This window comes from Stenotrophomonas sp. SRS1 (assembly GCF_026130205.1).
Lineage (GTDB): Bacteria > Pseudomonadota > Gammaproteobacteria > Xanthomonadales > Xanthomonadaceae > Stenotrophomonas > Stenotrophomonas rhizophila_B.
The window spans coordinates 1-55,032 of sequence record NZ_JAINFD010000005.1; the positions used below are offsets into that span (position 1 = coordinate 1).

Annotated in this window: 57 protein-coding genes (1 of these 57 only partly in view); 20 read left to right on the plus strand and 37 right to left on the minus strand. The window is 66.1% G+C overall.

Translation table 11 applies throughout. From position 1 onward, the window contains the following. Positions 1 to 391 precede the first annotated feature (391 nt). A complete protein-coding gene (locus tag K4043_RS16990; protein WP_265310031.1) occupies positions 392 to 874 on the minus strand; it encodes a hypothetical protein in 483 nt (160 codons plus the stop codon). Between the two features lie 510 nt (positions 875 to 1,384). Here K4043_RS16990 and K4043_RS16995 point away from each other — a divergent pair. Then, a complete protein-coding gene (locus tag K4043_RS16995; RefSeq protein WP_265310032.1) occupies positions 1,385 to 1,615 on the plus strand; it encodes a hypothetical protein in 231 nt (76 codons plus the stop codon). Between the two features lie 132 nt (positions 1,616 to 1,747). Here K4043_RS16995 and K4043_RS17000 read toward each other — a convergent pair whose 3' ends face one another. The 3 genes from K4043_RS17000 to K4043_RS17010 all read right to left on the minus strand — a co-directional run bounded on the left by K4043_RS17000 (position 1,748) and on the right by K4043_RS17010 (position 4,176). Next, positions 1,748 to 2,044, minus strand: coding sequence for a hypothetical protein (locus tag K4043_RS17000; RefSeq protein WP_265310033.1), 297 nt, complete (start codon positions 2,042 to 2,044; stop codon positions 1,748 to 1,750). A gap of 70 nt (positions 2,045 to 2,114) precedes the next feature. Beyond that, the gene (locus tag K4043_RS17005) at positions 2,115 to 2,666 is read right to left on the minus strand and encodes a TetR/AcrR family transcriptional regulator (protein WP_265310034.1); all 552 of its coding nucleotides are present in this window, start codon (positions 2,664 to 2,666) and stop codon (positions 2,115 to 2,117) included. Between the two features lie 4 nt (positions 2,667 to 2,670). Continuing rightward, on the minus strand, positions 2,671 to 4,176 hold the full coding sequence (locus K4043_RS17010) for an MFS transporter (protein WP_265310035.1): 1,506 nt from the start codon (positions 4,174 to 4,176) through the stop codon (positions 2,671 to 2,673). Between the two features lie 218 nt (positions 4,177 to 4,394). Here K4043_RS17010 and K4043_RS17015 point away from each other — a divergent pair, with 218 nt between their 5' ends. Beyond that, the gene (locus K4043_RS17015; RefSeq protein WP_265310036.1) at positions 4,395 to 4,664 is read left to right on the plus strand and encodes a hypothetical protein; all 270 of its coding nucleotides are present in this window, start codon (positions 4,395 to 4,397) and stop codon (positions 4,662 to 4,664) included. A gap of 4 nt (positions 4,665 to 4,668) precedes the next feature. Here K4043_RS17015 and K4043_RS17020 read toward each other — a convergent pair whose 3' ends face one another. Together K4043_RS17020 and K4043_RS17025 are read right to left on the minus strand one after the other, a co-directional pair. Further along, complete coding sequence (locus K4043_RS17020; protein WP_123728998.1) at positions 4,669 to 4,977, minus strand: hypothetical protein; 309 nt, start codon at positions 4,975 to 4,977, stop codon at positions 4,669 to 4,671. A 154-nt stretch (positions 4,978 to 5,131) separates the two neighbouring features. Beyond that, positions 5,132 to 5,299 (minus strand): hypothetical protein, encoded by a 168-nt coding sequence (locus K4043_RS17025; protein ID WP_265310037.1) that lies wholly within the window; start codon positions 5,297 to 5,299, stop codon positions 5,132 to 5,134. Positions 5,300 to 5,570: 271 nt separating this feature from the next. On the opposite strand from K4043_RS17025, the gene K4043_RS17030 reads away from it, so the two are divergent. The 3 genes from K4043_RS17030 to K4043_RS17040 all read left to right on the plus strand — a co-directional run bounded on the left by K4043_RS17030 (position 5,571) and on the right by K4043_RS17040 (position 7,676). Then, on the plus strand, positions 5,571 to 5,981 hold the full coding sequence (locus tag K4043_RS17030; protein ID WP_259260376.1) for a g-type lysozyme inhibitor: 411 nt from the start codon (positions 5,571 to 5,573) through the stop codon (positions 5,979 to 5,981). Positions 5,982 to 6,036: 55 nt separating this feature from the next. Continuing rightward, positions 6,037 to 6,705: a hypothetical protein gene (locus K4043_RS17035; RefSeq protein ID WP_265310038.1), complete on the plus strand. Its 669-nt coding sequence runs from the start codon at positions 6,037 to 6,039 to the stop codon at positions 6,703 to 6,705. A gap of 98 nt (positions 6,706 to 6,803) precedes the next feature. Beyond that, complete coding sequence (locus tag K4043_RS17040; protein WP_265310039.1) at positions 6,804 to 7,676, plus strand: endonuclease/exonuclease/phosphatase family protein; 873 nt, start codon at positions 6,804 to 6,806, stop codon at positions 7,674 to 7,676. A gap of 81 nt (positions 7,677 to 7,757) precedes the next feature. Here the strand turns inward: K4043_RS17040 and K4043_RS17045 are convergent, their stop codons facing one another. The 6 genes from K4043_RS17045 to K4043_RS17070 form a co-directional block, all read right to left on the minus strand. Then, positions 7,758 to 8,030, minus strand: coding sequence for a hypothetical protein (locus K4043_RS17045; RefSeq protein WP_265310040.1), 273 nt, complete (start codon positions 8,028 to 8,030; stop codon positions 7,758 to 7,760). Between the two features lie 160 nt (positions 8,031 to 8,190). Beyond that, positions 8,191 to 9,621 (minus strand): efflux transporter outer membrane subunit, encoded by a 1,431-nt coding sequence (locus tag K4043_RS17050; protein WP_123728993.1) that lies wholly within the window; start codon positions 9,619 to 9,621, stop codon positions 8,191 to 8,193. Next, positions 9,615 to 10,352, minus strand: coding sequence for an SDR family oxidoreductase (locus K4043_RS17055; RefSeq protein WP_265310041.1), 738 nt, complete (start codon positions 10,350 to 10,352; stop codon positions 9,615 to 9,617). Before K4043_RS17055 ends, K4043_RS17050 begins: the two co-directional genes overlap by 7 nt. A gap of 25 nt (positions 10,353 to 10,377) precedes the next feature. After that, positions 10,378 to 13,548, minus strand: a complete 3,171-nt coding sequence (locus K4043_RS17060; RefSeq protein ID WP_265310042.1) for a multidrug efflux RND transporter permease subunit — start codon at positions 13,546 to 13,548, stop codon at positions 10,378 to 10,380. A gap of 160 nt (positions 13,549 to 13,708) precedes the next feature. Further along, complete coding sequence (locus K4043_RS17065; protein WP_265310043.1) at positions 13,709 to 14,923, minus strand: efflux RND transporter periplasmic adaptor subunit; 1,215 nt, start codon at positions 14,921 to 14,923, stop codon at positions 13,709 to 13,711. Positions 14,924 to 15,016: 93 nt separating this feature from the next. Further along, a complete protein-coding gene (locus tag K4043_RS17070; protein ID WP_123728989.1) occupies positions 15,017 to 15,790 on the minus strand; it encodes an SDR family NAD(P)-dependent oxidoreductase in 774 nt (257 codons plus the stop codon). A gap of 366 nt (positions 15,791 to 16,156) precedes the next feature. Between K4043_RS17070 and K4043_RS17075 the strand changes: the two genes are divergently transcribed. Next, positions 16,157 to 17,179 carry a LysR family transcriptional regulator gene (locus tag K4043_RS17075; protein WP_121041912.1) on the plus strand — a complete coding sequence of 341 codons (1,023 nt, stop codon included), beginning with the start codon at positions 16,157 to 16,159 and terminating at the stop codon, positions 17,177 to 17,179. Between the two features lie 218 nt (positions 17,180 to 17,397). On the opposite strand, the gene K4043_RS17080 is transcribed toward K4043_RS17075, so the two are convergent. Both K4043_RS17080 and K4043_RS17085 read right to left on the minus strand, forming a co-directional pair. Then, positions 17,398 to 18,093: an OmpA family protein gene (locus K4043_RS17080; RefSeq protein ID WP_123728987.1), complete on the minus strand. Its 696-nt coding sequence runs from the start codon at positions 18,091 to 18,093 to the stop codon at positions 17,398 to 17,400. 151 nt (positions 18,094 to 18,244) lie between these two features. Beyond that, positions 18,245 to 19,660 carry a deoxyribodipyrimidine photo-lyase gene (locus K4043_RS17085; RefSeq protein ID WP_265310044.1) on the minus strand — a complete coding sequence of 472 codons (1,416 nt, stop codon included), beginning with the start codon at positions 19,658 to 19,660 and terminating at the stop codon, positions 18,245 to 18,247. Between the two features lie 168 nt (positions 19,661 to 19,828). Here K4043_RS17085 and K4043_RS17090 point away from each other — a divergent pair, with 168 nt between their 5' ends. Both K4043_RS17090 and K4043_RS17095 read left to right on the plus strand, forming a co-directional pair. Then, the gene (locus K4043_RS17090; protein WP_265310045.1) at positions 19,829 to 20,458 is read left to right on the plus strand and encodes a superoxide dismutase; all 630 of its coding nucleotides are present in this window, start codon (positions 19,829 to 19,831) and stop codon (positions 20,456 to 20,458) included. Positions 20,459 to 20,490: 32 nt separating this feature from the next. Continuing rightward, positions 20,491 to 20,817 carry a tetratricopeptide repeat protein gene (locus tag K4043_RS17095; protein WP_123728984.1) on the plus strand — a complete coding sequence of 109 codons (327 nt, stop codon included), beginning with the start codon at positions 20,491 to 20,493 and terminating at the stop codon, positions 20,815 to 20,817. Between the two features lie 24 nt (positions 20,818 to 20,841). Here K4043_RS17095 and K4043_RS17100 read toward each other — a convergent pair whose 3' ends face one another. The 4 genes from K4043_RS17100 to K4043_RS17115 are packed head-to-tail and all read right to left on the minus strand — an operon-like array spanning position 20,842 to position 26,607. After that, positions 20,842 to 21,477, minus strand: a complete 636-nt coding sequence (locus tag K4043_RS17100) for an inorganic diphosphatase (RefSeq protein ID WP_265310046.1) — start codon at positions 21,475 to 21,477, stop codon at positions 20,842 to 20,844. A gap of 53 nt (positions 21,478 to 21,530) precedes the next feature. Beyond that, on the minus strand, positions 21,531 to 22,880 hold the full coding sequence (locus K4043_RS17105) for a metallophosphoesterase family protein (RefSeq protein WP_265310170.1): 1,350 nt from the start codon (positions 22,878 to 22,880) through the stop codon (positions 21,531 to 21,533). Between the two features lie 32 nt (positions 22,881 to 22,912). Beyond that, on the minus strand, positions 22,913 to 24,037 hold the full coding sequence (locus tag K4043_RS17110; RefSeq protein WP_265310047.1) for a phytase: 1,125 nt from the start codon (positions 24,035 to 24,037) through the stop codon (positions 22,913 to 22,915). Continuing rightward, positions 24,037 to 26,607 carry a TonB-dependent receptor gene (locus K4043_RS17115; protein ID WP_265310048.1) on the minus strand — a complete coding sequence of 857 codons (2,571 nt, stop codon included), beginning with the start codon at positions 26,605 to 26,607 and terminating at the stop codon, positions 24,037 to 24,039. Before K4043_RS17115 ends, K4043_RS17110 begins: the two co-directional genes overlap by 1 nt. A gap of 162 nt (positions 26,608 to 26,769) precedes the next feature. On the opposite strand from K4043_RS17115, the gene upp reads away from it, so the two are divergent. Next, entirely contained in the window at positions 26,770 to 27,405 is a 636-nt protein-coding gene (upp, locus tag K4043_RS17120) for a uracil phosphoribosyltransferase (RefSeq protein WP_019183235.1), read from the plus strand. 93 nt (positions 27,406 to 27,498) lie between these two features. On the opposite strand, the gene K4043_RS17125 is transcribed toward upp, so the two are convergent. The 6 genes from K4043_RS17125 to rsmD all read right to left on the minus strand — a co-directional run bounded on the left by K4043_RS17125 (position 27,499) and on the right by rsmD (position 32,284). Further along, positions 27,499 to 28,386 (minus strand): MBL fold metallo-hydrolase, encoded by an 888-nt coding sequence (locus K4043_RS17125; RefSeq protein ID WP_265310049.1) that lies wholly within the window; start codon positions 28,384 to 28,386, stop codon positions 27,499 to 27,501. A gap of 96 nt (positions 28,387 to 28,482) precedes the next feature. Next, positions 28,483 to 30,219 carry a gamma-glutamyltransferase gene (gene ggt, locus K4043_RS17130; RefSeq protein ID WP_265310050.1) on the minus strand — a complete coding sequence of 579 codons (1,737 nt, stop codon included), beginning with the start codon at positions 30,217 to 30,219 and terminating at the stop codon, positions 28,483 to 28,485. Beyond that, complete coding sequence (locus K4043_RS17135; protein WP_123728977.1) at positions 30,216 to 30,500, minus strand: YfhL family 4Fe-4S dicluster ferredoxin; 285 nt, start codon at positions 30,498 to 30,500, stop codon at positions 30,216 to 30,218. Before K4043_RS17135 ends, ggt begins: the two co-directional genes overlap by 4 nt. 125 nt (positions 30,501 to 30,625) lie before the next feature. Then, positions 30,626 to 31,117 (minus strand): hypothetical protein, encoded by a 492-nt coding sequence (locus K4043_RS17140; RefSeq protein WP_019183240.1) that lies wholly within the window; start codon positions 31,115 to 31,117, stop codon positions 30,626 to 30,628. A 47-nt stretch (positions 31,118 to 31,164) separates the two neighbouring features. Beyond that, complete coding sequence (coaD, locus tag K4043_RS17145; RefSeq protein ID WP_123728976.1) at positions 31,165 to 31,674, minus strand: pantetheine-phosphate adenylyltransferase; 510 nt, start codon at positions 31,672 to 31,674, stop codon at positions 31,165 to 31,167. Between the two features lie 7 nt (positions 31,675 to 31,681). Then, entirely contained in the window at positions 31,682 to 32,284 is a 603-nt protein-coding gene (rsmD, locus tag K4043_RS17150; RefSeq protein WP_265310051.1) for a 16S rRNA (guanine(966)-N(2))-methyltransferase RsmD, read from the minus strand. Positions 32,285 to 32,857: 573 nt separating this feature from the next. Between rsmD and K4043_RS17155 the strand changes: the two genes are divergently transcribed. After that, the gene (locus K4043_RS17155) at positions 32,858 to 33,445 is read left to right on the plus strand and encodes a hypothetical protein (protein ID WP_265310052.1); all 588 of its coding nucleotides are present in this window, start codon (positions 32,858 to 32,860) and stop codon (positions 33,443 to 33,445) included. 334 nt (positions 33,446 to 33,779) lie between these two features. Further along, on the plus strand, positions 33,780 to 35,678 hold the full coding sequence (htpG, locus tag K4043_RS17160) for a molecular chaperone HtpG (RefSeq protein ID WP_265310053.1): 1,899 nt from the start codon (positions 33,780 to 33,782) through the stop codon (positions 35,676 to 35,678). Positions 35,679 to 35,769: 91 nt separating this feature from the next. On the opposite strand, the gene K4043_RS17165 is transcribed toward htpG, so the two are convergent. Beyond that, positions 35,770 to 36,069, minus strand: coding sequence for a hypothetical protein (locus K4043_RS17165; protein ID WP_265310054.1), 300 nt, complete (start codon positions 36,067 to 36,069; stop codon positions 35,770 to 35,772). 169 nt (positions 36,070 to 36,238) lie between these two features. Between K4043_RS17165 and ftsY the strand changes: the two genes are divergently transcribed. Genes ftsY through K4043_RS17180 form a run of 3 tightly spaced genes read left to right on the plus strand, consistent with a single transcriptional unit; the run spans position 36,239 to position 39,192 of the window. After that, the gene (ftsY, locus tag K4043_RS17170) at positions 36,239 to 37,729 is read left to right on the plus strand and encodes a signal recognition particle-docking protein FtsY (protein ID WP_265310055.1); all 1,491 of its coding nucleotides are present in this window, start codon (positions 36,239 to 36,241) and stop codon (positions 37,727 to 37,729) included. A gap of 49 nt (positions 37,730 to 37,778) precedes the next feature. After that, on the plus strand, positions 37,779 to 38,918 hold the full coding sequence (gene mutY, locus K4043_RS17175) for an A/G-specific adenine glycosylase (RefSeq protein ID WP_123728971.1): 1,140 nt from the start codon (positions 37,779 to 37,781) through the stop codon (positions 38,916 to 38,918). A gap of 4 nt (positions 38,919 to 38,922) precedes the next feature. Further along, positions 38,923 to 39,192 carry an oxidative damage protection protein gene (locus tag K4043_RS17180; protein ID WP_019183247.1) on the plus strand — a complete coding sequence of 90 codons (270 nt, stop codon included), beginning with the start codon at positions 38,923 to 38,925 and terminating at the stop codon, positions 39,190 to 39,192. A 171-nt stretch (positions 39,193 to 39,363) separates the two neighbouring features. Here K4043_RS17180 and K4043_RS17185 read toward each other — a convergent pair whose 3' ends face one another. From K4043_RS17185 to K4043_RS17230, 10 genes are all read right to left on the minus strand, one after another. Beyond that, positions 39,364 to 39,828, minus strand: a complete 465-nt coding sequence (locus tag K4043_RS17185) for a DUF6491 family protein (RefSeq protein WP_123728969.1) — start codon at positions 39,826 to 39,828, stop codon at positions 39,364 to 39,366. Positions 39,829 to 39,933: 105 nt separating this feature from the next. Then, positions 39,934 to 40,647 (minus strand): lipoprotein-releasing ABC transporter ATP-binding protein LolD, encoded by a 714-nt coding sequence (gene lolD, locus K4043_RS17190; protein ID WP_121041874.1) that lies wholly within the window; start codon positions 40,645 to 40,647, stop codon positions 39,934 to 39,936. Beyond that, positions 40,640 to 41,881: a lipoprotein-releasing ABC transporter permease subunit gene (locus tag K4043_RS17195; protein ID WP_123728968.1), complete on the minus strand. Its 1,242-nt coding sequence runs from the start codon at positions 41,879 to 41,881 to the stop codon at positions 40,640 to 40,642. The genes lolD and K4043_RS17195 overlap by 8 nt, the downstream gene beginning before the upstream one ends. A 23-nt stretch (positions 41,882 to 41,904) precedes the next feature. Next, the gene (locus K4043_RS17200) at positions 41,905 to 42,354 is read right to left on the minus strand and encodes a hypothetical protein (protein ID WP_123728967.1); all 450 of its coding nucleotides are present in this window, start codon (positions 42,352 to 42,354) and stop codon (positions 41,905 to 41,907) included. Beyond that, positions 42,305 to 42,553, minus strand: a complete 249-nt coding sequence (locus K4043_RS17205; protein ID WP_019183252.1) for a succinate dehydrogenase assembly factor 2 — start codon at positions 42,551 to 42,553, stop codon at positions 42,305 to 42,307. The genes K4043_RS17200 and K4043_RS17205 overlap by 50 nt, the downstream gene beginning before the upstream one ends. Before the next feature lie 150 nt (positions 42,554 to 42,703). Beyond that, a complete protein-coding gene (locus K4043_RS17210) occupies positions 42,704 to 43,489 on the minus strand; it encodes a succinate dehydrogenase iron-sulfur subunit (protein WP_088432210.1) in 786 nt (261 codons plus the stop codon). Between the two features lie 163 nt (positions 43,490 to 43,652). Beyond that, positions 43,653 to 45,443 carry a succinate dehydrogenase flavoprotein subunit gene (gene sdhA, locus K4043_RS17215; RefSeq protein WP_121041870.1) on the minus strand — a complete coding sequence of 597 codons (1,791 nt, stop codon included), beginning with the start codon at positions 45,441 to 45,443 and terminating at the stop codon, positions 43,653 to 43,655. A gap of 31 nt (positions 45,444 to 45,474) precedes the next feature. Beyond that, positions 45,475 to 45,861 (minus strand): succinate dehydrogenase, hydrophobic membrane anchor protein, encoded by a 387-nt coding sequence (gene sdhD, locus K4043_RS17220; RefSeq protein WP_123728966.1) that lies wholly within the window; start codon positions 45,859 to 45,861, stop codon positions 45,475 to 45,477. After that, the gene (gene sdhC / locus K4043_RS17225) at positions 45,858 to 46,250 is read right to left on the minus strand and encodes a succinate dehydrogenase, cytochrome b556 subunit (RefSeq protein ID WP_046273608.1); all 393 of its coding nucleotides are present in this window, start codon (positions 46,248 to 46,250) and stop codon (positions 45,858 to 45,860) included. The genes sdhD and sdhC overlap by 4 nt, the downstream gene beginning before the upstream one ends. A 56-nt stretch (positions 46,251 to 46,306) precedes the next feature. Beyond that, positions 46,307 to 46,480 carry a DUF1674 domain-containing protein gene (locus tag K4043_RS17230; RefSeq protein WP_080341549.1) on the minus strand — a complete coding sequence of 58 codons (174 nt, stop codon included), beginning with the start codon at positions 46,478 to 46,480 and terminating at the stop codon, positions 46,307 to 46,309. A 39-nt stretch (positions 46,481 to 46,519) separates the two neighbouring features. Between K4043_RS17230 and K4043_RS17235 the strand changes: the two genes are divergently transcribed. Next, entirely contained in the window at positions 46,520 to 47,389 is an 870-nt protein-coding gene (locus K4043_RS17235) for a folate-binding protein (protein WP_265310056.1), read from the plus strand. Positions 47,390 to 47,475: 86 nt separating this feature from the next. Here K4043_RS17235 and ugpC read toward each other — a convergent pair whose 3' ends face one another. Beyond that, a complete protein-coding gene (gene ugpC / locus K4043_RS17240; RefSeq protein ID WP_265310057.1) occupies positions 47,476 to 48,567 on the minus strand; it encodes a sn-glycerol-3-phosphate ABC transporter ATP-binding protein UgpC in 1,092 nt (363 codons plus the stop codon). Between the two features lie 320 nt (positions 48,568 to 48,887). Here ugpC and zwf point away from each other — a divergent pair, with 320 nt between their 5' ends. The 5 genes from zwf to K4043_RS17265 all read left to right on the plus strand — a co-directional run bounded on the left by zwf (position 48,888) and on the right by K4043_RS17265 (position 54,878). Next, positions 48,888 to 50,327: a glucose-6-phosphate dehydrogenase gene (gene zwf / locus K4043_RS17245; RefSeq protein ID WP_123728963.1), complete on the plus strand. Its 1,440-nt coding sequence runs from the start codon at positions 48,888 to 48,890 to the stop codon at positions 50,325 to 50,327. Next, entirely contained in the window at positions 50,324 to 51,331 is a 1,008-nt protein-coding gene (glk, locus tag K4043_RS17250; protein WP_123728962.1) for a glucokinase, read from the plus strand. The genes zwf and glk overlap by 4 nt, the downstream gene beginning before the upstream one ends. Beyond that, on the plus strand, positions 51,328 to 52,050 hold the full coding sequence (gene pgl / locus K4043_RS17255; RefSeq protein ID WP_123728961.1) for a 6-phosphogluconolactonase: 723 nt from the start codon (positions 51,328 to 51,330) through the stop codon (positions 52,048 to 52,050). Before glk ends, pgl begins: the two co-directional genes overlap by 4 nt. Before the next feature lie 45 nt (positions 52,051 to 52,095). Beyond that, positions 52,096 to 54,012 carry a phosphogluconate dehydratase gene (edd, locus tag K4043_RS17260; RefSeq protein ID WP_152151556.1) on the plus strand — a complete coding sequence of 639 codons (1,917 nt, stop codon included), beginning with the start codon at positions 52,096 to 52,098 and terminating at the stop codon, positions 54,010 to 54,012. A gap of 206 nt (positions 54,013 to 54,218) precedes the next feature. Then, positions 54,219 to 54,878: a bifunctional 4-hydroxy-2-oxoglutarate aldolase/2-dehydro-3-deoxy-phosphogluconate aldolase gene (locus K4043_RS17265; protein ID WP_123728959.1), complete on the plus strand. Its 660-nt coding sequence runs from the start codon at positions 54,219 to 54,221 to the stop codon at positions 54,876 to 54,878. A gap of 55 nt (positions 54,879 to 54,933) precedes the next feature. On the opposite strand, the gene K4043_RS17270 is transcribed toward K4043_RS17265, so the two are convergent. Beyond that, a protein-coding gene (locus K4043_RS17270) for a response regulator (protein WP_123728958.1) crosses the window boundary here: on the minus strand, positions 54,934 to 55,032 show its end. It continues 549 nt past the right edge of the window; the window shows 99 of its 648 coding nt (coding positions 550-648); its start codon lies off the right edge, out of view; its stop codon occupies positions 54,934 to 54,936.

The following is a 55,032-nucleotide window of genomic DNA, read 5'->3' on the forward strand; positions in this document are numbered from 1 at the left end:
ACATCTGTCCCTTAAAATGCAGACGCCCGATGCGGTGCATCGGGCGTCTCTGGCCGCCTAGCGGCGGCTGGATCATCCGCCACAGGTGTCAACCTATGGCAGGACGGGTCACCGGCTCCTGCCATAGCTTCCTGCAGGCCAAGACGATTCGGATGCCCCGGGCGTCTGGCTGCATGCTGGCGTTCTGATGGTTCCCCCTTCATAGCCCCCAGTGCTCACCGCAATGCACCCAGCCCGTGGGGCGAAATGGAATAATGAATCCGGGAATGTCTTGGGGCGGCAGCATGCTCGAAGGATACGGCCAGGCATCTCAGAATCCGCGACTGGCCGTAACCGTTACGTCCTACGTACAGAACACCGCCGCGCTCGGCGGCGGCATCCTGTGGTCGGCTTACTGGCAGACATACTCCGTCGCCGAGTGGACCATGTTCACATCGAGCTCTTCGTGCTCGATCTCGACGGTTTCTATGAGGGCGAAATAGACCACCGCGCGCGTGCCGACGCTGCACGCGGACGGCAGATCGCCAGCGTAAGCGTATCCGTTGATCGCATAAGACACGCCGTAGCAAGTCGAGCCCATCTGGTGCGGATTGTGGTTGCAGGCCATGCGCTGACCATTTGCCTCTGCGCTGGAGGCGTTGTAGTTGGCTGTCCAGCCGCTGACCGCATCGTTAGCGCAGGTGCCCGGGAAACCAGTGATCGGAGCTGCGCTGGCGTTGCAGGTGTAGTCTTCAGCGGCGATATAAGCGCTGTGTCTGAAGTATGCGCTTCGGCCGCTATCGACCCATTGAGCGGCGGCGGCGTCTTGGGCGAAGGCGGACAGGCCGAGCAGGCAAAGCGCAGCTGCGGCGAGAGGTGTAAATCCTTTCAACATGACTATCGTCCTCTGAATTGGCGTAGTGCACGCATCATGCGCGCCGACCGAGTCTACCCAGCCTGTCCGCTGAAAAATATGACGGGATAGGCATAGCTGAGTACGCGCTGCCAGAGGGACGCTGCTTAGGCGCCCCGGCCCCCGTGGTTGGCTGCCTCCCCCCCCCCCCCCCCCCCCGGATCCGGCGAGCACAGATTGGCCGGGCGTGACCTGCGGCGGTACAGGGTGAGTCCCGGCCTGGTGTGGGTATGGCTCGGCCATGTGCGGCCGATTTGTCCAGACCCGGACCCGAAACGCGGACACCCTTGGGCTTTCCTCAGTTAGTCAGCGACCTCATTTCGGTCCGGGACAGTCCAGGGTCAGCCGTCTTCTCCTCGATCCGATTGCCCGCGAGCAGGTGACGGCGTGAGGGAGGTGCAGGAGCAGGGAGTCATACAAGTATCGTAAAGGAGGTCCCGACTGGCGCAAGGGCGACGCATCTGGCAACGTCCCTCTCCTTTAGGAGACCGTATGCAAGACCCACTGCAACGCCCGGCGCAGTACAAAAATGTGGCATGGATATTAATCGGCACAACTATTCTTCTGCTCATTTCCACCGTAGGGCAGCGCGTTCTGAGCCTCTCTGATAAACGCGGACATCTGATCTGTGAGGACATGGGATCCTTGGATCCAAAGTCGGAAGCTTATGCTGCGAAAGTCATGGACTGCCTCAAAGAACGTCTGGCCCAACCCCAGAAGTAACCGTTGATGGGCTGCTCTTTGGCCTGCCGTACCGCGCGCGGACATTCGCACTCCGAAAACGCAAATGGTTCTCGCGCAGGCGATAGCCGTTTTTGTGCCCGTCTTCCGCCAGCAAGACAGCCGCTCAGCCCATCACGGCAACGTAAATTTCCGCGCCATCCGCAGCGGCCACACCGAAGTGAACTGCGCACCACCCACCAGGCGGTACGCCGCCGACACACTGTGCAGCACGCCCATCCCCTCCAGAACATCCTTGGTCTTCCGGAACGTCGGGCGCGGATCCGCAGTGAACATGAAAAGGTTGATCTCTTTCGCGCTGACGTCGTAGCCGTCCAGCGTGGCGGCCTTGCCAAGCGCCGTGGTCAGCTCGGCCTCCAGCGTGGCCAGAAAGGCCTCGTCGTCCAGCGACTTTCGCCAGAACTTGATCACAAGCTGGTAATCCATCAGGCGTTCCCGTCGTTCAAGAAGTGAACCGCCAAGGGTACCCGCATGGCAGTCATCACGCTGTCTTCGAGGCGGCCGCGATCGTCTGCGCGAGCCGGTCGGCGATGGCCTGCCGCACCTCCGGCGCCAGCCGCGAGCGCGATAGCGCTTCGAACACCCACATGCCGTCGGCGGCGAGCTTGGCGATGAACAGGTCCAGCGCGGCCGGGTCGCTCAGGTCCTGCGGCGTGGGCGGCGACCAACGCTCCACCACCGTGGTCCAGGGCTGCATGTTCTCGTCGGTGGCGGCTGCATCGAACATCAGCTGCAGCTCGGCCCGGCTCGCGGTCTGGGCACAGGTGAGTGCGTAGGCCTGGTAGCGTTCAGTCGCAGCCGCGGCCTCGCCCGGCTTGCCGGCCGCATCGATCATGCTCGCCTCCCACACGCCGGCCAGGTGCTGGTGGATGCCCTGGAGCAGCGCATCGCGCGAGGGGAAGTGGTACAGCAACCCGCCCCGGGCGATGCCGGATTCGGTGGCGACCGCTTCGAAAGTGAGCGCGGTGATGCCGTCGCGTTCGATCACGCGGACGGCGGCATCCAGGATGTTGGTTCGGTTGCTCGGGCGCATGGGCTCAGTGGGCGTGGGAGACGGTGGTGGCCGTGCCGGGGCCATGGCGGCGCAGCAGTACGCCGGTGGTGACGGTGCCGACCAGCAGCACCCCGGCAATCACATACAGTACCCAAACGTAGCTGGCGTCGTACGCGGTGCTGGCCGCTGACAGCCACCCGGCGTCGCCGCCAGGTTGTGCGGCCAGTGCAAGCGCCTGCTGGATGCTCTGGCCCGCACCGGCGTCCACGCCGTCCGGCAGCGTCACGGTGGCCGAGTACAGCGCGGCGATCAGGCTGCCCAGCAGGGACACCGCGAACAGGCTGCCGAACTCATAGGACACCTCCTCCACCGACGACGCCATGCCGGCGCGGTGCGGGGGCACGTTGCCGATGATCGCGGTGGAAGCCACGGAGATGGTGGCGCCCATGCCCAGCCCGGTCAGCAGCAGCCCGGCGAGGGTCCAGCCGAGGTGGCCGCCAAAGGTGGCCGCGACCAGCACCACACCGGCGGTGCCCACGCCCAGCCCGACGGTGATCAACGGCAACAGCCCGACGCGGTGCAGGAACATGCCGCCGAAAATGGCGCTGGGCAGGCACCCGATCGCCACCACGGACACCAGCAGGCCCGCCTGCAAGGGGGTGTAGTCGGCGACCAGCTGGAAGCGCTGGGTGGTCAGCAGCTGCAGGCCGGCGATGGCGAACATCGCGAACGCCGCGGACAGCACGCCGGCCAGGAACGGCGCATTGCGGAAGATGGCCACGTCGAGCATCGGATACGGCAGGCGGCGCTGGCGACGCAGGAACAGCACCAGACCGACAACGAAGATCAGCGCGGCCCCGCCGGCCAGCGGCCAGTTCGGCGGTGCATGCGCGACCTCCTTGATCGCCACCACCAGCCCGGACAAGGCGACCAGGCTGAGCAGCGAGGAGATCAGATCCCACGGCTTGCCTGCATCGGGCGTGCCGTGCGGCGCGAACAGCACCGCCCCGACCATGGCCAGCAGCACGATCGGCACATTGATCAGGAACACCGCGCCCCACCAGAAGTGCGCCAGCAGCACGCCGCCGACGATCGGGCCGATGGCGCTGCCGATGATGGAGATACAGCCCCACACCGCGATCGCCAGATTGCGCTCGCGCTCGTCTTCGAAGGTCAGGCTGATCAGCGCCAGGGTGGCCGGCATCATCGCCGCTGCACCTACGGCCAACAGCGCGCGCGCAGCGATCAGCAGATTGGCATCCGGCGCGAACGCGGCCAGCAGCGAGGCGATGCCGAAGATCGCCAGGCCGATCAGGAACATGCGGCGGTGCCCCAGGCGATCGCCCAGCGTACCGGCACCCAGCAGCAGGCCAGCCATCACCAGGGGATAAGCGTTGATGATCCACAGGCCCTGCAGCGGGGTCGCGCCCAGTTCCTTGGTCAGCGTGGGCAAGGCGGTGTACAGCACCGAGTTGTCGAGGGTGATCAGCAACAGGCCGGCGGCTACGGTGAGCAGCAGGCTCCAGCGCTGGGTCTTGGTCGGGGTCATGGGGCGTCAGGAGGGGCAACGGGATCGTAACTATACAGGACGTCCTGTTTTGTTTGACCCGTGTACCGCCGATGCGTTCAGCCTGCGGCGACGCGCCGTGTGCGCACCGCGCGCTGCGCGCTGGCCGCTGCGCCGCCCCAACTGCGTTTACCTCATTGCAGGGGGCTCACCCGGGCAGGCAGGCGCCTGCCCGGTATGGATTGTGTCGGGGGAACGCTATGGACGGACAGAAAGAAGTTTTTCGGCTGGCGCAGGCCGAGTTGGCGCAGTGCTGGGCAGGCGGGGTGTCGGCCGCTGAGCGCTGGGCGGTGTATGACGCGATCCATGATCGACTGATCGCGCAATGGCCTGCCGAGGCCCATCGCATCGTCGGCATGATGGTGATGTGGGTGACCGAGATCCGCGGCACCTGCCCGGCTCCGTATCGCACGGCAGATGCGGGCCTGAGTGACAGTGCGCTGCTGCGCGCGTGCCGTATCGATTCGTGAGGAGCTAGGGCGCCGTCGGCTGGAACGGATCGGTGTGGCCGGCCACTTCCATGTTGATGGCATTGATCAGGGCCGACACGGCGGTCGCCAGGCGGCGGCTGTCCGAGATGGAGCCGAAGAACAGAATCGAGGTGCCGTCGAGTTCGACACCGGCCAGCCCGAGTTCGCCCTTCAGCGCGGCCACCCGTTCGTCGAACAGCTTCAACCAGTGGGCATCGGGAACAACATCGAGCATGGCGACAATGGCCTCATCCGCGCCGTGATCGACAATGGTCTGCAATGTCGGGACGTCAAAACCCAGCAGGCGCGGCACGCTGCTATCTGGTACGGGGATGCTCATGCGGGCATGGTAGCCGGTCAGCCGGGCGAGCGCTGGAAGACGTTCAGTAACACGCGTTGCTTTCTCGCTGACGGCAACACGAACGGCCCGGCCAACCCGGCCGGGCCACGGTGCGTGCGGACCCGCTTTATTCTTCCTGGTCGCTCTGCTGGCCCGAGCGCTGGCCCTGCTGATCCTGGTCCTGCTGTTGCTGCTGCTTCTGGGCATCGCGATCGCGCTGATCCTGCTGCTCCTGCTGCGGGGCGTTGCGCTGCGGATCATTCTGACCCTGCTGCGGGTTCGGGGTGTTGGCCATTGCCGTATCTCCGGTGTTCGGCATCGAAGTGGTGCCGGTGAATCCACGCTAGGCCTGCCGGCGTTACCCATGTGTGCGTGATGGGCGCTTGCGCATGCACGCGCCGGGCACCTGCGTAAACAATTCAGAACACACTGGGAAACGGCACCGATAGAGCACATGGCGTTCATCACCCGTCGGCAGTGAAGTGGAGATCCTCGACAATTCCTTGATCGGATCGCGCTCATGCTCGAGACGAAACGCCCCGGTCGGGGGCCACCAAGGACATGCCATGACGCCGCTCCGCTCGCTGCTGCTGACTACCCTGCTCGCCCTGACGCCGATGCTGGCCACCGCAGCGGACAAGGTCACCACCACTCCCGTGCACTTCACCAAGGGCGCCAGCAGCGCCACCCTGCGCGGCACGTTGTCCGGCTATGACACCGTTCGGTACACGATCGCCGCACGGGCCGGCCAGACCATGGCGGTGACGATCGACGGCAGTCCCAACGCCAACTTCAATGTGTTTGCCCCCGGCGTGACGCCCGGCCAGGGTGAGGCACTGGGCAGCAACGACGAGAAGCGACGCTGGAGCGGCACCTTGCCGACCACCGGCACCTATGTCGTGCAGGTCTACCAGATGCGTGCCCAGGCGCGTCGCAACGAAAAGGCACCGCACAGCCTGACGGTCGCCATCCGCTGAGCCCCGCCCCGGGTATGCTCGGGGGTGTCGGCTTCGTCCACGCAAGGGCCCCGGGATGGACTTCCTCAAACTGCTGCGGTCGCTGGAAGAGTTCCTCTACGAGCTGTGTACCTGGTTCCTGTTCTTCCCGCGCACGCTGTACCGCGTGGTCGTGTATCCGCGCCGGATGGCGCAATACGTGGATACAGAGCTGAAGGAAAAACTGGACCGCCAGTTCGACGATGCGATCAGCCCGCCGATGTTCCTGATGCTGGCGGTGCTGGTCGCGCACGGGGTGGAGCTGATGCTGCACCAGCAGGTGGTTGGAACCGGAGCGCTGTCGCGCTCGATCTTCGGCAATGAAGAGAGCCTGCTGCTGTACCGCTCGATCACGTTCGCGATCTGGCCGCTGGTGACCACCACGCACCTGCTGCGGCGCAAGCACGTGCCGATGACCCGCGAGTCGCTGCGCCGCCCGTTTTTCATGCAGTGCTACCTGACTGCACCGTTCGCGGTGGCCCTGTCCACCAGCATGGTGTTCGTGCGGCTGCCGGGCCAGCTGTCGACCACGCTGGGCATCGCGGTCGGCGTGCTTGCCGCGGTGTGGTATGCGGTGGTCCAGGCCGGGTGGCTGAAGGTCGCGCTGCAGCGCTCGTGGCTCAACACGATCCTCTCGACCCTGTGGGTACTGGTACTCGGCGCTGCGATCAACATGACGATCGGCGTGATCCTGCTCTCGAGCTGAGGGCGCCACTGCCGACCAACCGCCATGTCCCGCATATCCTTCCCCCGCCCTTCCATGCGACCCTTTGGGAACGTTTTCATGGAATGGAGGGATTCCACATGCTGTCTCGTTTCCATCGGCCCGCGCTGCTGGCCCTGATGATGCTCGCCGCCCCGCTGGGCAGCGCCTGGGCGCAGGCACCGGATGCGTTGAAGGTGATGTCGTTCAACGTACGCACACCGGCCGACACCGATCCGGGCAAGCGCTGGGAAGACCGCCGCGATGCGATGGTCACGCTGATCCGCGAGCAGAAGCCCGAGGTCATCGGCACCCAGGAACTGGTCAAAAAACAGGGCGACTATCTGGTCTCGCACCTGCCCGGCTATACCCTGTTCGGCAGGGACCGGCGCGGCGGCAGTGGCGATGAACACATGGGCGTGCTGTACGACAACACGCGCCTGAAGGTGATCGAGTCAGGCGACTTCTGGCTCTCCGATACACCGGACGTGCCGGGCAGCATCACCTGGGGCAACCTGTTCCCGCGCATGGTGACCTGGGCGCTGTTCCAGCGTCAGGCCGACGGCCAGCGTTTCTATCTGTTCAACACCCACCTGCCCTACCGCGATGAGGATGAGCCACGCCGCGTGCTCGGTGCCAAGCTGATCGTCTCCCGTCTGGCTGCACTGCCCAAGGACATCCCGGTGGTCGTCACCGGCGATTTCAACAGCGAGCCGGGCAGCGACACCTACACAGCCTTTACCGCCGCGTTGGGCGATGCTCGCAAACTCGCTGGCAAGGTCGATGGCCCGCGCCTGACCTTCCATGATTTCACCGGGAAGCCCACGGTGGAGCTGGACTGGATCCTGGTGCGCGGCTTCAGCGTGGACAGCTTCAGCACGCTGGACCAGAAGCCCGGTGGCGTATTGCCGTCGGATCATTACCCGGTGCAGGCGGAACTCCGGTTCCCCGCGGGCACGACGACGGGCAAGTAAGGAAACGCGCGATGGGCGGTCACAGCACCGTCCATCGGCTTCAGCATGGCCGCCCGGCGGCCATGCGCGTCCATCACCGCATCACGTCTGCCGCTCATCGATCTGCTGCAGCAGCCGGTACAGCGCTTGGTGCTGCTCACGTGCCTGGCAGATCCGCGCGCCGATGGCGATGAACACACCGGTGGCGATCAGGCCGATCTCGAACAGACCTTCGGTCAGGCAACAGAATCCCGTGACCACCGCAAGGATCGCCACCACCAACAGCGCGATCACGCCACGGGAAAGTCCCGCGCCGGATGCAGGTCCCGGGTCGTGCAGATGCAGGCGGACAGGACGCCACGGATTGGGTTGCATGCGGGCCACTCCAGAAAACGACCCACGCTTTTAGCACCGTGCGCAGAAACCGTGCAGAGGCAAAGCCGTCAACCGCGACGCACTGCGCAGCGGATGTGACGGCTGTTGCCTTTCGTGCTGTCGGAACGGCGCCCTCGCCGCCCCCTGAGCCACGCGCCGGTCAGCGTTGCGTGACCGCCACCGGGGTGTTGGCCGCATCCTGCTGCTGGCCCCAACCACCCAAGGCCTTGTACACACCGACCACGCTGACGTTGACCGTGGATTCGGCCTCGGCGAGCGCATCATTTGCAGCCAGCTGCGTGCGCTGTGCATCCAACAGGGTCAGGAAGTCTTCCGAGCCCTCGCGGAAGCGGATCTGCGCCAACTCCTCGGCGCGCCCTGCCGCTTGGGCCTGCTCGGCGACGATCGCCAGGCGGGCCTGCTGCTTGGCGTAACGCGTCAGTGCGTTCTCGGTGTCTTCCAGTGCCAGCAGCACGGCCTTTTCGTACTCGGCCGCGGCACCGTCGGCCTGCGCCTTGCTCGCGCGCAACCGGGCTTTCACCGTGCCGAAATCGAACGCGGCCCAACTGATCGACGGGGTGACCGACCATGCCTTGTTGCTGCCGTTGACCAGGCCACTGGCATCACCGGACAGGAACCCGACAAACCCGCTCAGACTGATCCGTGGGAACAGGTCAGCCGTGGCCACGCCAACGCGCGCGGTCGCCGCAGCCAGCCGACGCTCGGCCACGCGCACATCGGCGCGCTGACGCAGCAGATCGGTGGTGTCACCGAGCGGCAACGCCTTGGCGTACGGCCGCATCTCGCGCGGCTGCAGCAGGCTGTCGAGCGCATCCGGGCGCTGGCCCAGCAGCACCGCCAAGCGATGACGCGACTGCACTTCGGCCACTTCCAGCAGCGGGATGTCGGCCTCGATCGCCTTCAGACGCGCGCGGCTGCTCTGCACATCCAGTTCGCTGCCGGCGCCCAGTTCCCACCGGGTTTCGGTGAGCTTCTGGGTGTCGCGCAGGTTGACCAGGGTGCGTTTTGCCACCGCGATGCGCTTCTGGGTACCACGCAGTTCGAAGTAGTTGCGGGCCACTTCGGCAGCGACGGTGACCTGTGCATCGGCGAGGTTGTCCTGCTCGGCGCCCAGGTCCGCGCGCGCTGCTTCCGCGGCACGGCGCTGGCGGCCGAACAGATCCAGTTCCCAGCCGGCATCGAAGCCGAGCTGGTAACTTTCGCTGAACACACGCTCGCCACCCACCGTTGCATCGGGCTGCTTGCGACGGTCGTAGCTGCCGCCGCTGGTCACGTGCGGCAACTGGTCCAGACGCTGCTCGACAAACACCGCGCGGGCCTCACGCACGCGCGACATCGCGATGCGCAGGTCCAGGTTGGTGCCCAGTGCTTCATGCACCAGCTGCTCCAGCACCGGGTCGTCGAACTGGGCCCACCAGCTCGCCACCGGCGAGGTGGTGGTGAACACCGGCGCGGCGGCGCCCTGCAGGGTCACCGGCTCGGCCGGCGGCGCCTGGTAGTTGGGGCCGACGCTGACGCAGCCGGCCAGCAGCGCGCTGGTCACGGCCGCGGTCAACAGGCGGATCACCATGGCAGCACCTCGCCGAGGTAGGTGAAGCTGCCGTTCGGGCCATCGGCATCGATCAGTGCCATGCCGACGCTGGAACGCGCGCCTTCGCTGATTTCGATCTCACCCTCGCCACCGTTCATGTCGGTTTTGACGTAGCCCGGATGCACGGTGTTGACCTTGGTGGTGCTCTCGCGCAGCTCATAGGCCAGCTGCACGGTCCAGGCATTCACCGCGCTCTTGGAGGCGTTGTAGGCCGGCACCGCGAAGCCGTAGATCGGCGAGCCCGGCTGGCTGTGCAGGGTCAGCGAGCCCAGGATGCTGGACACGTTGACGATGCGGCCAGCCGGCGAGGCGTTGAGCAGCGGGAGGAACGCCTGGGTGACAGCGATCACCGCGAACACGTTGGTGTCGAAGGTATCGCGCCAGGTCTGCAGGGTCTGCGCCGAGGGGGCCAGCTTGACGTCGTCGAGCAGGATGCCGGCGTTGTTGACCAGGATGTCCAGGCGGCCGTGGCGCTCGGTCACGGTCTGCACGGCGGCGGCGATGCTGGCGGCATCACCGACGTCGAGCTGTATCGCTTCCACCGGCAGGCCCTCGGCCTGCAGCTTCAGCGCCTCGGCCACGGCGACGTCGAGCTTGCGCCCGGCCAGCAGCGTATGCACGCCGGCCTGGGCCAGCTGACGGACGGTTTCCAGGCCGATGCCGCGGGTGGCACCGGTGACCAGGGCGATCTTTTGGGTAGCGGTATTCATGGGAAAAACCTCGCGGGGGAAGGAATCAGTGGTGGATGGTCGGTTCGCCGTGGGTCACCAGCTGCCCGCCGCCATTACGGCTGACGAACTTGCGCAGGGCCACGTAGAACACCGGGGTCAGGAACAGGCCGAACAGGGTGACGCCCAACATGCCGGCGAACACCGTGATACCGGTCACCGAGCGGACTTCCGCACCGGCGCCATGCGAGATCACCAGCGGGATGGTGCCGGCGATGAACGCGATGGAGGTCATCACGATCGGGCGCAGACGCAGGCGGCACGCTTCCAGTGCAGCCTCCACGATGCCCTTGCCGCCCATTTCCAGTTCTCGGGCGAACTCGACGATCAGGATGGCGTTCTTGCATGCCAGGCCCATCAGCACCACCAGCCCGACCTGCACGAACACGTTGTTGTCACCGCCCGTCATCCATACGCCGAACAACGCAGACAGCAGGGTCATGGGGACAATCAGGATCACCGCCAGCGGCAGCGACCAGCTTTCATACAGCGCAGCCAGCACCAGGAACGCCAGCAGGATCGCTACCGGGAACACGATGAAGGCGGCCTTGCCCTGGGTGGCCTGCTGGTAGCTCAGGTCGGTCCACTCGGTCTGCATGCCCACCGGCAGCACCTGCCCGGCGATCTCGGTCAGCTTGGCCATGGCCTCGGCCGAGGACAGCATGCGCGGGTCGGCTTCGCCGGCCAGATCGGCCGCCGGGTAACCGTTGAAGCGCAGCACCGGATCCGGACCGTAGGTTTCCTTCACGGTGACCATCGAGCCGATCGGCACCATCTCGCCACGGTTGTTGCGGGTACGCAGGCGACCGATGTCTTCCACGCTGTCACGGAACTGGCCGTCGGCCTGGGCAATCACCTGCCAGGTACGACCGAACTGGTTGAAGTCATTTACGTACGACGAGCCCAGGTAGGTCTGCAGGGTGTCGAACAACTCGTTCAGTTCCACGCCCTGGGCCTTGGCCTTGACGCGGTCCACTTCGGCATCCAGCTGCGGCACGTTGGCCTGGTAACTGGTGATCGGGAACGCCATGCCCGGGGTCTGCGCGACGGCACCCTGCATCGTGCTCACCGCGGTCTGCAGTGCGCCGTAACCGAGGTTGCCACGGTCCTGGATGAACATCTGGTAGCCATTGCCGTTGCCCAGGCCGAGGATCGGCGGCGGCATCATGGAGAACGCGAAGCCCTCCTGCAGCCCGGCGATCTTGGCGTTGATCTCGGCATTGATCTGCGCGGCGGTGCGGCCCTTGCGCTCACTGAACGGCTTGAGCGGAACGAAGGCCACACCGGTGTTGGGCGTGTTGGTGAACTGCAGTGCGTTCAGACCCGGGAACTGGATCGTGTGCGCCACGCCATCGGTGTTGCGCGCGATCTCGGCGACCTTGGCCAGCATGGCGTCGGTCCGTGCGATCGAGGAGCCTTCCGGCAGCTTCACACCGGCGATCAGGTACAGCTTGTCCTGGGTCGGGATGAAGCCGGCCGGCACCGCCTTGAACATCAGACCGGTGGCCAGCAGCAGGCCCGCGTAGACCACGAATACCAGGCCACGGCGGCCCAGCAGGCGGCCGACCGAACCGTGGTACTTCTCCGAGCTGGTCTTGAAGAAGCGGTTGAACGGACGGAAGATCCAGCCGAACAGACGATCGATCAGACGGGTCAGGCCATCCTTCGGTGCACCGTGCGGCTTCAGCAGGCGTGCGGCCAGCGCCGGCGACAGGGTCAGCGAGTTGATCGCCGAGATCACGGTCGAGATCGCGATGGTGACGGCGAACTGCTTGTAGAACGCACCGGTCACGCCCGACAGGAACGCCATCGGCACGAACACCGCGCACAGCACCAGCGCGATCGCCACGATCGGCCCGGACACTTCTCGCATCGCCTGGTGCGCCGCGGCCAGCGGGGTCAGGCCTTCTTCGATGTTGCGCTCGACGTTCTCCACCACCACGATCGCGTCATCGACCACGATGCCGATCGCCAGCACCAGCCCGAACAGGGTCAAGGTGTTGATCGAGAAGCCCAGCACGTACAGCGCCGCGAACGTACCCACGATCGACACCGGCACGGCGATCAACGGAATGATCGAGGCGCGCCAGGTCTGCAGGAACAGGATCACCACCAGCACCACCAGCGCGATCGCTTCCAGCAGCGTGGAGACCACGGCCTTGACCGAGTCACGCACGAAGATGGTGGTGTCGTACACCGCTTCGTACTTCACGCCGGCCGGGAACTGCTTGGTCAGCTCGTCCATCGTATGGATCACCGAGTCACGGATCTCCAGCGCGTTGGCACCCGGGGCCTGGAAGATACCGATGCCGACCGCGTTCTTGCCGTCCAGCTGCGAGCGCAGCGTGTAGTCACCGGCGCCCAGTTCCAGGCGGGCGACATCGGACAGGCGCACCACTTCACCGTCGTCACCGGCCTTGAGCACGATGTCGCGGAACTCCTGCTCGCTGCGCAGGCGACCCTGGGCGTTGATCAGGGTCAGGAAGTCGCTGCTCGGCATCGGTTCGGCGCCGAGCTGGCCGGCCGAGACCTGCACGTTCTGCTCGCGCATCGCGCGCACCACGTCGCTGGCGGTCAGGCCACGGGCGGCGATCTTGTCCGGGTCCAGCCACGCACGCATCGCGTAGTCACCGCCACCGAACATCTGTGCATCGCCGACGCCCTGCAGGCGTGCCAAGGCATCCTTGACGTGCAGGCGCGCGTAGTTGCGCAGGTACAGCGAGTCGTACTTGCCGTCCGGCGAGGTCAGGTGAACCACCATCAGGAAGGTCGGCGACTGCTTCTGGGTGGACACACCCTGGCGGCGCACGTCTTCAGGCAGGCGCGCCTGCGCCTGGGCCACACGGTTCTGCACCTTGACCGCGGCTTCGTCCGGGTCGGTGCCCGGGCGGAAGGTCACGGTCATCTGCAGCACGCCGTCGGAGCCGGCGACGGACTTGATGTACATCATGTCCTCCACGCCGTTGATCGCTTCTTCCAGTGGTGTGGCCACGGTTTCAGCAATCACCTTGGGGTTGGCGCCCGGGTACACCGTGCGCACCACCACCGAGGGCGGCACCACTTCGGGGTACTCGCTGATCGGCAGCATGGGAATCGCGATCAGGCCGGCGGCGAAGATCACGATCGACAGCACCGCCGCGAAGATCGGCCTGTCAATGAAAAAACGGGAAAAGTCCATGGGTGGATTCCTGGGGTTTCACCAGCGCCGGCGTGCACGACCCCGGCCGCTGTCGCAGGCGACAGCGGTGGCGGGTTCCCCTGCACGGGGCGATGGCAGTCACGGTAGAGCCGACCGTTGGTCGGCTGCTATGTAGAACCGACGGTCAGTCGGCAGCCCTTCAATTCTTTGCAACAGCCGGCGCGGCTACCGGTGCGGCAACCGGCTGCATCGCAACCGCCTTGGCCTGGACCGGCATGCCGGGCATGAAGACTTTCTGCACGCCGTCGATGATCACGCGGTCACCAGCCTTCAGGCCCTGCTCGACGATGCGCAGGCCGTCGGCCGTGCGACCGAGTTCGATATCGCGGCGCTGTGCCTTGTTGTCCTTGTCGACCACGTAGACGAACTTGCGGTCCTGATCGGTCAGCACGGCCTTGTCATCGATCAGCATGGCCTGGAACTGGCCGCTGCCGAGCAGCTGCACGCGGGCGAACAGGCCCGGGGTGAAGGCGCGGTCGGCATTGTCCAGCAGCGCGCGGACGCGGATGGTGCCGGTGCTGCGGGTCACCTGGTTGTCCAGGAAGTCGACCTTGCCTTCGTGCGGGAAGCCCTCTTCACCGGACAGGCCGACCTTCACCGGCAGTTCGCTGTCGCGCTCGCTCGGGCGTTCACCCTTGCGCGCCATCTGGGCGTAGCGCAGGAAGGTGCCTTCATCGGCATCGAAGTACACATGCACCTTGTCCAGCGAGACCAGCGTGGTCAGCACGCTGGCACTGTCGCCGGCGGTGACCAGGTTGCCGGCGGTCACCATCGCGCGACCGGCGCGGCCGTTGATCGGTGCGCGCACCTGGGTGAACTCCATGTTCAAGCGGGCCGCATCGACAGCCGCCTGAGCGGCCTGCACCTGCGCCAGGGCCTGCTCGGACACGGCACGGCGCTGTTCCCAGGTCTCGGTGGAGATCGCCTGCTGGTCGGAGAGGCGGCGGGCACGGTCGGCTTCGCTGCGGCTCACCTGGGCCTGGGTGCGCGCGCGGTTGAGCTCGGCGGTGGCGCGGTCCAGTTCGGCGCGGTAGCTGCGGGCATCGATGGTGAACAGCACATCGCCCTTCTTGACCTCCTGGCCTTCGACATAGTTGACCTTGTCGATGTAGCCGGAGACACGCGGGCGCAGTTCAACGCTTTCGACCGCTTCGACGCGGCCGCTGAAGTCGTCCCATTGGCTGACCTGCTTGACCAGGACCGGGGCGGCACTGACCGAGGGCGGCGGCGGCATGCCGGCTTCTTCAGCATGGCTGCCGCTGCAGGCGGTCAGCACCGCGGCGGCAAGAATCGACACGCCGGCCAGGGCCAGCCGTCGGGTGAAACGGTGCGGGGTGGAAGAGGAAGAAGTCATGACATGCATCCGTACGTAGGGGTGGTGATACAGGGAAATCGAAGAGACGGGGCGACGTGGGGGCGTAGCCTGGGACCTGAACCTAGGTGAAGGTCAAGCGGTGCCGGCGGTGTTGCGCGACAGCGAGGGAGGCCAATCCAGATGCAGCAGTCCGCGCGGCAGTTCGGCATCGCGCGCGTCGCAGCGGACGATGGCGCGGTTGTCGGCGCAGTTGTCGAGCAGGGAGACCACGCGACGGCCGACCAGCAGCGCGCTCGGCCATTCGATGCAGGCTTTGGCTGCGTTGGCGGGAGTACAGACCGGGTCGGACACTTCCAGCATCTGCGCGCGCACGCCCAGCGCCTGGGCTTCCTGGTGGAGCACCTGCGCGTACATGCGCGTGGCCGACATGGTGATGGAAGATTCACCGTGCCCGGCCCACGGCTTGAACCCGGCCGGGCCGCCGACGAGCACATAGCGTCGCGTCTGCGCGCCACCACGCAGCAGCGGCAGCAGATGCCGACCGGCGTGCACATGTGGCATCACATCGGCCTGCAGCGCCTGCAGCAGCGCATCGCCGCTGCGGTCGGTCACGCGGCCGCGGTTGTACGGGCCGCCCATCGCATCGACCACAGCCGCCAGCGTGCGCCGACGCCCGGCCAGGCGCTGGGCCACGGTGCGCGCCGAGCCGTCATCGCCCAACGAGCCGAGCAGCACTTCCAGCCCGGGCTCATCGGCGAACTGCTCCTGCAGCGCGGTCAGCCGTGCGGGATCGCGGCCGACCACCAGCACGGGGCTTCCGGCCTCCAGCAGCGCAGCCACGATGCCCTGGCCCACGCTGCCGGTGCCACCGAGCACCAGCACTTCGGGGGCCAATGTCCCATTCATGGGACTTTCACTCCCGTCGCCGGGATAATCCCAATTCGGCCCAGTCGGTCACCGCCACGGGCGCCAAGGCGAATGCTGCCGCCACGCTGCATGTTGGCAGGCGGCGTGAATTCCCGGAAAGCCTTGCGGGACAGGGACCCCAAGCGGGGTTCCACGGTCAGCGCCAGGTCCAGCGGGGCGTTTGGGCCGCTACGCAGGCGGCCAAGAATGTTCCGCAACCACATGGTTGTCGTCCTTCATATCTGGAATGGCGCCAGATTAGTCCTCAAACTCCCCCTTGATTAGTCCGGATTTAGGGGAATAATCATCCCGTGCCCGGCACAATCATTTGCGGCACTCTCTCCTCCCCCGACCTTGGATCCCGTCATGGCCCACGATCTCAACGACACGCTGATCTTCGTCAAAGTGGTCGAGCAAGGCAGTTTCATTGCCGCCGCCACTGCTCTGGGGCTGCCCAAGACGACGGTCAGCCGCAAAGTGCAGGAACTGGAAACGCGCCTCGGCGCGCGCCTGCTGCACCGGACCACCCGCCGCCTCGGCCTTACCGAAGCGGGCTCGGTCTATCACGAGCATTGCCAGCGCATCGCACGCGAGCTCGAAGAAGCCGAAGGCGCGGTCAACCAGTTGCAGTCCGGCCCGCGCGGCTGGCTGCGCTTCACCGTGCCCTACTCGATCGGCATCACCTGGATCGCACCGCTGCTCGGCCAGTTCCATGCCCAGTACCCGGAAATCCAGCTGGACATGCATCTTGGCAACGAGAAGCTCGACCTGATCGCCGGCGAAGCGGATCTTGCGCTGCGCGTGGGCACCCTGCCCGACTCCAACCTGGTCGCACGCAAGCTTGGCAGCCTGCGCACGCAGGTATTCGCCAGCCCGGCCTACATCGAACGCTACGGCGAGCCGCTGCATCCAGATGAGCTGCAGTTCCACCGCATCCTGGCGATGCGCAAAGCGCGCAACCTCAACAACAACCGCTTCTTCTGGCAGTTGGGCGAGAACGGGGGCGAGCTGCTCGATTTCCCGGTGAATCCGCTGCTGGTGGCCAATGATCCGTCCGCGTTGAACGGTGCACTGGTGTGCGGCGAAGGGTTGCTGCTGACCGGTGACGTGATGGCCAAGCCGTTCGTTGAATCGGGGATGGTGCGCCGCGTGCTGGCCGGCTGGACCGGGCCGGAAGTGGACTTCAACGCGGTGTTCGCCGGCGGCCGGCTGGTCTCGCCGAAGGTGCGCGCGTTCGTCGATTTCCTGGTCGAGAAGATGAACTTCGACGCCAACTACATGTTGGCACAGTGCCCGGCCGCGAAGCTGGCCAAGCAGCAGCAGACCCAGGTGGAAACCGAGCTGCAGGCGGCCGGGAAGCGGATTCTGGAGACGGTGACCGCGGGGTAATGCTGCTTCATCAGCGCAGTGCCGTATGAACGACAACGCCGCCCTTGGGCGGCGTTGTCGTTTGGGCGGTGCGGTCGTGTGGGTGTGCGAGCGGACGGAGTTGTTCCGGGCGTACCGGCCAGCGGCCGGTACCTACAAAAAATGCCGCCTGTAAGGGCGGCATTTTCGTGTTGCGAACCTGGGCTCGCAACACGCAATAACAGCGCGCTGGCGCGCTGTTATTGCTGCAAGGGAATCACACGGATCTCGACGCGGCGGTTCTGCGCGCGGCCGGCATCGGTGTTGTTGTCGGCAATCGGGTAGGCCTTGCCGGCACCCAGGGTCTCAATGCGGGCGCGCTGCACACCCTGGCCGGCCAGGTAGGCGGCGACGGAGTCGGCGCGTTCCTTGGACAGGCGGTTGTTGACCGCGTCGCTGCCGATGCTGTCGGTGTGGCCGACCACTTCGATGATGGTCTGGTTGTACTCGGCCAGCGTGCTGGCCACGCCGTTGAGCGAACCGTAGAACTGCGGCTTCAGCGTGGACTTGCCGAAATCGAAGGTGATGCCGTCCGGCAGGTTCAGGACCAGGTTGTCGCCATTACGGGAGACGTCGATACCGGTGTTGGCGGTACGTTCGCGCAGCGCGCGTTCCTGGCGGTCCTGGTACTGGCCCACGGCCGCGCCGCTGAGCGCACCGATACCGGCACCGATCATGGCGTGCTGGCGGCGTTCGGTGGCGCTGTTGCCGCTGAGCAGGCCGGCAGCGACGCCGACGGCGGTACCGATCAGGGCATTGCGGCCGGTACGGTTCTGCTGTTCGACGGGGTTGCCGTACTGGTCACTCTGCACGTAGGAGCCACCGGTGGCGCAGGCCGTCAGGGCGGCAGCAGTCATCAGGGCCAAGGCCACGTTGCGGGTTGCGGGTCGAATCATGAGGTTTCTCCTTGGTTACCGGACGGCGCCGGCGTGCGGGCGGTGAAGAGCATAAACAGCCGAACGCGATGCCGGCATGATGAATGGCACGCCCGGCAGCTCCCTGTTCAGGTAAACGGTTACGGCGAAAGCGACCTTTCCGGGACGCCGGTCACGCCCCGCCGGTATGCCGATACGCTGCCAACGCGGCATCCCGACCCTCGCTCAGATCCACCAGTGGCAATGCCGGGTAGCCCGGTGCGAGCTCGGCCAGCAACTGCGGCGATTGCCACGGTGCGAAGCGTGCCTTCAACGGAAGCGCTTCCAGTTCCGGCACCCAGCGCGCGATGTAGCGCGCCTGCGGGTCGAACTTCTGCGACTGCGTGACCGGGTTGAAAATCCGGAAGTACGGCGCCGCATCCGCGCCGGTGCCAGCGACCCATTGCCAGCCCATGGTGTTGTTGGCCAAGTCTGCATCGACCAGCGTGTCCCAGAACCAGCGTGCACCTTCGCGCCAATGCTGGCGCATGTGCTTGCACAGGTAGCTGGCGACGATCATGCGCACGCGGTTGTGCATGTAGCCGGTGGCCCACAGCTCGCGCAGGCCGGCATCGACGATCGGGATGCCGGTGCGGCCCTGCTGCCACGCCTGCAATGCCGCCGGGTCCGGTGTGGCCCAGTGGAACTGATCGAAGCGTGGGTTGAGGTTGTGGTCCGGGGTCTGCGGGAAGTGATGCAGCAGGTGGTAGGAGAACTCGCGCCAGCCCAGCTCGCGGATGTAGCCATCGATATCGGCATCGCGACTGGCGCTGCGCTCGCCCTGCAGACGACGCGCGATCTGCCACGGGGCGATCTCGCCAAAATGCAGGTGCGGCGACAGCAGCGAGGTGCCGACCCGGTCCGGTAGATCACGCTGCTCGCGATAGCCGTTGAGCGCCCCATCGATGAAGACAGTCAGCGCCTCGTGCGCGCCCGCCTCGCCCGATTGCCAATGGTCCCAGAACTGTCGATCCCACGGAATCGACGGTGCCAGGCCAAGCGTGTCGAGACTCTCGCCGCTGGCGCTGTGCGCAGGCAGCCGCTCGGGCAAGCGGGTCGGGGCCGGCAACTGCAGACGGGTCAGCGCATTGCGCCAGAACGGGGTGAACACCTTGTACGGCCCGCCCTGCTGGGTCGCTACGTCCCACGGTTCGAACATCAGGCTGCCGTTGTGGCTTTCGGCCTCGATGCCCTGCTCGCGCAGCTCCCGTTTGATTTTCGCATCGCGCGGCTGCGTGGCCGGCTCGTACTTGCGGTTCCAGTACACCGCGACCGCACCGGTCTGCTCGATCAGCTGCTGCAGCTGTGCCTGACTGTCGCCCTGGCGCAGCACCAGCGACGAGCCGCGCGCGCGGAGGTCCGTGTCGAGCGCGGCCAACGAGCGATGCAGCCAGGTGTTCGACGCGCCACCGGGCGCCCAGTCGCCTTCTTCGTGTGGCGCGTGGATGTAGACCGGCACCGGCACATGGCCGGCATCCAGAGCGGCCTGCAGGGCCGGGTTGTCCTGCAACCGCAGGTCACGGCGAAACCACACCAACGCTACCGACACGAGACTACCCCGGAAGATTCGAAGGGCAATGATAGCCAGTGCAGGTGAAGGAGAGGCAGCGATCGCGCGTGGATGGCCCGCACTGTTCCACATCGCCACGCTTGACCTCAATCACGCTTGAGGTTCTATCGTGGCGTCCTCCCTCCCGCTTCCCCTCTGGAGATGCACATGGCCTACACCCTCCCCGCCCTGCCCTACGCTTACGACGCGCTCGAACCGCACTTCGATGCACGCACGATGGAAATCCATCATGCCAAGCACCACCAGACCTACGTCAGCAACCTCAATGCCGCCCTCACCGATGCCGGGATCGAGGGCACCGACATCGACGCGCTGATCGCCGATATCGGGGCTCTCCCCGAGGGGGTGCGCAACGTCGTCCGCAACAACGGCGGCGGGCATGCCAACCACAGCCTGTTCTGGACAGTGCTGAGCGCCAGCGGCGGCACGCCGGAAGGCGCCGTGGCCCAGGCGATCGAGCGCGACCTCGGCGGCTACGCAGCGTTCAAGGACGCCTTCACCAAGGCTGCGCAGACCCGTTTCGGCAGTGGCTGGGCATGGTTGACGTTGAGCCGTGATGGCAAGTTGCTGGTGGAGAGCAGCCCGAACCAGGACAACCCGTTGATGGGCGACTTCGCGGGCCTCTCCGGCGGTACCCCGATCCTCGGGCTGGATGTGTGGGAACACGCCTACTACCTCAACTACCAGAACCGGCGCCCGGACTACATCGCCGCCTTCTTCGAACTGATCGACTGGACCGAAGTCGCGCGCCGCTACCAGGCCGCCGGCGGCCGTTGATGGACGCGGGCCCTGCACGGTAGACGCATCCGATGGATATCCCCGCACTGCAACGCCTGCTCGAGCGGGGTCGCGACAGCGCCCTGCTCCGCTTCGGCCTGGGCAAGGCCCTGCTCGACGCGGGTGACACCGCGGAGGCGGTCATCCATCTGCAGCACTGTGTCGCGCAGGATCCGCGCTACTCGGCGGGCTGGAAATGGCTGGGCAAAGCGCAGCTGGCCGCAGGCGATACCGACGCGGCGGCACAGGCTTGGCAGGAAGGCAGTACTGTCGCCGGGGCCAACGGCGACAAACAGGCGGTCAAGGAGATGGCCGTGTTCCTGCGGCGGCTGCAGAAGGCGACTGCGGGCCGGGCGTGATCGCCCGGGATGGCACATGGCTGATCAATCGCCCTTCGCGCGCCGCTGGTGCGCATCGAAGCGCTGCATGGACGCACGGATCAGCGCCTTGGCCTCGGCGGCATTACCCCAGCCGTTGAGCTGGACCGGATTACGGCCGGCAGGCAGATCCTTGTAAACCCGGAAGAAGGCTTCGATGCGCTGCCGTTCGATCAGCGGCAGGTCGTCCAGATCGCGGATGGTGGCGTAGGTGGGATCGATCTTGTCGGTCGGCACGCCGATGACCTTTTCATCCGGCTCGCCGTCATCGACCATCTTCAGGAAGCCGATCGGGCGGAACCGCACGATGACGCCGGGATGCAGTGGCTCGCGGGTCAACACCAGTGCGTCCAGCGGATCGTTGTCGCCGGCCAGGGTGCGCGGCATCGAGCCGTAGTTGGCCGGGTATGCCACCGGCATGGACTGGAAGCGGTCCACATGGACCAGACCGTCTTCCTTGATCTCGTACTTGGTGACGCTGCCGGCCGGGATCTCCACGGCCAGATGCACTTCGTCCGGCGCGTTCTTCGGCTGCGCGGCGAGGAAGGGGTGCAGGACGGCATTGCCGGCCACGCTGGCACCGGCGAGCAGCAGCAGCGAGGTGGCCAAGGCGGCCCGCGCGATGGAACGGCGATGGATCATCTTGATCTCCACGGAAGGCCGGGCGCGCCGCAGCGGCCCAGCCGGTCGGTCGGTCATTCCCAGCAACGGTCGGCGCGGCCCTTCAGGGTCTGGGCGCGCGCGCAGTCACGGGGGGCGATGCGGCCCTGCGTCAGTTCGGCTTTCTGTTTGCGGCCATCGGCGCCGCGTGTCAACTCGAAGCCGTCGTACAGGCGGCCGGTGACGGTGCGCGCCTCGTAACGCAGGCGGCTCGGATCGATCTTCAACACCTGGAACAGCTGCGTGTCCTCGCCGACCGGAGCCATGGTGGCACGGGCTTCATCCGAAAGCCGGTACTGCTTCGGCCCGGCCACGGTGACCACGAACTGCGGCGTCGCGCCCTGCCCTTCGCCACGGCGGCCATAGGTGTGGTCATGCCCCTGCAGCACCAGATCGACCTGGTGGCGGCGCACCACGGGAAGCAGCACATCGCGCAGCTCGGTGTTCTCACGGCCTTCGCGCGGGGAGTAGAACGGCTGGTGCAGCAGCACGATGCTCCACGGGTGAGGATTATCGGCCAGCACCTTGTCCAGCCAGGCGGCCTGCGCCTTGGCGGTGCCGAGATCGAGTGCGGAGGTGCCGTCGAGCACGGCGATGCGCACGCCCTGGTAGTCGAACCAGTAGGTGCTGGTATCCGCGGCGTCCACACCATTACGCGGCAGCGCGAACGTCACCGGCCAGTGACTACCGAGCACGCGACGCTCCTGCGGCGTGTCTTCGAATTCCTCGAAGTACTCATGGTTGCCGATCGCCGGGGCCACGGCGGTTTCCTGCGGCAGCCAGCCGGCGGCGGCGAACCACTCGCCCCACTCGCTGTCGTCCTGCCCGTCGCCGCCGCTGACCAGGTCACCGGCGAACAGGCTCAGGCGTGCGTCCGGGGCGGCCTTGATGCCGGCCCGCATGACGCGCGAAACGTGGCTGAGGTTCTTGTTCTGGGTGTCACCGAAGTACAACAGCGTGAGCGGCTGGTCGGCACGGCCGGCGGTGCGCAGCTGGTTCCAGGCACTCCACGTGTTCTGACCCTGCACGCGCCACAGGTACAGCGTGTCCGGCTGCAGGCCGGTCACATCGGCACGGTGATGATGGGACGCGCCCAGTTCGGTGGTCAGCGCCTGCGTGGTGGCGGTGATCCGGGTGGGCGTCCCCACATCCGGCGAATCACCGGCCAGCACCCATTCCAGCACCGGGGCCTTGACCGAGGTATCGGTCCGCCACGCAACCGAGAAACCGCGGGCAGCGTCCTGCGCCGGCGAAGCGACCAAGCGATCCGGAAAGCCGGTCGCCGCGTAGTGACGGCTGCCGGCCGGCACCTGGGTGTTGGGCTCGGCACCGGTCTCGGCGTCCTTCTTTGCCAGGGCGCTGCCACTGCACAGCAGCAGCGCCATCGTCAGCGCGGTCAGGGCGGCGGGAACGCGGCTCACGCGCCACACTCCAGCGGCAGCGACAACTGCTTGGCGATGCTCGCCCAGTCGAAGGCCACCACGCCCTGGTCATCGTGCACGGCATAGAGCGCGCCATGCGGAAAGCGCGCGGACGGTGCCTGCATCGACCAGATGCCGTCGGTGTTGGCCACCGTATTGCCCTGGAATGCACCGACATGTTTCAGGCTGTGGCGGTCGAACAGATGGAACACGCTGCGCTGCTTGCCCTGCTCGGTGGTGATCCACCAGCCGTCCTTGCCGCAGGTGCGCAGCATCACGCCTTCGGCCTGGGCCTGGAAGGCATCGCGGCCGAACGTGGTGCCGCTGAAGCGGCCTTCCAGCGTATAGACCTTGAACTCGCTGGCGTAGGTTTCGTCTTCTTCGGCGATCAGGAGGCGGTCGTTGGCCGGGTCGCCCCAGATCGATTCGACCACGCGCAGCGCGCCGGCCTCGGTGGTGTCACCGAAACTGGCCGTCAATGCAGCCAGCGCCTTGCCGCCCTGCACGGTGACCGCGTAACGACGCACGCGCTTGTCCAGTTCGGCCAGCGGCGGCAGCACATCGTTGCCCTGCGCGTCTTCGCCCGCATCGTAGGAATCGGTGACGTACACGTCGTAGCCATTGCCCTGCTTGTTCACCCACAGCCCGTACGGCTTGCGCAGATCGTCGGCGCCGAACACGCCCAGCGGGATGAAGTCCGGCAGCTGCAGCACCTGCACGCGGTGGTTGTCGCGCTCCACGATCAGCACCAGGTCATCGACCACGGCGATGCCGTTGGGGCGATCGAACTGACCCGGGGCGGTGCCGAGGCTGCCGACGTCACGCAGCTTCGCCCCGGTCTGCCCGTCGTAGACCACCAGCTTGTCGGTGGCCTTGGCGGTCGCGATCAGCCAGACCTGGCCGTCGGGCGTGGTCCAGCTGGCCGGCGAGTCGATGTTGTCGTCCGGGGTCATCGGAGTGAGGAACGCTTCGGCGACGGTGGCCACATCACGTGCCGTGGAGGCGTCGGTGCCGGTCGGTGCGACCACCGGGGCCGGCGCCGCTGCGTCGGGCGCGGCTGCCGGCCTGCAGGCGGTCAACAGCGCCAGTGCGAGCAGGCTCAGGCCATGGGACGCGCGCATCACAGGGCCACCTTCAGGCCAAGGGCGTAGGTGCGACCATATTCCTCGTTCTGCAGGGTGCGCGAGCGCACGCCCTGGTACAGCTCCAGCGGCTTGTCGAGCAGGTTCTGCGCTTCGAAGTAGACGCTGACGTTCGAGGTGATCTTGTAGTCCATGCTGAAATCGAGCTGGGTGTTGGGCGCCACATAGATGTCATAGGCGCGGCTGTCGCCGAGTGAATCCAGGTACTCGCTGCGGTAGACCGCGGCCACGCGGGTGCTGAAGCCGGCCTTTTCATAGCCGATGTGCGCGCTGTACACGTGTTTGGAGGCGCGCGGCAGCATGAAGTCGTCGCGCTCGCGGCCAGCCACGCCGGGGTCGAAATCGGTATCCAGCCAGGTACCGCTGGCACCCACCAGCAGGCCATCCCAGCCGGCCGGCAGGAAGGCGAGCTGCTGCTGCCAGTTGAACTCGGCGCCCTTGACCGTGGCCTTGTTGCCGTTGATCACCCGGGTGACCTCGAAGCCCGGATACGCCGGATCGTTGTTGCTCACCGTGTTGACGATGTAGCCGTCGATCGACTTGTGGAACACGCCCAGCGAGACGATGCCGGTGCTGCCGATGTACTTTTCGAGCGAGAGGTCGATGTTCCTGGATTCATACGGATCCAGCTGCGGATTGCCGATCCGGACTTCCTCGTCACCCCGGCTCAGGCCGACACGCGGTGCCACATCGCCGAACGACGGACGCGAGACGGTCTTGTTGGCGGCCGCGCGCAGCACCCAGTCATCACCGGCGTCGTAGCGCAGGTGCAGGCCGGGCAGCACGTTGGTGTAGCTGCGGCTCACGCTCAACGGGGTAACCGTGAAGCTGCGGCCGTTACCGGCCACCTCGACGCTGTTGCCGGTGGCGCTGAACTGGGTGTTCTCCACGCGGACACCGCCAATGATGCGCAGCGCGCCGACATCCCAGGTGCCCATCACGTAGCTGGCGAAGATATCTTCGCTGGCGGTGTAATCCTCTTCCAGCGAGGTCAGCGCGTTGCCGCCGGCATCCTGCGGGCGGGCGCTGTAGCGGCTGCCGGATTGTGCCCAGTAGCGGCGCATGGCATCCGAGCTCATGCCCTGGCCGAGGCTGCCGCCACGGTGATCGGGGGGGGAGGTGGTCCAGTCGGACAACGCCACGTCCGGACCGACGCGCAGTTCGCGCTCATCGACATTGACGTCGCGATCGCGCCAGCGACCGAGCAGGCCAAGCTTGATGCTGGAGGAATCGCCATCGAAGCGCACGTTGATCTGCGCACTGCGTTCGCTGTCGTTGACCTGCTTGGGCGACACCACGAAACGATCGAAATCGTAGTTGCCGTTATCCATCCACTCCGCGCTGGTCAGGCTGTAGCGCGGGATGCCACTGTTCTGATCGACGCGGGCGCCGAGGTCGTCGCCGTTGTACTCGAAGCGCGCCTCCATCTCATCGTTGACGCGCTCTTCGGTACGCGTGTAACCCACCTTGTAATCGACCACCGCATTGGTCAGGCGGTTCTCGCCGCCGGCGCTGGTGGTGAAGGTGTTTTCCTTCTTGGTGCGGTAGCGCATGCGCTTCTGGATGGCATCGGCCGGCAGGTCATCGACACGGTACTGATTGCTGCCCAGCGAGGTGACGTCGCCATCGCCGAAATTGAAGATCGTGCGCTGGCGCGTCTCGGCATCATCGAACTGGCTGTACAGCGTGCGCAGGTAGTAGCGGTTGTCGTCATCCGGGCGCCAATCCAGGTTGAGGTTCGCACCGATGCGCTTGCGCTCGATCTCGTACTTGCGCTGCTGCAGGCTGGTGGCGAACAGGTCGTCCTCGGCACCGCCGTCGAACGTGTCGTACTCCACTTCGGTGTTGTCCGATTCGAACTTGCGGTTCTGGTAGTTCACCCCCAGCGCCACGCCGAAGGTATCAGCGAACACTTCGCTGTAGTTGATCGCGGCCTTCGGGCTGGTGTTGCCGGAGAGCTGCTGATGGCTGGCTTCGATCTTGCCGCGCAGGTTGCGGCCTTCGCGATCGAACGCCGAGGCGGACTCGACCAGGATCGCACCGCCGATGGCGTCGCCCGGCATGTCCGGGGTGGGCGACTTGACCACGCGCAGGCGCTCGGTCGAGTCGGAGGGAATCACGTCCAGCGGGGCCGCGCGGCTGGAGTCTTCCGGGGTACCAATCGCGATGCCATCGACGCTGACGCTGTTGAGATTGGCATCCAGGCCACGGATGACCACGAAGCGCCCCTCGCCCTGGTCACGGGTAACGCTGACGCCCGGCAGGCGCTGCAGCGATTCGGCCACGTTCTGGTCCGGGTAGACGCCCATGGCATCGGAAGACACCGCATCTTCGATCGCATCGCTGCTGCGCTTGAGGTCGACCGCCCGGGTCTGCGACTCCAGCTGCGGGCGGACTTCGACCCGGTCCAGATCGATCGCGGCGGCACTGGCGGCGGCGCTGCCGGCCACCGTGCCGCCATCGGGCGTATCGGCGGCATGGGCCGACGGGGTGATCACCGCCAGCAACGAAAGGCTGATCGCCAGGCCCAACGGACGCTTCTTCTGCACTGCCTTCCCCAATCTGTGTAAAGAATGGGTCAGCACGGTATGTCCGGGAGGTTGCATGGGGATGACACCGGGGACATCGAACGGTCGGTGGCGGCGTCGGCTTTTGGCTTCGGTGGGGTGTTGCGGCACACTATCGGTCTCTTCTCTCGCCTGATTCCCCCCATGAAAATCGTCGAAGTGCGCCATCCGCTGGTGCAGCACAAGATCGGCCTGATGCGCGATGCGTCGCTGAGCACGAAGGACTTCCGCGAGCTGGCCAATGAGCTCGGTGGGCTGCTGGCCTATGAGGCCACGGCCGATCTGGATACCGAAGCCCACACCATGGCCGGCTGGGCGGGCCCGGTGACGGTGCAGCGCATTGCCGGCGCCAAGATCACCGTGGTGCCGATCCTGCGCGCCGGCCTGGGCATGCTCAGTGGCGTGCTGTCGCTGATTCCGGCCGCGCGCGTGAGCGTGGTCGGCCTGCAGCGCGATGAGGAAACCCTGCAACCGGTGCCCTACTTCGAGCGCCTGACCGGCCGCCTGGAAGAGCGCGATGCGCTGATCCTGGACCCGATGCTGGCCACCGGTGGCACCCTGATCGCCACCATCGACATGCTCAAGCGCGCCGGCGCACGCCGGATCAAGGGCATCTTCCTGGTCGCCGCACCGGAAGGCATCGCGGCCGTGCAGGCCGTGCATCCGGATGTGGAGATCTTCACTGCCGCCATCGATGCCCAGCTCAATGAGAAGGGCTACATCCTGCCGGGCCTGGGCGACGCCGGCGACCGGATTTTCGGGACCCGCGTGGTCGGTTGATTCCGTCCTTCTGACCGGCGGCCCTCAACGGCCGTCGGTGCTTCACATGGCCTGGTCATGCCCGGGCGGTGCGCGGCCGGGCCACCCCTGGCGTTATGCCAGCGCGCGCGCCTTCAGTTCGCCCTGTTCGTGCACGGTGCCGAAGCGGCCCTTTTCATCGCGTGACACCTGCGCCAGCGCGCACTGGGGGTCGTGGGTGAAGAACAGATGGACGTTGCGGGCCAGTTTGTCTTCCAGAAAGCTGCGCTTCTCGTCGATCAGCAGTTCGGCATTGCGGTCGTAACCCATGGTGATCGGTACATGCACCCACGACCGGCCCGGGATCAGGTCCGCGCAGAACACCACGCCACCCCGCGCCTGGCCGTCCACCGTCTCCGGCCCGACGATCTCGGCCAGCATCAGGCCCGGGGTATGCCCGTCGCTGAAGCTGAAACGCACACTGTCACCCAGGGTGGTCGAGTACGGGCCCTCGACGATTTCCAGTCGCCCACTCGCCTCCAGCAGGCCGGGAAGCTCCGGAATGAAGCTGGCCCGGTCGCGCGGGTGCGGATGCAGCGCACGCGCCCAGTGTTCGGCACCGACCAGGAAGATCGCATTCGGGAACAACAGTTCCGGCGAGCGCCCTTCGCTCCACGGTGCCAGCAGGCCGCCGGCATGATCGAAGTGCAGGTGGCTCAGCACCACCACGTCGATGTCTTCGTGCTCGAACCCGGCCTCGCGCAGGGATTCGATCAGCACGTGGCTGGGTTCCTGCACGCCGTAACGGTCCCGCAGTTTCGGCTCGAAGAACGCGCCGATACCGGTTTCGAACAGCACCGTCTTGCCGGCCAGCGGGCTGGCAAGCAATGCACGGCACGCCAGTTCGATCCGGTTGAGATCGTCCGGTGCCGCCCATTTTTCCCAGACCGCGCGCGGCGCATTGCCGAACATCGCGCCGCCGTCGAGTTTCTGGGAGTTACCGCGGATGGACCATAGTTTCATTCGCAAATTATCCGGCGGCGCACGTTAAATATTCGCTAGCCGTCGCCCATGAAAAAACCCCGCCACTGGGACGGGGTTTCTCATTGCTGCGATCAATCAATGCGCTTGGCTGACCGCGGCGCTGCCGACCGGGTTGCGCGGGTCGCTGCCACCGCTGAGGACATTGCTGCGGCGGTCCCATTCCACCGTCTGCAGGTTGCCCCAGACATGGCTGGAGCCGCGACCGCCCGCGGCGGTATCGCCGGGCAGATCGATCTTGTGGCCCATCGCCTGCAGCTGTTTGATGGTGTCCGTATCGAAGGTGCCGTCCTCGGCCTCGATGCGGTCGGGCAACCACTGGTGGTGGTAGCGCGGCAGCGCGGCGACCTGCTGCGCGGTCAGGCCGTCGTCGTAGCCGAGGATGCCCAGCAGCACCATGGTGATGATGCGGCTGCCACCGGGCGTGCCGAGCACCACGACCTTGTCGGCGGACTCCATGAACGTCGGGGTCATCGAGCTGAGCATGCGCTTGCCCGGCTTCGGCGCATTGGCCGCATAGCCCATCACGCCGAAGGCGTTGGGGGTGCCCGGCTTCAGCGCGAAATCGTCCATTTCGTTGTTCAGCAGCACGCCGGTACCCGACGGAATCAGGCCCGAGCCGTAGAGCAGGTTCACGGTCTGGGTGGCGCCGACGCGGTTGCCTTCGCGGTCGATGATCGAGAAATGCGTGGTCTCATCATCTTCCAGCGGGGTCGGGTTGCCCGACAGCAGATCGCTCGGCGTCGCCTTCTCCGGATGGATGGTGGCACGCAGTCCCTGCGCGTAATCCTTGCTGGTCAGCACTTTCTGCGGGATATCCACGAAGTCCGGATCCCCCAGGAAGAAGGTGCGGTCGCGGTAGGCGCGGCGCATCGCTTCCACTACCAGGTGGGTGCGGTGGGCCTGGTCCATCGACTTCAGATCCCAGCCTTCCAGGATCTGCAGCATGGCCGCCAGCGCGATGCCGCCGGAAGACGGCGGCGAGGCGGTGGTGATGGTCCAGTCGCGGTACTTGAAGGCGATCGGCTCGCGCAGCTTGACCCGGTAGCCGGCCAGCTCCTCGGCGGTCCACTGGCCACCGGCCTGCTTCACGCCCTTGAGCAGCAGCTTGCCGGTCTCGCCACGGTAGAAACCATCAAAGCCCTGGTCGGCCAGACGCTCCATGGTCCTTGCCAATTCCGGCTGGCGGAACACGTCGCCTTCGGCGATCGGCTTGCCGTTGCGCTCATACACCTCGCGCGTGCCAGGGTAGCGCTGCATCACCTCACGCCGGGACTGATAGCCCTTGGCCATGCGTGCATACACCGGGAAGCCCTCGCGCGCGATGCGCATGGCCGGTTCCAGCGAGGTCTTCAGCGGCAGCTTGCCGTGCTTGGAGGACAGCTCCACCAGTGCTGCCGGCAGGCCCGGGATACCGGCCGACCAGGCACCATTGACCGAACGGTCGCGGTCCAGCTCGCCCTTCTTGTCCAGGAAGGCTTCGGGGGTGGCGGACTGCGGCGCGGTTTCGCGCGCGTCCAGCATCACATCCTTGCCCGTGGCCGCATCGTGCAGCAGGAAGAAGCCGCCGCCGCCAAGGCCGGAACTGATCGGCTCGACCACCGCCAGCGTGGCCGAAACCGCGACGGCCGCATCGAACGCGTTGCCGCCCTTGGCCAGGATTTCCATGCCGGCTTCGGTGGCCAGGTGATGGCCACTGGCGACGGCGGCACCGTCAGGATGTTTGGCCAGGGCCGCCTGCGCGGGTTCCGCGGCCCAGGCACCCGGGGCCACCAGCAGGACAAACAGCAACCAGCGACGCGACAGCGTTCTCATTTGGGCACAAACTCCGTGACATACAATTCGGGATGATCGCGCTGCAGTCCATGCAATTTGGCCAGCAGAGCGTCCTGGGTTTCCGGAATGTCCGGATCGGGATCGATGCATTCGACCGGGCAGACGACCACGCACTGGGGTTCGTCGAAATGCCCCACGCACTCGGTGCAGCGGGCCGGATCGATCACGTAGATGGTTTCACCCATCGAAATGGCCTGATTGGGACAGGCCGGCTCACAGACGTCGCAATTGACGCAGAGCTCATTGATTTTCAGCGACATGGCGTTACTCCACGCCCGCGCCGGCGGATGAGAACCGGCCCACGCGGGCGCGCGGGCCGGTCATCGGTGACGCCCCTGCGGGCGCCACCCGGGCTGCGCACACGGCGCAGCCGCCACTGCACGGGTTACTTGGCTTCGACGAAGATGTACTCGGCGCCGGTCGGCTGGATGATCGACTGGACGCGGGCGTTGTCGGCGGCCTTGCCGATGAACACCACGCGCACACCCTTCATCGAGTCCGGCGAAACGTCCTTGAACACGGCCTGGATCATGTCGGCCATCTTGGCCGAGGCCGAGGAACCGAAGGCCAGCATGTTGCCCGGCTGCACGCCACGGCCCACGGCCTGGGTGGCGCTTTCGACCTGACGCTCATACTTGGCCGCGAATTCCGGATCCGATTCCGGGGCGAGGTAGTACAGGTACGGGCTGTTGCTGATGTTGCCCATGTTCTGCACGGCCACGGCCTGCAGGTACTTCTTCCAGCCGGCATCGTCATCGGCAGCCGGGGCGACCAGCGCCTGCTGGGCTTCGACGACCGGCGCGGCCTCTTCCTTCTTGCAGGCGGTGAAGGCCAGCGCGAACGACGCGATCAACATGGCACGCATGGTGTTGTTCATGGAATTCCTCCCTTGGTGATTCTTGGTATGTATGGGTCTTGCAGGTACTACGCTTGGGCCGACTTCGCTTCACGGACCTTGCGCAGCGCCTCAAGCACAGCGGACGGCACAAAGCCGGACACGTCGCCGCCCAGACGGGCGATCTCGCGGACCAGCGAAGACGAAATGAAGCTGTGTTGCTCGGCCGGGGTCAGGAACAGGGTCTCGACCTCCGGGATCAGATGGCGGTTCATGCTCGCCATCTGGAATTCGTACTCGAAATCGGACACCGCGCGCAGGCCGCGCAGCAGGATGCCGCCCTGCACCGAACGCACGAAATGCGCCAGCAGGGTGTCGAAACCACGCACTTCCACGTTGCGGTTGTGGCCCAGCGCATCGCGAGCCAGCTGCACGCGCTGCTCCAGCGGCAGGGTCGGCCCCTTGGACGGGCTCTGCGCCACGCCCACCACCACCTTCTCGAACAGGGGTGCAGCGCGGTTCACCAGATCGATGTGACCGTTGGTGATCGGATCGAAGGTGCCCGGGTAGACAGCAATGCGGCGGTTGGCCACGGTCATACGTCAGCTACGCGTGTTGGTCTGGTGAAAGTGTAGCAGTGGCGCGCCGATACAGGGCAAAACGGACCTCCCGGGTGCCCCCCTCACGGTGCAGCAGCCACGGCGCGGGCATCTTCGGCGCCTGATCGGCCGGGGACTCCACGTACAGCCAGGCATCGGCGGCCAGATGCGACGGCAGCCCGGCGATCACGGCCTCCCACAGCCCATCGGCGAACGGCGGATCGATGAACACGATATCCGCCAGCGCCCCGGCCGGCTGCCGCAGCCACTGCAGCGCATCGGCCTGCACCACCGCGATCTGGTCCTGCGCCCCCAGCTTGGCGACCGACTCGCGCAGCTGCCGGGACAACGCCACATCCCGCTCCACCAGCGTCGCCTGCGCTGCCCCCCGCGACACCGCCTCCAGCCCCAGCGCCCCGCTGCCGGCGAACAGATCCAGCACCCGCGCCCCGCCCAGCCGCGGCGTCAGCCAATTGAACAGCGTCTCGCGCACCCGGTCACTGCTGGGCCGCAGCCCCGGTGACAGCGGCACCGGCAGCTTCGTATTGCGCCACTTGCCCCCGATGATCCGCACCTGGCCCACGGCGCCCGCCGGCTGACGCGGCTTCATGCGTGGCTCTTGGTTGGGTGGGTCGACGCGTGAAACGGAGGCAAACGGGTCATGGGACGAAAGGCAGGGGAAGGCGGCCCAATAGTCTAATCGGTGGTACCTGGCGAATGCGCTTCATTCACTAAACGCGACACGGGGCGATCCCATCGATAGATCGTGGACCCGCACCTCCCAATCCACTATCCCGCAAACCCGGGGCGCTCTCGTCGCTTGAAGCGTCGCCGGTACGCATCGCTACGTCGCAACCCCGCTCATCTACATCCATTCAATGTTCTCGACTGGAGTGTCGACCGAGGAGTCATTTCATGCACCGATGGCCACCCACCATCGGGACCGCAGATGGCCGCACCATTATCAATATAAAAATGTCATTGCCAGACGCGCCATTTCGAGACGAATAGCGCTGCACCGCCTTACTTGGTTAACGAGAATCCAATTGCCGCACCCGCGGCCTTCCGGGCACTCAAAATGAATAGAATCGCGATCGCCTTGATAATTGCCTTCCCAGTGTCTGCAGCCCCTCCCACCTCTCAACAAGATCGGGTAGAAGTAAACACAAGCGGGGAGAGCACCATGGTCAGGACCACTGAGTGGCCGGACTTTGAAGGGGGCTTCGTCGCGGTCGAACAGCGTTTATTGATGAACGAAGACGGCAATCCCACCTATCAGTATTCTCGCCAAAGCAAGGCAACGCAGCTCTACCATGAGGCCTTCTGCCTCGAAAAGAATGCGCGGCCTGCTGGAGGAGAAGCCGTGCTGAAAGGAAGTCTTGCGGCCTGGATATGCGAATTGGGCGATGAGGACAAGGCGCTCGACCCAGAAGTGGCCACCCATCAATACCCGGGTGCGCTCATGGATAGATCAACCGATTATGTTTTTGCGAATGCACCCAATGGCTCAGCCCGTGTGGGCGTCAACTTCCACTCAACGGGTACCATTCGCTACAGCAGTTCAAGCTCCGGCTCCATGCGGGGTAGTGTTTCAGTCGATAGCGGCCGGTGCACAACCAATTTCTCTCAGTTTTACGCCCGCCCCTTCAGCGGAAGTCATGTTGCAACCGCGATCTGTATCGTTCACGAGCCAAGAAGGATATCAACGAAAATGGAAGGTTGCGTCCCCCGCCTATGTGGCTCCGACAATGGCTCGGTGGCTATCAACTGAAGCAAGTCCGCTTGCTCCGGCGCACCAGAATGAATAGGAGTTAGTAAGCCGCATCAACAAAAATGCAATGTGGCCCATCGAAGGCATGGTGTGATGTTCATTCACAATGGCGGCGGTTCGCAACCAATCCAAGCGGAAGCGCCCCGCCCCTGCCCCTCAGCACAGAAGGGTCGTGCCTGGCCACAATACTGTCGGCTGCCACCCGGATCATCAGGATCCGTGCGTTGGTCTACCCGCGCTGTTTCCGCGCACTTGAAAACCCAGCCCGCCACCCCTACCCCTTGAGCCAGCCGCCGCGCCGGGCGCGGCAATGCCCCAAGGAGCAACACGACCCATGACCGTGCAGACCCAAAAAGAAACCCTGGGCTTCCAGACCGAAGTCAAACAGCTGCTGCAGCTGATGATCCACTCGCTGTACTCCAACAAGGAAATCTTCCTTCGCGAGCTCATCTCCAACGCCGCCGACGCCTCGGACAAACTGCGCTTCGAAGCGCTGACCCAGCCGGCCCTGCTCGAGAACGACGGCGACCTGCGAATCCGCGTCAGCTTCGACGCCACCGCCAACACCCTGACCATCGACGACAACGGCATCGGCATGAGCCGTGACGAGGCGATCGCGCACCTGGGCACCATCGCCAAGTCCGGCACCGGCGACTTCCTGCGCCAGCTCTCCGGTGACCAGAAGAAGGACTCCCAGCTGATCGGCCAGTTCGGCGTCGGCTTCTACAGCGCCTTCATCGTCGCCGACCAGGTGGACGTGTATTCCCGTCGCGCCGGCCTGCCCGCCAGCGAGGGCGTGCACTGGTCCTCGCGCGGCGAAGGCGAGTTCGACGTGGAAGGCATCGACAAGCCCGAGCGCGGCACCCGCATCGTGCTGCACCTGAAGGACGACCAACGCGACTTCGCCGATGGCTGGCGCCTGCGCGGCATCATCAAGAAGTACTCCGACCACATCGGCCTGCCGATCCAGATGGTCAAGGAACACCACGGTGAAGACGCCCCGGCCGAGATCGAATGGGAGACCGTGAACCGTGCCAGCGCCCTGTGGACGCGCCCGCGCACCGAGATCACCGACGCCGAGTACCAGGAGTTCTACAAGCACGCCGCGCACGACCATCAGGACCCGCTGGCGTGGAGCCACAACAAGGTGGAAGGCAAGCTCGAGTACACCTCGCTGCTGTATGTCCCCGGCCATGCACCGTTCGACCTGTACCACCGCGACGCGCCCAAGGGCCTGAAGTTGTACGTGCAGCGCGTGTTCGTGATGGACCAGGCCGAGCAGTTCCTGCCGCTGTACCTGCGTTTCATCAAGGGTGTGGTGGATTCCAACGATCTTTCGTTGAACGTCTCGCGCGAAATCCTGCAGTCCGGCCCGGTCATCGATTCGATGAAGTCGGCGCTGACCAAGCGCTCGCTGGACATGCTGGAAAAGCTGGCCAAGGACACGCCGGAGATCTATGCCGGCTTCTGGAAGCAGTTCGGCCAGGTGCTCAAGGAAGGTCCGGCCGAAGACTTCAACAACCGCGAAAAGATCGCCGGCCTGCTGCGCTTCGCCTCGACCCATGATGCCAGTGGCGAGCCCAGCGTCTCGCTGGCCGATTACGTGGGCCGCATGATCGAGGGCCAGGACAAGATCTACTTCCTGACCGGCGACAGCCACACCCAGGTCAAGGACAGCCCGCACCTGGAAGTCTTCCGCAAGAAGAACATCGAAGTGCTGCTGCTCACCGACCGCATCGACGAATGGCTGATGGGGTACCTGACCGAATTCGACGGCAAGTCGTTCGTCGATGTCGCGCGTGGCGATCTGGACCTGGGCGCGCTGGAAAGCGCCGAAGACAAGCAGGCCCAGGAAGCCGTCGCCAAGGACAAGCAGGCACTGGTGGACCGCATCAAGTCCGCACTGGGTGAGGACGTCACCGACGTGCGCGTCTCGCACCGCCTGACCGATTCCCCGGCGATCCTGGCGATCGGCGAGCAGGATCTGGGCCTGCAGATGCGCCAGATCCTGGAAGCCAGTGGGCAGAAGGTGCCGGACAGCAAGCCGGTGTTCGAGTTCAACCCGGCCCATCCGCTGATCGGCAAGCTGGACCAGGAAGGCGATGCCGCACGCTTCGACGACCTGAGCCGCGTTCTGTTCGATCAGGCCGCGCTGGCCGCGGGCGACACGCTGAAGGACCCGGCGGCGTATGTGCGCCGGCTCAACAAGCTGCTGCTGGAGCTGTCGGCGTAAGTCGTGCGGCAGAGGGGTGCCGGCCACCGGTCTGCGCCCACCGCGGTTGATGATGCATGGCGCCGCGAGGCGGACACCGCGCGCGCTCGGGTCAGGCCCAGCGGTCGAGCAAGGTGCCGAGCATCTCGTCCTGACGCCGGATCACGGTCGCGTTGGCGGCAAACGCCAGCGCAGCCTGCTTGGCCGTGAGCATATCCGCGATCGGCGCGTTGGCATCGTCGGGGGCGGCGACCACGGTGGCGGTGACACCGCCACCTGCCGTTGCGGCCTGCGCCACACCCAGGCGTGTGGAATCAGCCACCGGCAATCGCGCCACGTTGGAGGCGGCCGCCTGTACGCCCAGCGAGGCGGCACGCATGCCGGCGCTGGCAATGGACATCACGCTCATCATTCACCGTTTCCCGTTTCGCCGTCCCGGCCGCGCCCGCATGGCGCAGCCCTTCACAACCGGTAACGGCCGCATCGGCCATTACTTGAGTCCCGCCCCACCGCACCTGCACGCCCATGGGCATTCGGGGCGCAGTGGTAGCATAGCCCTCTGATTTCAGCGTCTTTTGCCAATGCTCAGCTTCTTCCGTCGCAAAAAGCCCCAGGACGCCCCGCAAGAGGCGGCCAAGACCCAGCATTACTCCGCCGAGGAGCTGGCTGCCGCGTTCCCGCAGGCCAGGGCCGAGCCCGCTGCACCGCCAGCGCCTGAGCCGATGCCGCCCGTGGTGGAAACGCCTGTTCCCGCTGCCGCGCCGGCCGAGCGGGTAATCGCGCCGCCCCCCGTGGTTCCCGCCCCGGTCATTCCCGCGCCCGTGGTGGCTACACCTGTGGTGCCTGCTCCGGTGACCCCGGCGCCGGCAGCCCCTGCACCCGCGATGGCCGCGCCAGTTGTTCAGGAGCCTATTGCCCCGGTCCCGACGGTGGCTGCACCGGTTCAAGCGCCTCCGCTGGAGGCCCGTGTCGCGCTCGCCACGCCCACCCCGCTTCCGGCCGCTCCTGTGAGCAACCCTGCGCCGGCCGTCGTTGCGCCGTCGGCTGTTCCAGCTCCGATCACTACAGTTACCCCGGTTACCCCGGCTGCCCCGGTCGCCCCCACCATCGTGACCGAGCGCCCGTCCTCCCAGGACATGGCCCCCGCCGCCGCCGGCAAGAGCGGCTGGCGCGAGCGCCTGCGCAACAGCGTGATCGCACGCAGTTTCGGCGGTCTGTTCTCGCGCAATCCCAAGCTCGATGACGACCTGCTCGACGAACTGGAAACCGCGCTGATCACCGCCGATGTCGGCGTCGGCGCGACCACGGCGCTGGTCGAAGGCCTGCGCAAGCGCATGAAGGCGCGCGAGTTCACCGATGCCAACGCGCTGCTCACCGCGCTGCGCGCCGAGCTGATCGCGATCCTGCAGCCGGTGGCCAAGCCGCTGGTGATCGACCGCACCGCCAAGCCCTTCGTGGTGCTCACCGTCGGCGTCAACGGCGTCGGCAAGACCACCACCATCGGCAAGCTGGCCAAGCGCTTCAAGGACGACGGCCACAGCCTGATGCTGGCCGCCGGCGATACCTTCCGTGCCGCTGCCGTCGCGCAGCTGCAGGCCTGGGGGGAGCGCAACGGCGTGGCCGTGGTTGCGCAGGGCCAGAACGCCGATGCCGCCTCGGTCGCCTTCGATGCACTGCAGGCCGGCAAGGCACGTGGCACCGAGGTGCTGATCGCCGATACCGCCGGCCGCCTGCACACGCAGGCCGGCCTGATGAACGAGCTCGGCAAGATCCGCCGCGTGCTCGGCAAGATCGATGCCAATGCACCACATGAAGTGCTGATGGTCATCGATGGCACCACCGGCCAGAACGCGCTCTCGCAGCTGCGTCAGTTCCATGCCGCGGTCAACGTGACCGGCCTGGTGGTGACCAAGCTGGACGGTACCGCCAAGGGCGGCGTGGTGTTCGCGCTGGCGCGTGAATTCGGCATTCCGATCCGCTTCTGCGGCATCGGCGAGCGCCCCGAAGACCTGCGCGTGTTCGATCCGGAAGCCTTTGTCGACGCACTGCTGCCCGAAGCACTCGGCGCCTGAGCTGATGCAGCCACGCATGGCGTGGCACCAGCCCTCCTCCGGAACCTGCATGACCCGCCAGCCTCCCGCCAGCGCCACGTTGCCGACCGACGATGTCTTCGTCGCGCGGCTGCTGCACTGGTTCGACGATCATGGCCGGCATGACCTGCCGTGGCAGCACCCGCGCTCGCCGTACCGGGTGTGGCTGTCGGAGATCATGCTGCAGCAGACCCAGGTCAGCACGGTCATCCCGTATTTCCTGAAGTTCCTCGCGGCGTTCCCGACCCTGCCCGACCTGGCCGCGGCCAGCAATGATGCGGTGATGGCCCAGTGGGCCGGCCTGGGTTACTACGCCCGTGCACGCAACCTGCATGCGGCCGCGCAGCGCTGCGTGGACCTGCATGGCGGCGAGCTGCCGCGCGATTTCGATGCATTGCATGCGCTGCCGGGCATCGGCCGCAGCACCGCGGGCGCGATCCTCAGCCAGGCCTGGAATGATCGGTTCGCAATCCTGGATGGCAACGTCAAACGCGTACTGACCCGCTATCACGGCATCGAGGGCTTCCCCGGCCTGCCGGTCGTCGAAAAGCAGCTGTGGGCAGTGGCCGAGGCGCACGCCGAGCATGTGCCTGACACGCGCATGGTCGATTACACCCAGGCGCAGATGGACCTCGGCGCCAGTGTCTGCAGCCGCAGCAAGCCTGCCTGCGTGATCTGTCCGCTGCAGGCCACCTGCGTCGCCCGTCGCGAGGGGCGCACCGATCAGCTGCCGACGCCGAAGCCCGGCAAGACCTTGCCCGAGCGCGAGGCGGTGGCGCTGCTGCTGCGCGATGCGCGCGGCCGGGTGCTGCTGCAGAAGCGGCCTGACACCGGCATCTGGGCGCAGCTGTGGACCCTGCCCCAGGCCGACAGCGGGATCGCGTTGCAGGACTGGTTCGACGCGCACATCGACGGCTCGCTGGACGACGCCGAGCCGCTGCCGGTGCTGGAGCACACCTTCAGCCACTACCGGCTGCATCTGCAGGTGCTGAAGGCAACGGTACAGGGGCTGCGCGACGAGAAGGCTGACCTGCGCTGGGTCGCTGCCGAGGCGCTGGCCACGCTGGGCCTGCCCGCACCGATCCGCAAGTTGCTGGAGACCGGTGCACCGCCCGCTCAGCCCAAGCGCCGTACAATGCGGCGCGCAGCAACATCCCAAGACATCGAGTAACGCTATGCCCCGCACCGTTTTCTGCCAGTACGAACAACGCGACGCCGAAGGCCTGGACTTCGTGCCCTACCCCGGCGAACTGGGCCAGCGCATTTTCAACCACATCGGCAAGCCGGCGTGGGCCGCGTGGCTGGCGCACCAGACCATGTTGATCAACGAAAACCGGCTGTCGCCGCGCGATCCCAAGCACCGCGCGTTCCTGGAAGAGGAGCTGGTGAAGTACCTGTTCAGCGGTGGCGCGGAGAAGCCGGCCGGGTTCGTACCGGAGGCCTGATCGTTGCTGATACCGACCAACGGTCGGTATCTACCGCGAGGTTGGGGCGGCCGTGAGGTTGGGGCGACCGTGAGGTTGTGACGACCGTGAGGTTGTGACGACCGCGAGGATGTGGGGTCCGGCAGATCGCGGTGCCTCGTCGATATACCTTGGCCGGCCAAGCGGCCGGCACTACCGGGTCGGTGGCTGCTGGCCCTCTTCGCGCTCCTGCACCTGTGCCTGGCGCAGCGCCTGTTCCGAGCTGCGCAGGGCCTTGGTATCCAGCTTGCGGATGCTGCTGATGAAGCACGGCATGTTCATCGGGCCAGGCGTGGGGTCGCGCACCAGCACCTTGTCGAAGCGCGCCGAGACACGACCGACGCGGCTGGTCAGGCCGATCGCCGGAGCGTAGTCCAGCCCTTGGCACGGCCCGGCCAGTTCCAGCAGATAGCCCTCGCTCGGGCGTGTCCACACCGCCAGCGCGCTGTCACCCAGCTCGTTCCAGCCCGACAGCGAGCCATACAACGGCATGTCCTGCTGCGGCGGCCCGGCGTGGGCGCGGTAAAGATCGAGCTTCTGCGCGGTGGACAACCGGCCGGTACTGGCACACGCGGCCAGGCCGAGACACAGGGCCGCGATGGCAAGGGTCTGCTTCATGACGCCTCCTGCTGGGGACTGTGCGGCGATCATGCGCCGCCCGGCGTGGTCCCGGCGAGAGGACCCCGCCGGGTGTTCAGCGATCAGGCGGGCAGCGATGCCTACTCAGACCTCGCTGTGCGCGAGGCTGTGCAGCCGCCCTTCGCGCAGCTCCAACACGCGGTCCAGCTTGCGCGCCAAGGAGCGGTCATGGGTCACCAGCACCAGGCTGGTGTGGTGCGCGCGGTTGAGCTCGAGCATCAGCTCGAACACGGTCGCCGCAGTCTTGTCATCCAGGTTGCCGGTCGGCTCATCACCGAGCACGCAGGCCGGGCGGTTGACCAAGGCGCGGGCGACGGCCGCACGCTGGCGCTCACCGCCGGACAGCTCGCCCGGCTTGTGGTCCAGGCGATGGCCCAGGCCGACCGATTCCAGCAGCGCCTGCGCACGGGTGCGCGCGTCGACCACTTCTTCGCCGCCGAGCAGCACCGGCATCATCACGTTTTCCAGCGCGGTGAATTCGGGCAGCAGGTGATGGAACTGGTACACGAAGCCGAGCGCACGGTTGCGCAGTTGGCCGCGCTGGCTGTCGGACAGGCCGGACATGCGCTGGCCGGCCACGTAGACCTCGCCCGCCGTCGGCGTATCCAGCCCACCGAGCAGATGCAGCAGGGTGCTCTTGCCGGCACCGGAGGCACCGATGATGGCCACGGTCTCGCCGGCCGCCACGCGCAGGTCCAGCCCGTTGAACACCGGGGTCTGCATACGGCCTTCGGCATAGGTCTTGGCCAGGGCTTCGGCGCGGATGACTTCCTGGCCCAGGGTGAGTGCTTCATTCATAACGCAGGGCCTCCGCCGGCTGGGTACGTGCCGCGCGCCAGGCGGGATACAGGGTGGCAAGGAAGCTCATGATCAGCGCCACGGCGGTGATCACGATGATGTCCGGGGTCTGCATGTCGGTCGGCAGGCCGGTGATGTAGTACACGTCCTCCGGCAGCAGCTTGACGTTGAACAGCGTCTCGATCGCGCCGAGGATGCGCTCCAGGTTCAAGGTCAGGGTGATGCCACCGATCACGCCGAGCACGGTACCGAAGATGCCGATCAGCGAGCCCTGCACCATGAACACCTGCATGACACCACCCGGGGTCAGGCCCAGCGTGCGCAGGATCGCGATGTCGGCCTGCTTGTCGGTGACCAGCATCACCTGCGAGGAGACCAGGTTGAACGCGCCCATGGCGATGATCAGCGAGAGCAGGATGCCCATCACCACCTTTTCCATGCGCAGCGAGTGATACAGGTTCGCGTTCTGCTGGGTCCAGTCGCTGACCCGGTAGGCACCGGTCAGGTTGTGGGCCAGATCGACGCCGACCTCCAGCGCCTTGTCCATGTCATGCAGTTTCAGGCGCACGCCGGTGACGCCATCGATGCGCAGTACTTTTTCCAGATCGGCCATGTTGGCGTAGGCCACGCCGCGGTCGACCTCGTTGTAACCGGCTTCAAAGATGCCGCTCACGGTGAAGCGCTTCATGCGCGGGATCGCACCGATCGGCGTGCCCTGCACTTCGGCCAACGTGACCAGCACGGTATCGCCGACGCCGACACCGAGGTAGATCGCCAGCTCCTGGCCGACCAGCAGGTTGTAGCTGCCCGCGGTCAGGCTGTCGAAGCTGCCTTTCTTGACCTTCTGGTTGATCACCGAGACGTTCGGCTCCAGCGCCGGGTCGATGCCCTGCACGATGGCGCCCTGCACGCGGGGGCCGCTGAGCATGGCCTGGATTTCGATGTACGGCGCCGCGCCGGCAACCCGCGGATCCTTCTTGGCCACCTCCACCGCATGCGCCCAATCGGCCATGGGAGCGCCGTCGGTGGTGATGGTGGTATGCGCGGTCATCTGCAGCAGGCGATCACGGATCTCCTTCTGGAAACCGCTCATGACCGCCAGCGTGGTGATCAGCACGGTCACGCCCAGGGCAATGCCGAGGATCGAGGCCATGGAGATGAAGGAGATGAAGCCGTTGCGGCGTTTGGCCCGCAGGTAGCGCAGGCCAATCGAGACAGGTATGGGTTTGAACATGCAGGTACGCCGGACAATTCAGGCTATGGTGCCACTGCAGGGGGTGAACGGGAAATGCAGTGTGCCCGGACGGCTAGTCGCAGTTCACGTGCCTGCCCTGCTGGAAGGGTATCGGGCCAGAACAGGCGCCAGTGGCGGCGGCCGTCCTGCCGCCACCCCAGCTGCACCAGCGGGCCACGGCGCCGCATCTGCAGTGCCTCGACGGGTTCGCCATCCACCTGCGCCGGGTCTTCGTCCGCCGGAATCACAAAGACGCAGCCCGGGCGGCGCGCATACCGCCATGCCTCCCACCAGGTGCCGGCCATCGCCACCACGCCCAGCGCCAGGCCCCACGGCGCGGGCAGATCGGTCGCCCACAACGCCCAGGGCATCACAACGCCCATGGCGATCAGCGCGCGGCACTGCCAGCGCGAGGGATGCCACTCACGCAGGAAGGGCGCGGATCCGGGCGATGAGGGCGGCGGGCGCGGCATGCGGGCACTCCTCGTAACCCATGAACCAGCGCCACAACTTATCGTCCTCGCTCTCGAGCAGGAACAGGAAAACCTCGCGCTCGTCTGTCGGTGCCTGCAGCCAGCAACGGTCCAGGTAACGGCCGAACAGCTGGTCCAGCTCGCGCATGCCGCGACGGCAACGCCAGCGCAGCTTTTTCAGTTCGGTTGCTTCGTCCATTTTTCTGCGTTTCCAGATAAGGCAAAGCCACGCATGGCGTGGCTCTACCGTTTCGATCATTTTCTGCGAAGCCACGCATGGCGTGGCTCTACCGTTTCGATCCTTTGTTGCAGGGCCACGCATGGCGTGGCGCTGCAGGGCACGTCTGGATCAGGCGCGACGCGCCATCATCAGCTTCTTGATCTCGGCAATGGCCAGCGCCGGGTTCAGGCCCTTCGGGCAGGTCCGCGAGCAGTTCATGATGGTGTGGCAGCGATACAGCTTGAACGGGTCTTCCAGCTCGTCCAGGCGCGCACCGGTGTCTTCATCGCGCGAGTCGATGATCCAGCGGTAGGCCTGCAGCAGGATCGCCGGACCCAGGTAACGCTCGCCGTTCCACCAGTAGCTCGGGCAGCTGGTCGAGCAGCACGCGCACAGGATGCACTCATACAGGCCATCGAGCTTCTTGCGGTCTTCCGGCGACTGCAGGCGCTCACGATCCGGCGGCGGCGGGGTCTGGGTGCGGATCCACGGCTTGATCGAGGCGTACTGCGCGTAGAAGTGGGTCAGGTCCGGCACCAGATCCTTGACCACGCTCATGTGCGGCAGCGGGTAGATCGGTACTTCGGCCTTGCCGCAATCGGCAATCGCGCGGGTGCAGGCCAGCGTGTTGGTGCCGTCGATGTTCATCGCGCACGAACCGCAGATGCCCTCGCGGCACGAACGACGGAAGGTCAGGGTCGGATCGATCTCGTTCTTGATCTTGATCAGCGCGTCCAGGACCATCGGGCCGCAGGCGTCCAGATCGATCTCATACGTATCGGTGCGCGGATTGCTGTCGTCGTCGGGACTCCAGCGGTAGATCTTGAAGGTGCGGGTGTTCTTCGCACCGGTCTGGGCGGGGAAGTGCTTGCCCTTTCCGATCTTGGAATTCTTGGGGAGGGAAAACTCGGCCATGGCTGTTCTCGTTGGCTCAGGCGGCTCGCGCTGCAGAGCAGGCGCGGGTAGCACGGAAGATGAGGAAGTCGACACCACCGGCCCGCGGCGCACGTACCACCCCACCCGTGCGGGTGGTGGCGGTGGCGAGCGCTGCGTGGACGGAGGTCATGCCGCAGGTCTCTTAGTAAACGCGCGGCTTGGGCGGGACGACGTCCACGTCCTTGCTCAGCGTGTACATGTGGACCGGACGGTAGTCGAACTCGCACTTGCCGTTCTCGTCGACGTTGACCAGCGTGTGCTTCTGCCAGTTGACGTCGTCGCGGTCCGGGAAGTCCTCATGCGCATGCGCGCCACGGCTTTCCTTGCGCTGTTCGGCCGAGTTGATCGTCGCCACCGCGTTGAGCAGCAGGTTGTTCAGCTCGTAGGTTTCGATCAGGTCCGAGTTCCACACCAGCGAACGGTCGGAGACCTTGACGTCCTGGAAGGAGTCGAAGATCTCGGCCATCTTGGTGCAGCCCTCTTCCAGCGTCTTGCTGGTACGGAACACCGCCGCGTCGTTCTGCATGGTGCGCTGCATGCGATCGCGGATGACCGAGGTCGGGGTGTCGCCGTTGGCGTAACGCAGCTTGTCGAGCAGGCCCAGGGCCTTGTCGCAGGCATCGGACGGCAGGGTCTTGTGCGGTGCGCCGGACTTGATGGTGTCTGCGCAGCGGTTGGCCACCGCACGGCCGAACACGACCAGATCCAGCAGCGAGTTCGAGCCCAGGCGGTTGGCGCCGTGCACGGACACGCAGGCCGCTTCGCCGATGGCGTACAGGCCCGGCACGACCGCATCGGGGTTGTCGCCGACCTTGCGCACGACTTCGCCGTGGTAGTTGGTCGGGATGCCGCCCATGTTGTAGTGCACGGTCGGGATGACCGGAATCGGCTGCTTGTGCACGTCCACGCCGGCGAAGATGCGGGCGCTTTCAGCGATGCCCGGCAGCTTGTCGTCGATGACGCCCGGGCCGAGATGGGTCAGGTCGAGCAGGATGTGATCCTTGTGCTCGCCGACGCCGCGGCCTTCGCGGATCTCGATGGTCATCGAACGCGACACCACGTCGCGCGAGGCCAGATCCTTGTAGTGCGGTGCATAGCGCTCCATGAAGCGCTCGCCGTTGCTGTTGCGCAGGATGCCGCCTTCGCCACGCACGCCTTCGGTGATCAGGCAGCCCGCGCCATAGATACCGGTCGGGTGGAACTGCACGAACTCCATGTCCTGCATCGGCAGGCCGGCACGCATGACCAGACCGCCGCCGTCGCCGGTGCAGGTGTGGGCCGAGGTGGCGCTGAAGTAGGCGCGGCCGTAGCCGCCGGTGGCCAGCACCACGCCATGGGCGCGGAACAGGTGCAGCGAGCCGTCGGCCATGTCCAGCGCGAGCACGCCGCGGCAGACGCCTTCGTCATCGAAGATCAGGTCGAGGGCGAAGTACTCGATCATGAAGCGCGCGTTGTGCGCCAGCGACTGCTGGTACAGCGTGTGCAGCATGGCGTGGCCGGTACGGTCGGCGGCGGCGCAGGTGCGCTGCGCGGACGGGCCTTCGCCGTACTTGGTGGTCATGCCGCCGAACGGGCGCTGGTAGATCTTGCCTTCTTCGGTACGGCTGAACGGCACACCGTAGTGTTCCAGTTCGATGATGGCCGGGATCGCTTCGCGGCACATGTACTCGATGGCGTCCTGGTCACCCAGCCAATCCGAGCCCTTGATGGTGTCGAAGAAGTGGTAGCGCCAGTCGTCTTCGCCCATGTTGCCCAGCGCGGCGGAAATACCGCCCTGCGCGGCCACGGTGTGCGAACGGGTCGGGAAGACCTTGGTCAGGCAGACCGTCTGCAGGCCCTTGGCGGCAAGACCGAACGTAGCGCGCAGGCCAGCACCGCCGGCGCCGACCACGACCATGTCGTACTTGTGTTCCGTAATCTTGTAAGCGGACATCTAATCTGGATTCCTGTCTTGGTGCCTGGACTCAGGCAACGCCGAGCGTAATGCGGGCGACCGCAAACACACTGACGATCGCGCCGAGCACGGCGATGAACTTCACCGTCGTCTGCAGCGCCAGGGCCAGCAGCGAATTGTGGATGTAGTCTTCCAGCACGACCTGCAGGCCGAGCTGGGCATGCCAGAACATCGCGACCAGGAAGCCGACCAGCAGCACCGCGTTCCACGGCTTGGACACCGCGTCGGTGGCGGTCACGTAATCGGCGCCGATCAGGCTCAGCACGAACACCAGGAACCAGATGGTCAGGCCGACCAGCGCGGTGGCGGTCAGGCGCTGCATCACGAAGTGTTCGGTGCCGGTCTTGGCGGCGCCCAGGCCACGCACGTTCTTCAGCGGGGTACGGTACTTGTTCATGCGGCCGCTCCCATGAAGACATAGGCCCAGATCAGGGCGGTGATCACCAGGCTGGCGAAGACCGAGACCCAGCTGCTGCGCACGAAGGCGGGAATGGAGAAGCCGATCGCGAAGTCCTGCACGATATGGCGGATGCCATTGCACAGGTGGTAGGCGAAGGACCAGGTCCAGGCGAACAGGAAGAGCTTGCCGTACCAGCTGCCGGCGTGGCCGGTGAAGCAGTTCCAGGATTCAGGACCCATCATCAGGGCGAGCAGGCCGCCGGCAATGATCAGGGCTCCAACAGACAGAAAGATGCCGGTCGCTCGATGCAGGATCGAGGTGGCCATCTGAATCTGCCAGCGATACACCTGAAGGTGCGGGGAAAGGGGACGTTCTCTGGCGGCCATTCGCTGGGCTCGTTATCTCGGCTGGGCGGCACAATGCCGCGTTGGCTCAATGCTGATCAAAAATCGATGCAGCGTCCGTTTTTTTCCCAATCTCCGTACCGCACCGGATCAAGTCCGCCGCGGCCGCCGATTTCCAAAGGCACTGCCGGCGTCTCGGGGAGCGGTTGCTCCTCCGGTACCAGCGTGCCTTCAGCTTCAGAATCTGGAGTGGGGGTTGTTTGGCCTATCATGGGTGTTCTCGCAACGCACAAATTTTAGACCCCGTTCACGTGCCTGACAACCTGCCCTCCGATTTCGCCGGCTTTTCGCGCCTCCCCGGTCACCAGCTGCTCAGCCTCAGCGGTGCCGATGCGGCCGCGTTCGCCCATGCCCAATTCTCAAGCGACGTCACCGCCCTGCCCCTGCGGCATTGGCAGTGGAGCGCCTGGCTGACGGCCAAGGGCCGCACCATTGCTGTGTTCCAGCTGTTGCGGCTGGAGGAGGAGCGCATCGTGCTGGTGCTCGCCGATGGCGACGCCGATGCGATTGCGTCGCAGTTGCAGCGTTTCGTGTTCCGCCGCAAGGTGCGGATCGAGCTGCGAAACGATCTGGCGGTGGTGGCGAGCTTCACCGCGCCGGAATCGGCCTCCGGGGCCGCGATTGCGCAACTTGCCGGCGAAAACCTCGAACTGGACCTGGGCAGCGATGCGCTTCCGCGCAGCCTGCGGATCGGTGCGGCCGATGCCGTGGCCGCTGCGGCCGACAGCGCGGATATCGCGCTGGCCTGGCGCCAGTCCGATCTGCGCTACGGCCTGCCGCGCCTGGATGCAGATCAGCGCGAGCAGTGGACGCCGCAGCAGCTCGGGCTGGACCGCCTGAACGGGTACAGCGTCAAGAAGGGCTGCTACCCGGGCCAGGAAATCGTGGCCCGCACCCATTTCCTCGGCAAGGCCAAGCGCGCCCTGCAGCTGCTGCGGGTCGTGGAGGGCACGACCAGCGGCACGCAGGTGCACCAGAACGCGACGGGGATCGGCACGGTGGCCTCGGTGGCCGGTGACCTGGCCCTGGCCGTGCTGCCGCTGGAGATCGCGCCGGAGCCGTTGACGGTCGGCGGGGTTGAAGCCGCCCACCTGCCGTTGCTGGACGGTCTGGCGCGGTAAGCATCGCGGTCACGACCAGCGGTCGTGACCTGCCGCCCGGGTAGGCGCCGACCGTTGGTCGGCGAACCCCGTCACCCGTCCGCCCCTTACGCGTCGTTCAAGCGCTCGCCGGTGTCTGCGTCGAAGAAGTGCAGACCCTGCGGCTGGATCGCCACCCGGATCGGCTCACCGACGGACGGCAACGCCTGCGGCGCCACGCGCATCACCAACGGCTGGCCGCCACTGGTCATGTTGACGAAGATCTCGTTGCCGACCGGCTCGATGCCGTCGATCATCGCTTCGAAGGCGGTCGCATCACCGGCAGCGGCAGGCTGCAGATGCTCCGGGCGCACGCCCACGGCAATCGCCTTGCCGACCCAGTCCTGCGCGATACGCGCCTGGCCCAGCGGCGCGGTCAGCGCCGTGTCCTGCACCGCAAACCCGTTCTCGGTGCGCTGCAGAGTGCCACGCAGCACGTTCATTGCCGGGCTGCCGAGGAAGCCGGCCACGAACAGGTTGGCCGGACGGTCATACAGCGCCATCGGCGTATCGATCTGCTGGATGACACCATCCTTGAGCACCACGATGCGCTGGCCCAGGGTCATGGCTTCGACCTGGTCATGCGTCACGTAGATCATGGTGGTGCCCAGCTTGCGGTGCAGCTGCGCGATTTCCGTGCGCACGCTGTGGCGCAGCTTGGCATCCAGGTTGGACAGCGGCTCATCGAGCAGGAACACCGCCGGCTCACGCACCAGGGCGCGACCCAGCGCAACGCGCTGACGCTGACCACCGGACATCGCCTTGGGCAGCTTGTCCAGCATGTCGGTCAGGCCCAGCGTTTCGGCCGCCTCGCTGACCCGCTTGCTGATCGTCGCCTTGTCGTGGCCGCGCAGCTTCAGGCCGAAGGCCAGGTTCTCGGCCACGGTCATGTGCGGGTACAGCGCGTAGCTCTGGAACACCATCGCGATGTCGCGATCCTTGGGCGCCACGTCGTTGACCACGCGGTCGCCGATCGTCAGCGTGCCGCCACTGATCTCTTCCAGGCCGGCGACCATGCGCAGCAGTGTGGACTTGCCACACCCCGACGGCCCCACCAGCACCATCAACTCACCATCGGCCACTTCGAAGGTTGCGCCCTGCACGGCCACCTGACCGTTGTCATAGACCTTGCGAACGCCCTGCAGCTGCACTTTTGCCATATCACCATTCCAGTCCGCCCGGTCTCCGGGCTGTTATGCGGAACTGCCTTCGGCCCTCCCGATGGCAGGTCGATGGCGTGGTGCCGCATGACGGCGACCACTGCAATCGAATACAGTCTGCGCATTCTGCCATGTAAACGTTTTCACGTGGCACTATCCGATGGTCGGCCGTGACCTGATTGCCGGGGAGGATGCGAAATCTCTCCCGACACCGCGTCGGCAGGCCATCATGTCGGGCAGACAAGCTACCCCGCCCGACCCCCGAGAACATAGACGAGAAGCGATTGACAACGATGTCACCCGGATCTGAAACTCGAGCGATGCACGACACCCTTTTCCTGTTTGGCGCCACAGGCGACCTGGCCCAGCGCTATCTGTTCCCCTCGCTGCTGCGATTGCTCGGCGACGGTCTGCTCCCCGAAGACTTCAAGGTCCGTGCGCTGGCATTGTCGCCGCACGACACCGAGGCCTTCCGCGAGATCCTGCGGCCGCGCCTGCAGCAGGCCATGCCGATGGCCAGCCAGGACGACATCCACTCGCTGCTGCAGCGCATCGACTACCGCTCGGTGGACCTGCGCAATCCCGAGTCCGTGGCCGAATCGGTGCATGACCTGGTCGACCGCCACTGCGTGAGCTACCTGGCGATTCCGCCGGGCCTGTACATCTCCACCTGCGAAGGCCTGGCCAAGGGCGGCGCACTGGCCGCACCGCACCGGCTGATGCTGGAAAAGCCGATCGGCAGCGACAGCGCCAGCGCCGAGGAGATCATCTCCACCATCGGCCAGTGGATCGACGAAGACCGCGTATTCCGCCTGGATCACTACCTGGGCAAGGCCGCGGTGCAGAACCTGATCGCGCTGCGCTTCGGCAACACGCTGCTCGAGGCGGTCTGGAACCGTAACTACATCGAGTCGGTGCACATCCTGGTCGCCGAGAGCGAGGGTGTGGATGGCCGTGACGCGTACTACGCCCGCTCCGGCGCACTGCGCGACATGGTCCAGAGCCACATCCTGCAGCTGCTGTGCCTGGTCGCGATGGAACCGCCAGCGTCGCTGGAAGCCGACCGCATCCGCGATGAAAAGGTCAAAGTGCTGCGCGCCCTGCGCCCGCTGGACGCCAAGCACGCCGCACGTGACAGCGTGCGCGGCCGCTATACCGCCGGCACCATCAACGGGCAGCCTGCGCAGGCCTACCAGCCGCCGGAAGGCAGCGACGTGGAAACCTTCGCCGGGGTCACCGCGCATATCGACAACTGGCGCTGGAGTGGTGTGCCGTTCCACCTGGTCACCGGCAAGCGCCTGGCCGAGCGCACCACGCGCGTGGTGGTCAACCTCAAGCCGGTCACGCATTGGCTGTTCGAACGTCCAGCCCGCGGCAACGCCACGCCGAACCGCATCACCTTCCAGCTGCAGCCACAGGAAAACATCGAGCTGGGCCTGATGAGCTCGTTGGCGGGCCCGGAATGGGGCGCGCTGGAACTGCACCCGCTGGAACTGGAACTGTCCGTACCCACCGGCCTGCATCGCCGCATCGCCTATGAACGCCTGTTCCTGGATGCCTTCAACGGCAACCATGCGCTGTTCGTGCGCGATGACGAAGTGCGCGCCGCATGGGCCTGGATCGACAGCGTCAGCGATGCCTGGAAAGCGGCCAGCCTGCCGCTGCAGCCCTACCCGGCTGGTGAATGGGGACCGCAGGAAGCGGCTGGCTTCCTGCCGGCCGATGTGGATGCCGAGGCTGGCCGTGGTGGCCAGGCATGACGCTGGTGTCCCAACCGGTCCTCGTGGCGGACATCGGCGGTACCAACGCACGCTTCGCGCTTGCCGATACCTCACTCGATGCCCCGCTGCAGCAGGACAGCATCCGCGAGTTCCGCGTCGCCGAGTTCCCCTCGCTGGGTGAAGCGGCACGCCATTACCTGGAAGAGATCGGCGCGCAGGCCAAACGCGGGGTGTTCGCCGTGGCCGGCCGCGTGGACGGCGACGAGGCGCGCATCACCAATCACCCCTGGGTGATTTCGCGCATGCGCACCGCGCACATGCTCGGCTTCGACGAACTGCACCTGATCAACGACTTCGCCGCCCAGGCGATGGCCATTTCGCTGCTGCAGCCGCAGGACGTGATCCAGGTCGGCGGCGCAGCGTGGGTGCCGGGCAAGCCCGGCCAGCCGCGCAACTATGCGGTGATCGGTCCGGGCACCGGGCTGGGCGTGGGCGGCTTGATCCTGCGCCACGGCCGCTGCTATCCGCTGGAAACCGAGGGTGGCCACGTCAGCTTCCCGCCGGGCACGCCGGAAGAGATCCGCATCCTGGAGATCCTCTCCGAGCAGTTCGGCCGTGTCTCCAATGAGCGCCTGATCTGTGGCCCCGGGCTGGTCAACATCCATCGCGCGGTGTGCGAGATGGCCGGCATCGACCCGGGCCAGCTGCAGCCGGTGGACGTCACCGCGCGTGCGCTGCATGGCGACCCGCAGGCGATGCGGACCGTGGATGTGTTCTGCGCGGTGTTCGGCGCGATCGCCGGTGACCTGGTGCTGATGCAGGGCGCCTGGGATGGCGTGTTCCTGACCGGCGGCCTGGTGCCGAAGATGCTGGATTCACTGCAGCACTCCGGCTTCCGCCAGCGCTTTGAACACAAGGGCCGCTTCTCTTCGATCATGTCCAAGGTGCCGTCACTGGCCGTGATGCACCCCAGCCCGGGCCTGCTCGGCGCGGCCGCGTATGCGGCGGATGTGGAACGCGATCTGCCGGGAGGCACTGCATGAATACCCTGGATACGTCCGATCGTTTCACCCTGATCCGCCATGGCGATGCCGATGGCTGGATCGAGGCCGTGGCCGCTGAAATGGCCGCCGAGCTCAACCGTGACATTGCCGAATTCGGCCGGGCGCGCATGCTGCTCTCCGGCGGCACCACGCCGGCGCCGATCTACCAGGCACTGGCCGAGCTGGACGTTCAATGGGACCGGGTGGAAGTGAGCCTGGTCGATGAGCGCTGGCTGTCACCGCAGGATCGCGACAGCAATGCCTGGCTGGTGCGGGAGAGTTTCCTCACCCGTGCCGAAGGCGCGCATTTCGATCCGCTGGTGCGGGTCGGCAAGCCGCTGCCCGAATGCGTCTACAGCGCCAACCTGCAGGCTCAGCACAGCCAGCGGCCGTGCCTGAGCGTGATTGGCATGGGCAACGACGGCCACACCGCCTCGCTGTTCCCGGGTTCGAAGGATCTGACCCGCGCATTGGAAAGCACCCTGCCCTACGCAGCGCTGGACGCCACCGGCTGCCCCGGTGCCAATCAATGGCCGCTGCGCATCACCCTCACCCCGCATGGCTTGAAGCAGAGCCGCCAGCGCCTGTTGCTGCTGCGTGGCAAGCAGAAGCTGGAAGTGCTCAAGCACGCGCTGGAAAGCAACAATCCGCAGCTGTATCCCATCCTCAATGCGATCGATCTCGACGGCGCGAAACTGCGCGTCCACTGGTGTGACTGAGTTGCCCCGGTGTTGTTCCGTTCGCCTTCTCATAGCCGGTAGCCAATGAGCCTGCATCCCAAACTCCATGCCATCACCGAGCGCATCGTCCAGCGCAGCGTCGCCTCCCGCGCCGCCTACCTGGCCGGTGTCGACGCGGCACTGCGCGACGGTCCGTTCCGTTCGCGCCTGAGCTGCGGCAACCTCGCCCACGGGTTCGCCGCGTGCGGCCCGACCGACAAGTCGCGCCTGCGCGGCGGCGTGACGCCCAACCTGGGCATCATCACCGCGTACAACGACATGCTCTCGGCGCATCAGCCGTTCGAGCACTACCCGGAGATCCTGCGCGAGACCGCGCGGGAACTCGGTGCGACCGCACAGGTAGCCGGTGGCGTGCCGGCGATGTGCGACGGCGTCACCCAGGGCCGCGGCGGCATGGAACTGTCGCTGTTCTCGCGTGATGTGATCGCCCAGTCGACCGCGATCGGCCTGAGCCATGACATGTTCGACGCCAGTGTCTACCTCGGCGTCTGCGACAAGATCGTGCCCGGCCTGCTGATCGGCGCGCTGGCCTTCGGTCACCTGCCGGCGATCTTCCTGCCGGCCGGCCCGATGACCCCGGGCATCCCGAACAAGCAGAAGGCCGAAGTGCGCGAGCGCTATGCGGCCGGCCAGGCGACCCGCGAGGAACTGCTGGAAGCCGAAGCCGCTTCGTACCATGGCGCCGGCACCTGCACCTTCTACGGCACCGCCAATTCCAACCAGACCCTGCTCGAGGCGATGGGCGTGCAGATGCCGGGCGCCTCGTTCGTCAATCCGGATACGCCGCTGCGCGATGCACTGACCCGCCACGCGGCAGTACGCGCACTGGAAATCAGTGCCCTGGGCGACGACTTCCGTCCGCTCGGCCGCCTGATCGACGAGCGCGCGATCGTCAACGCGGTGGTCACCCTGATGGCCACCGGCGGCTCGACCAACCACACCATCCACTGGATCGCAGTAGCGCGTGCGGCCGGCATCGTGCTGACCTGGGACGACATGGACCAGCTCTCGCAGCTGATCCCGTTGCTGGCCCGGGTCTATCCGAACGGCGAAGCCGACGTGAACCGCTTCGCCGCGGCCGGCGGCACCGCGTTCGTGTTCCGCGAGCTGATGGAGGCCGGCCTGATGCATGCCGACCTGCAGACCGTGGCCGAAGGCGGCATGCACCAGTACGGCCAAGAGCCGGCACTGCGCGACGGCAAGCTGACCTACATCGATGGCGTGCGCGAGAGTGCCGATCCGGATGTGGTGCGCGGCGTGGCCAATCCGTTCGAGTCGCAGGGCGGCCTGCGCCTGCTGCGCGGCAACCTCGGCCGTTCGCTGATCAAGCTGTCGGCGGTGAAGCCGGAGTTCCGCACGATCGAAGCACCGGCGGTGGTCGTCGATGCGCCGCAGGTGCTGAACAAGTTGCACGCCGCCGGTGTACTGCCGCACGATTTCGTGGCGGTGGTCCGTTACCAGGGCCCGCGCTCCAATGGCATGCCGGAGCTGCATTCGCTGGCGCCGCTGCTGGGCCTGCTGCAGAACCAGGGCCGTCGCGTGGCGCTGGTCACCGATGGTCGTCTGTCAGGTGCGTCGGGCAAGTTCCCGGCGGCGATCCATATGACGCCGGAAGCCTCGCGTGGCGGTCCGCTGGCACGGGTGCGCGAGGGCGACATCATCCGTCTGGATGGTGAGGCCGGCACGCTGGAGCTGTTGGTGGATGCGGCGGAATTCGCGGCACGTGAGCCGGCGCCGAACACCGCGCCGGCGGCGCATGATCTGGGCCGCAATCTGTTCGCGATGAGCCGCCGCCTGGTGGGTCCGGCCGATCAGGGGGCGATGTCGATTTCGTGCGGGCCGGCGGCCGATGACGGCAGCATCTGGAATTACGATGCGGAATATGAGCTTGGGCACGATGCGGCGGCTGCGGATGCGCCGCATGAGGGTAAGGACGCGTGAGCTGACGCAAAAGCGGCGGCCGGGTGTTCTGGTTGAGGCAGCGGGACGGCCCCAACCAGGACGCGCCGTGAACCCATCCATGGGGGCTCGTTAAGCGGCATCCATGCCGCTTGACGGTCCTGGTTGGGGCCATCCCGCTGCCTCCCGACACATTTCGGCGCCTCGTTTGCGCTGCTGACATTGATGAAAAGAAGGATTGGAAACGCATGAGCATCGCCGAACATCAGAAACGCGCTGAAACCCTGTTGAAGGCTGCCGGCATTCTGCCGGTGGTGACCGTGCATACGCTGGATCAGGCCCGTGCGGTCAGTGCGGCGTTGTTGGAGGGCGGGCTGCCGGCGATCGAGCTGACGCTGCGTACGCCGGTGGCGATGGACGCGCTCGCCATGCTCAAGCGCGAGCTGCCGGACGTGGTGGTGGGTGCGGGCACGGTGTTGACCGTGGCGCAGATGCAGCAGTCGATCGATGCGGGTGCGGATTTCCTGGTCACGCCGGGTACGCCGGCGCATATGGCCGATGCGTTGGCGCAGGCGCCGCTGCCAGTGGTGCCGGGCGCGGCCTCGCCGACGGAAATGCTGGCGCTGTATGCGCGCGGCTTCCGGGTCTGCAAGTTGTTCCCGGCCTCGGCCGTGGGCGGGCTGGCGATGATCAAGGGTCTGGCCGGTCCGATTCCGGACCTGAAACTGTGCCCGACTGGCGGCATCACCGAAGACACGGCAGCCGAGTATCTGGAGCAGAAGAACGTGGTCTGCATCGGCGGTTCGTGGATGGTGCCGGGCGGTTGGATCGAGCGCGGCGAGTGGGACAAGGTGCGCGAGAGTGCGGCCCAGGCCGCGAAGATCGTGGCGCGGGTGCGCGCGCACTGAACGAAAACGCCCGGGCATGCCCGGGCGTTTTTTTGTCGGCCATCTCGTGCGCGGATTACATCGGGCGTGCCGGATTCACCAGGCCATACTGGCTGGCCATGCGCGCCAGCGCGATGTTGTCGTTGATGCCCATCTTCTCGAACAGGCGGGCCTT

Bases quoted from the DNA above. Each gene is read 5' to 3' on its own strand.
- K4043_RS17205 (WP_019183252.1), bottom strand. From the start codon at position 42,553: ATGGACGAAGCAACCGAACTGAAAAAGCTGCGCTGGCGTTGCCGTCGC.
- coaD (WP_123728976.1), bottom strand. From the start codon at position 31,674: ATGACCGTGGCCAACCGCCGCATTGCTGTCTACCCGGGCACCTTCGAT.
- lolD (WP_121041874.1), bottom strand. From the start codon at position 40,647: ATGAATGAAGCACTCACCCTGGGCCAGGAAGTCATCCGCGCCGAAGCC.
- K4043_RS17100 (WP_265310046.1), bottom strand. From the start codon at position 21,477: ATGATCCATCGCCGTTCCATCGCGCGGGCCGCCTTGGCCACCTCGCTG.
- rsmD (WP_265310051.1), bottom strand. From the start codon at position 32,284: ATGAAGCCGCGTCAGCCGGCGGGCGCCGTGGGCCAGGTGCGGATCATC.
- K4043_RS17110 (WP_265310047.1), bottom strand. From the start codon at position 24,037: ATGCGCGCGTCCCATGGCCTGAGCCTGCTCGCACTGGCGCTGTTGACC.
- K4043_RS17060 (WP_265310042.1), bottom strand. From the start codon at position 13,548: ATGGACTTTTCCCGTTTTTTCATTGACAGGCCGATCTTCGCGGCGGTG.
- K4043_RS17185 (WP_123728969.1), bottom strand. From the start codon at position 39,828: ATGAAGCAGACCCTTGCCATCGCGGCCCTGTGTCTCGGCCTGGCCGCG.
- K4043_RS17080 (WP_123728987.1), bottom strand. From the start codon at position 18,093: ATGATTCGACCCGCAACCCGCAACGTGGCCTTGGCCCTGATGACTGCT.
- sdhA (WP_121041870.1), bottom strand. From the start codon at position 45,443: ATGTCCGCTTACAAGATTACGGAACACAAGTACGACATGGTCGTGGTC.
- zwf (WP_123728963.1), top strand. From the start codon at position 48,888: ATGCACGACACCCTTTTCCTGTTTGGCGCCACAGGCGACCTGGCCCAG.
- upp (WP_019183235.1), top strand. From the start codon at position 26,770: ATGAAAATCGTCGAAGTGCGCCATCCGCTGGTGCAGCACAAGATCGGC.
- K4043_RS17095 (WP_123728984.1), top strand. From the start codon at position 20,491: ATGGATATCCCCGCACTGCAACGCCTGCTCGAGCGGGGTCGCGACAGC.
- K4043_RS17180 (WP_019183247.1), top strand. From the start codon at position 38,923: ATGCCCCGCACCGTTTTCTGCCAGTACGAACAACGCGACGCCGAAGGC.
- pgl (WP_123728961.1), top strand. From the start codon at position 51,328: ATGAATACCCTGGATACGTCCGATCGTTTCACCCTGATCCGCCATGGC.
- K4043_RS17125 (WP_265310049.1), bottom strand. From the start codon at position 28,386: ATGAAACTATGGTCCATCCGCGGTAACTCCCAGAAACTCGACGGCGGC.
- K4043_RS17055 (WP_265310041.1), bottom strand. From the start codon at position 10,352: ATGAATACCGCTACCCAAAAGATCGCCCTGGTCACCGGTGCCACCCGC.
- edd (WP_152151556.1), top strand. From the start codon at position 52,096: ATGAGCCTGCATCCCAAACTCCATGCCATCACCGAGCGCATCGTCCAG.
- K4043_RS17040 (WP_265310039.1), top strand. From the start codon at position 6,804: ATGCTGTCTCGTTTCCATCGGCCCGCGCTGCTGGCCCTGATGATGCTC.
- K4043_RS17070 (WP_123728989.1), bottom strand. From the start codon at position 15,790: ATGAATGGGACATTGGCCCCCGAAGTGCTGGTGCTCGGTGGCACCGGC.
- K4043_RS17075 (WP_121041912.1), top strand. From the start codon at position 16,157: ATGGCCCACGATCTCAACGACACGCTGATCTTCGTCAAAGTGGTCGAG.
- K4043_RS17030 (WP_259260376.1), top strand. From the start codon at position 5,571: ATGACGCCGCTCCGCTCGCTGCTGCTGACTACCCTGCTCGCCCTGACG.
- K4043_RS17045 (WP_265310040.1), bottom strand. From the start codon at position 8,030: ATGCAACCCAATCCGTGGCGTCCTGTCCGCCTGCATCTGCACGACCCG.
- htpG (WP_265310053.1), top strand. From the start codon at position 33,780: ATGACCGTGCAGACCCAAAAAGAAACCCTGGGCTTCCAGACCGAAGTC.
- K4043_RS17015 (WP_265310036.1), top strand. From the start codon at position 4,395: ATGGACGGACAGAAAGAAGTTTTTCGGCTGGCGCAGGCCGAGTTGGCG.
- K4043_RS17050 (WP_123728993.1), bottom strand. From the start codon at position 9,621: ATGGTGATCCGCCTGTTGACCGCGGCCGTGACCAGCGCGCTGCTGGCC.
- sdhD (WP_123728966.1), bottom strand. From the start codon at position 45,861: ATGAACAAGTACCGTACCCCGCTGAAGAACGTGCGTGGCCTGGGCGCC.
- K4043_RS17165 (WP_265310054.1), bottom strand. From the start codon at position 36,069: ATGATGAGCGTGATGTCCATTGCCAGCGCCGGCATGCGTGCCGCCTCG.
- K4043_RS17005 (WP_265310034.1), bottom strand. From the start codon at position 2,666: ATGCGCCCGAGCAACCGAACCAACATCCTGGATGCCGCCGTCCGCGTG.
- glk (WP_123728962.1), top strand. From the start codon at position 50,324: ATGACGCTGGTGTCCCAACCGGTCCTCGTGGCGGACATCGGCGGTACC.
- K4043_RS17135 (WP_123728977.1), bottom strand. From the start codon at position 30,500: ATGTCGCTGAAAATCAATGAGCTCTGCGTCAATTGCGACGTCTGTGAG.
- K4043_RS17090 (WP_265310045.1), top strand. From the start codon at position 19,829: ATGGCCTACACCCTCCCCGCCCTGCCCTACGCTTACGACGCGCTCGAA.
- K4043_RS17105 (WP_265310170.1), bottom strand. From the start codon at position 22,880: ATGGCGCTGCTGCTGTGCAGTGGCAGCGCCCTGGCAAAGAAGGACGCC.
- K4043_RS16990 (WP_265310031.1), bottom strand. From the start codon at position 874: ATGTTGAAAGGATTTACACCTCTCGCCGCAGCTGCGCTTTGCCTGCTC.
- mutY (WP_123728971.1), top strand. From the start codon at position 37,779: ATGACCCGCCAGCCTCCCGCCAGCGCCACGTTGCCGACCGACGATGTC.
- K4043_RS17140 (WP_019183240.1), bottom strand. From the start codon at position 31,117: ATGAACAACACCATGCGTGCCATGTTGATCGCGTCGTTCGCGCTGGCC.
- K4043_RS17265 (WP_123728959.1), top strand. From the start codon at position 54,219: ATGAGCATCGCCGAACATCAGAAACGCGCTGAAACCCTGTTGAAGGCT.
- K4043_RS17230 (WP_080341549.1), bottom strand. From the start codon at position 46,480: ATGATAGGCCAAACAACCCCCACTCCAGATTCTGAAGCTGAAGGCACG.
- ftsY (WP_265310055.1), top strand. From the start codon at position 36,239: ATGCTCAGCTTCTTCCGTCGCAAAAAGCCCCAGGACGCCCCGCAAGAG.
- K4043_RS17065 (WP_265310043.1), bottom strand. From the start codon at position 14,923: ATGACTTCTTCCTCTTCCACCCCGCACCGTTTCACCCGACGGCTGGCC.
- K4043_RS17025 (WP_265310037.1), bottom strand. From the start codon at position 5,299: ATGGCCAACACCCCGAACCCGCAGCAGGGTCAGAATGATCCGCAGCGC.
- K4043_RS17155 (WP_265310052.1), top strand. From the start codon at position 32,858: ATGGTCAGGACCACTGAGTGGCCGGACTTTGAAGGGGGCTTCGTCGCG.
- K4043_RS17035 (WP_265310038.1), top strand. From the start codon at position 6,037: ATGGACTTCCTCAAACTGCTGCGGTCGCTGGAAGAGTTCCTCTACGAG.
- sdhC (WP_046273608.1), bottom strand. From the start codon at position 46,250: ATGGCCGCCAGAGAACGTCCCCTTTCCCCGCACCTTCAGGTGTATCGC.
- K4043_RS17200 (WP_123728967.1), bottom strand. From the start codon at position 42,354: ATGCCGCGCCCGCCGCCCTCATCGCCCGGATCCGCGCCCTTCCTGCGT.
- ugpC (WP_265310057.1), bottom strand. From the start codon at position 48,567: ATGGCAAAAGTGCAGCTGCAGGGCGTTCGCAAGGTCTATGACAACGGT.
- K4043_RS17010 (WP_265310035.1), bottom strand. From the start codon at position 4,176: ATGACCCCGACCAAGACCCAGCGCTGGAGCCTGCTGCTCACCGTAGCC.
- ggt (WP_265310050.1), bottom strand. From the start codon at position 30,219: ATGAGAACGCTGTCGCGTCGCTGGTTGCTGTTTGTCCTGCTGGTGGCC.
- K4043_RS16995 (WP_265310032.1), top strand. From the start codon at position 1,385: ATGCAAGACCCACTGCAACGCCCGGCGCAGTACAAAAATGTGGCATGG.
- K4043_RS17210 (WP_088432210.1), bottom strand. From the start codon at position 43,489: ATGGCCGAGTTTTCCCTCCCCAAGAATTCCAAGATCGGAAAGGGCAAG.
- K4043_RS17195 (WP_123728968.1), bottom strand. From the start codon at position 41,881: ATGTTCAAACCCATACCTGTCTCGATTGGCCTGCGCTACCTGCGGGCC.